Raw genomic sequence first — 56,100 nt, 5'->3', positions numbered from 1 at the left:
CCGACGGACCGCATCGGGGGCCGTTCCTCGGTGTCCACCGTGTACGTCCGCGGTACGAACCCCTCCGCCCCCCGCTCGAACTGCGTGAGCGACGGCCGCACCAGCTGCCCCCGCGACAGCCGCAGCTGCGCGGTGCGGTAGATCGCCGCCGCCATCCGCCCCAGCGCGAGCCCGTCCTGGTGGCGGTGTTTGCGCGATCCGACATCGACCTGGGCCAGCGCGTCGAGGCCCACCGTGTGGAGCGCGTCGACCAGCAGGCCCAGCTCCACTCCGTAACCGACCGGGAAGGGCAGCTGTTCGAGCAGGGAGCGCCGCACCGCGTACTCGCCGCCCAGGGGCTGGACGAACCCGGCCAGCTGCGGCCAGTGCAGATTGAGCAGCGGCCGGGCCACCAGCTCGGTCACCCGCCCGCCCTGGCCCGCCGCCTCACCGAGCGGCCGGTCGTACATGGCCTTCACGAACTGCACATCGGGCTCGGTCAGCAGCGGCCCGACGATCCCCGAGACGAAGTCCGCCGAGAACTCCCGCAGGTCCGCGTCCACGAAGCAGACGATGTCGCCGCCGGTCACCAGCAGCGAGCGCCACAGCACCTCGCCCTTGCCCGGCACGGCCGGGATCCGCGGCAGGATGTCGTCCCGGTGCACCACCCGCGCCCCGGCCGCCGCTGCGGCCTCGGCGGTACGGTCGGTGGAGCCGGAGTCGATGACCACCAGCTCGTCGACGAGCGGCACCGGCAGGGTGTCCATCAGCTCCCGGCGGATGGTCGCGACGATCGCCCCGACCGTCGCCTCCTCATTGAGCGCGGGCAGGACGACACTCACCTTGGCGCCGCGTTTGGCGGCGGTCAGCCGGTCCAGCGGACGATCGGCTGCCGACCAGGAACGCCTGGTCAGCCAGCGGTCCACCTCTTCCAGCACGGCGCGTCTCCTTGACTGTGAGCCATCTCGCGGTTCGGACGACTATCTCAACCGTCCCAGCCTTCGGTTACAGTCTTGAACAACGCAAATGACCACTGCATGCCGGGGGTCGGACGCGCGGACAAAAACGCCGGGCCCGGAGGCCCGCGTCATAAGCGCTCATCCAGAGGGACTGAGGGAACGGCCCGTAGAAGTCCCGGCAACCCTCCCGCCGACCGCGAGGTCATGGTGGGGAAGGTGCCAATTCCGTCTTGCGGCGAAGTACGCCGCGAGGAAGATGAGGAGAGGACCTCGCCACCATGGCTGTGCAGACCGCCACCACCACCGAGACCGTCGATCTCGGCCCCGCCGCCGCCCTCTCGTGCCGCGAGTGCGGAGAGCGTTTCCCGCTCGGTCCGCTCTTTGCCTGCGCGTCCTGTTTCGGGCCGCTCGAAGTGGCATACGACCTGCCGAGCGGCTCCCCCGACGAGCTCAAGAAGCGCATCGAGGCCGGCCCGGACAACATCTGGCGCTACGCCCCGCTGCTGCCCGTCCCCGCCGACGTGGCCGACCACCCCAATCTGAACCCGGGCTTCACCAAGCTCGTCAAGGCCGACAACCTCGCCCGTGAGCTGGGCATCACCGGCGGCCTGCACGTCAAGGACGACTCCGGCAATCCGACGCACTCCTTCAAGGACCGTGTCGTCGCCATCGCCGTCGAGGCGGCCCGTGCCTTCGGCTTCACCACGCTCTCCTGCTCCTCCACGGGCAACCTGGCCGGTGCCGTCGGCGCCGCCGCCGCCCGCGCCGGCTTCCGCTCCTGCGTCTTCATCCCGCACGACCTGGAACAGGGCAAGGTCGTGATGGCCGCGGTCTACGGCGGCGAGCTGGTCGGCATCGAAGGCAACTACGACGACGTCAACCGCTTCTGCTCCGAGCTCATCGGCGACCCGATCGGGGAGGGCTGGGGCTTCGTCAACGTCAACCTCCGCCCGTACTACGGCGAGGGTTCCAAGACCCTGGCGTACGAGATCTGCGAGCAGCTCGGCTGGCAGCTGCCCGACCAGATCGTCATCCCGATCGCCTCGGGCTCCCAGCTCACGAAGATCGACAAGGGGCTCCAGGAGCTGATCAGGCTCGGCCTGGTCGAGGACAAGCCGTACAAGATCTTCGGTGCGCAGGCCGAGGGCTGCTCGCCGGTGTCCACCGCGTTCAAGGCCGGGCACGACGTCGTACGGCCGCAGAAGCCGGACACGATCGCCAAGTCGCTGGCCATCGGCAACCCGGCGGACGGCCCGTACGTGCTGGACATCGCCCGGCGTACCGGCGGCGCGGTCGAGGACGTCAACGACGCGCAGATCGTCGACGCGATCAAGCTGCTGGCCCGCACCGAGGGCATCTTCGCGGAGACCGCGGGCGGCGTGACCGTCGGCGTGACGAAGAAGCTCATCGAGGCCGGTCTGCTCGACCCCTCCCTCACCACCGTCGTGCTGAACACGGGCGACGGCCTCAAGACCCTGGACGCGGTCGCCCCGACGTCCGGCCCGACCGCGACGATCCGTCCGACCCTGGACGCGTTCCGCGAGGCCGGACTGGCCGCGGGCGCCTGACGGAGCCCCGTCCCGCTGTACGGCCCGCCCGGCCCGTCCGCCGGGCGGGCCGGGCACCCGTCATCCCCGTAACCGTCCGCCCCCGTCCCGCCCCGGACTCCTGGAAGGCAATCCGCATGAGCGTCAAGGTCCGCATCCCCACCATCCTCCGCACCTACACCGGCGGCCAGGCCGAGGTCGCCGCCGACGGCGGCACCCTCTCCGAGGTCATCGCCGATCTGGAGAAGAACCACACGGGCATCGCCGCCCGCGTCCTGGACGACCAGGGCAAGCTGCGCCGCTTCGTGAACGTGTACGTGAACGACGACGACGTGCGCTTCGAGCAGGGCCTGGAGACCGCCACGCCCGACGGCGCCGGTGTCTCCATCATCCCGGCCGTCGCCGGCGGCTGAGCGAGCCCGGCGGGGCCGCTGCGCCCGCGCCCGGCATCCGAGCCACCTGCTGTACCCCTTGCCCCCTCCGCGCACGAAGCGGAGGGGGCAATTCAACATGATTGAACACGGTAGAGTTGGGGCAGCCCCCTTGATCGCCTGTGCCCCGAGCATATGAGGCCGCGACAATGTGTGGGCAATGTGTCCGGCCCCTTTGCGGCGTAAGTGCCCTTTGCCCGGCCCGACTTGCCCAAGGATCCCTGGAAAACCGCCCAATCGTGTCTTCGATGACGCTCAGATTTCTCGTCCGATTGACCTGTTGCAGAGGGCAGTTGGGCAGATACATTCAGCCGCGGTCGACGCGTTCCGGCGCAAGGTCTGACCCGGATCCCGCGAAGTGCGGGCTCTGTGCAAGGGCCAGTAATAGGGGAGTTAGGCATGGCTCAGGGCACCGTCAAGTGGTTCAACGCGGAGAAGGGGTACGGCTTCATCGCGGTCGACGGTGGTGCGGATGTTTTCGTCCACTACAGCGCGATCCAGATGGACGGTTACCGCACCCTTGAAGAAGGTCAGCGAGTCGAGTTCGAGATCTCGCAGGGCCAGAAGGGTCCACAGGCGGACATGGTCAAACTCGCCGTCTGATACAGGGCGCGTTTCGGCCGCCGACGCACTCACGCCGAGAGGCCCGTACCCCGCAGTGGGGTACGGGCCCCTCGTGCGTTCCGGCGCCTGTCGTGCCCGCACCGCCGCCGGTACGGCCCTTCTCCGGAGGGGCTTGTACCCACCCGCGGCCCGGCCGCCGCCCCCTGGCGCCTTCTCCGAAGGCGCTTGCACTCAAGGGGGTCGAGTGCTAATCATTGGCGTTAGCACTCTCCCAGTGAGAGTGACAGAAAGACCGGGTTGGCGAGGCCCGCGGGCCGGGTGGGGAAAGGAACCACCGGGCAAGCAGGCCGTCCGTCGCGGGCGCTGCCAGGTCTGACGCTTTCCACCCACCCCCAGACTTCGTCCGGGGGGACCCCCAGTCCTGGGAGGACCACTTCACATGGCCAAGATCATCGCGTTCGACGAGGAGGCACGGCGCGGTCTCGAGCGCGGGATGAACCAGCTCGCCGACGCCGTCAAGGTCACCCTCGGCCCCAAGGGCCGCAACGTCGTCCTTGAGAAGAAGTGGGGCGCCCCCACGATCACCAACGATGGTGTCTCCATCGCCAAGGAGATCGAGCTCGAGGACCCGTACGAGAAGATCGGCGCCGAGCTCGTCAAGGAGGTCGCGAAGAAGACGGACGACGTCGCCGGTGACGGTACGACCACCGCGACCGTCCTCGCGCAGGCGCTGGTTCGTGAGGGCCTCCGTAACGTCGCCGCGGGTGCCAACCCGATGGCGCTGAAGCGTGGCATCGAGAAGGCCGTCGAGGCCGTCTCCGCCGCTCTCCTCGAGCAGGCCAAGGACGTGGAGACCAAGGAGCAGATCGCTTCGACCGCCTCCATCTCCGCCGCTGACACCCAGATCGGCGAGCTCATCGCCGAGGCGATGGACAAGGTCGGCAAGGAAGGCGTCATCACCGTCGAGGAGTCGCAGACCTTCGGTCTTGAGCTTGAGCTCACCGAGGGCATGCGCTTCGACAAGGGCTACATCTCGGCGTACTTCGCCACCGACATGGAGCGCATGGAGTCGTCGCTCGACGACCCGTACATCCTCATCGTCAACTCCAAGATCGGCAACGTGAAGGACCTCCTTCCGCTGCTGGAGAAGGTCATGCAGTCCGGCAAGGCGCTGCTGATCATCGCGGAGGACGTCGAGGGCGAGGCGCTGTCGACGCTGGTCGTCAACAAGATCCGCGGCACCTTCAAGTCCGTCGCCGTCAAGGCCCCGGGCTTCGGCGACCGCCGCAAGGCCATGCTCGGCGACATCGCCATCCTCACCGGTGGCACGGTCATCTCCGAGGAGGTCGGCCTCAAGCTGGAGAGCGCCGGTCTCGACCTGCTCGGCCGCGCCCGCAAGGTCGTCATCACCAAGGACGAGACCACGATCGTCGACGGTGCCGGTGACAGCGACCAGGTCCAGGGTCGCGTCAACCAGATCCGTGCCGAGATCGAGAACTCCGACTCGGACTACGACCGCGAGAAGCTCCAGGAGCGCCTCGCGAAGCTGGCCGGCGGCGTGGCCGTCATCAAGGCCGGTGCCGCGACCGAGGTCGAGCTCAAGGAGCGCAAGCACCGCATCGAGGACGCCGTTCGCAACGCGAAGGCGGCCGTCGAGGAGGGCATCGTCGCCGGTGGTGGCGTGGCCCTGCTCCAGGCTTCCGCGGTGTTCGAGAAGCTTGAGCTCGAAGGTGACGAGGCGACCGGTGCCAACGCCGTGAAGCTCGCGCTTGAGGCCCCGCTGAAGCAGATCGCCGTCAACGGTGGTCTCGAAGGCGGAGTCATCGTCGAGAAGGTCCGCAACCTGCCCATCGGTCACGGCCTGAACGCCGCGACCGGCGAGTACGTGGACATGATCGCCGAGGGCATCATCGACCCGGCGAAGGTCACGCGCTCCGCGCTGCAGAACGCCGCGTCGATCGCCGCGCTGTTCCTCACCACCGAGGCCGTCATCGCCGACAAGCCGGAGAAGGCCGCTGCCGGCGGCGCTCCGGGCGGCATGCCTGGCGGTGACATGGACTTCTGATCCTCAGCGAGGATCGGCTGCTCCAGCAGTAGTACGGCACGCAGTACGGACCGAGGGCGGTACCCCTTCTCGCAAGGGGTACCGCCCTCGGGCGTTCCCCGGTTGCCTCCTTCGCCGTCCGGTCGACGAGGAGATGGCCCGGCACGGGCTCGGCCTCAGGCTTTCCGCTGACCCATGCCAACGCCACCGTCCCGGGTGCATGGCGGGCGAGCTCCTCGAAGTCCTCGCCGGACACCCGGGCGTGGTCAGCGGTACCGGGGGTCATGGATGGCGGCGCCTCCTCCCCGCCGTCGTGGCCTCTTCCGGGCGGGGACGAGCTGAACGGTCATGCGCGGGTCCTCTCCGGGGGCCGGGCCGCCGCAGCGCGTGCTTCGGCGGCGCGGGCCCGGACGTGGGCAGGGGGCAGCGCGGCCGGACGGGGCGCGGCAACTCCCCGGCACTCCGCGCATGCGCCACCGGGCAGCGCCTCCGGCCGCCCCGGCGCCCCGCACTTGCCGCACTCCAGGACACGCAGTGCCGGGCGCGGGGCGGGCGGCACCTGGGGTGCGCGCTCGGGTGGGAGCTTGTCGGTGAGGCGCCTGCGCACGAGCGAGGACGCGCGGTGTACGGGGGTGGGCAGGCCGGCGGTCAGGGCGTACAGCATCTCGGGCTCGGTGGCGCCACGGTCGAACCAGACGGCGGCCAGCGGCTCCAGCGCGGCACAGTCCGCCGCCGACAGGCTCAGCGAGGGTGCGGTGCGGCCGAGGGCTGCGAGCAGGATGAAGGCCCGCGACCGGGACGGCCGTCGTGCCGGTGGTGCGTCCTCCGGTACACCTCCGGTGGTGAACGCCGCCCACCAGCTGTCCTCGCGGGCGGTACGGGAGAACCACGTACGCGTCACCCACCGGGCGCTGTCCGCCCCGATCAGGTGCTCGCTGCCCCGGCGCAGATGCCCGGCGCGCTGGAGGGCGTTGAGCGCGGTCCGCAGGGCGCACTGCCCGTAGGGGAGGACCTTGGCCAGCGTCTTCACCGAGATGTCGGAGCCGTCCGGCAGCCGGTCGATGTACGCGGCGATGGCCGCTTCGCGGAGCGGCAGGTGTGCGAAATCCGTTGCCGTGTGCGGGCGTTGGCCGCTCGCGGAGCGCTTCCCGTACCCAGGACCGGCCATCGGGTGAGGGGGCACGTGCAGCGGGCGGTAGGCAGCATTAAGGTGGCTGTCAGCCATGGATCGCTCGTTTCGATCTCGTTGGTCAGGCCCCGGAGTTGGTGTTGGCGCACCTGCCGGGGCCGTTCACGTTCTGTGGATGTTTTCTGTCGTGCCGCGCACGGAGCGCGTCTGCGAGCACGCTAGAGCGTGGCAACTGCCCGTGGCAAGTCGGTCACGAAAGGTCAACGGGCCGCGCGGGGTGGGTGGCTGGGTGGGCTGTCAGGCCCTCCACCCCCTCACTGCAAAGAGCGCTCGGAGCGCGGGGCTTGAGCCCCGGGCCGTGTGGGCCGGACCCGGATTCGGATGGCTGGAAATCGGTGGGTCCGGGTGGTGTGAACGCGACCCGGAAACGGGTGGGCCCGGGTGTGCGGACCGGCCCGGGACCGGGCGGGCCTGTGGCCGGTGCGGGGCGGACGGCCGCCGGTCGGCCCGGTGCCCCAGGGGAGTCGTACGGGCACCATGGGCGAGCAGCCCCACGGGTCCCACCAGCCACCTGCACAACACCTGCACAGGGGTGAACGCCGTTACGCGGCTATGACATTGCGCGCTTGACAGTGGCTGTCAGCACAGAAGTAGGTTCGGTATAAACCTAGTTTTCACGACACACCGGCGTCCCCCGCGCGCCGGAAGAAGGGACGCCCATGGGTTCGCACGCACGCCCCAACCGGATTCACCGCACCGGAGTCCGGATCGCGATGGTCGCACTGGTCGGAGCCGCGCTGCCGATCACCGCCGGAGGTCTCGCCGAGGCGGCCACCCCCGGTGCCACGCACTCTGCCGACGACAACGGTCAGCAGGGCGCCGGGGCCGCTGCTCCTGCTGGGCAGAACCGGAGTGCGCAGGACGCGAAGGACCAGGCCGGGCCCCAGATCACCGCTGACCACGCCTTCCTGCTGGATGCCCGTGACGGCAGCCAGGAGAGAGAGATGTGGGCCGGGGCGAAGGCCGACGAGAGTGTTCCGATGGCCAGCACCACCAAGATCATGAGCGCTCTGGTGGTGCTCAAGCACCCGGAGTGGCTGGAGCGCCAGATCACGGTGAAGCAGGAGTACCGGGACTACGTCCAGCAGGCCGGCGGCTCCACCGCAGACCTGCAGACCGGCGACAAGCTGACGGTCAGGCAGATGCTGAACGCCATGCTGATCCCGTCCGGCGACGACGCCGCCATGGCCCTGGCCGACAGCTTCGGCACCGGGGACACCCAGGAGGCGCGGATCGCCGACTTCGTGGACCAGATGAACGCCGAGGCGCAGCAACTGGGACTGACCGGGACGCACTTCGACACCTTCGACGGCATCTCGCACGGCAACAACCACAGCACCGCCCGCGACCTGGCCAAGCTCGGCCAGCGCGCGATGCTGCAGCCGGTCTTCGCCGACGTCGTGAACAAGACGCAGTACAAGACCGAGGCCCCGGCGGCCAACGGCCACACCCGGTACTACACCTGGAACACCACCAATGAGCTGCTGGGCAGCTATGACGGTGCCCTGGGCGTCAAGACCGGCAGCGGCCCGGAGGACGGTTACTGCGTCGTCTTCGCCGCCAAGCGGGACAACCGCACCCTGGTCGGTGTGGTCCTCGGGGACACCACCGACAAGGCGCGCTTCGACGACGCCGCCAAGGTGCTCGACTGGGGCTTCGCCCACTGAGCGATCCGTCAGTACCCCCGGCGCTGAGCCGGCACAGGGTGCGCCGCGTGCGGCGCCCGCAGGCCCCTGGCCCGTCCCCACCCCCACGGCGGACGAGCAGGGGCCTTCTGTGTTCCCGTGACGGAGGATCCCCGCGCTGAGCTGCGCCGATGGGTGGTTGGCCGTTACAGGTTCAGGACAAAGATCCGTGAACTCCGCCCCGCTGGGGGTGCATCTCACTTTCTGTAGGACGCACTCGACACGGAGGGCGCCGGGCCCCACGGCCGGCGCTGGAATAGGGGAAACCATGAACGCCAAGGTGAACCGGGCCGCCCGTTGCGCCGCCGCCGTACTGGCCGTCGTCGCTGTCGGAGCCGGTGCCGCCGCGTGCGACTCGACCTCCGGATCGTCTGCCTCCAAGACCAGCGCCCAGTCCGGGAGCAACAGCCAGGACTCCTCCTCCACCACGCAGGACGGCTCGGAGGACCAGAGCCAGAACACCGGCGGCTCGGGCGGGACGGCCGAGGGTTCCGCCCAGCACAAGGTGAAGGCCATGGCCCAGAAGGACTCGCGCACCGACGCAGTGAACGGCTCCGCCGCCACCGGCAACCGCTGCCACACCGGTGACCTGAACTTCACCTGGAGCAAGGGCGCCCCCGACATGAAGGACGACACCGACCAGCAGACCGCGTCCCTCACGCTGGAGAACGCCGGCACCCGCACCTGCACGCTCCACGGCTTCCCGGGCGTCCGCCTGATCAGCAAGTCCGGCACCGCCTGGGACCTGCGCCGCTCGTCGGACACCCCGAGCACCATGACCCTGCACCCCGGCGACGACACCGCGTCGATCAGCATCAGCCTCCTGGCCATCCCCGCCGACGCCCGGGACACGAAGCCCTTCATTCCCGCCAGGATCCAGATCACCCCGCCCGACGAGACCACCAGCATCACCCTGGAGTGGCCCTACGGCGGAGCCATCCTGGACCAGTCCGGCGCCACCGACGCCGGCACCTTCGTCAACCCCGTCGGCATCTGAGCCCCGCACGCACCCCCGCACGCACCCCCGCACGCACCCCCACGCGGACCCCCGGCCGAGGCTCTGCCGCACCGCACGCGGCAGAGCCTCCGGCGCGCAGGGCGCAGCCCCCCAACGGCCCGTGCCCGCACCCGCGTTCGCCGAGGCTGTGCTCGCCCCCGGGCCGAACCGGACATCTCCCGGAACTATGGTGTGCGACGCTCCGGGCGTCGCTAATGTGGAAGAGAGATCTCAACAGGTCGAGTCGGGGGGGGCTCATGGATCTGCGGGTGACGGCCGACGGGGGAAGCCCCGGAGGCGACTTACGGGCCATCCTGGAGTGGCTGCTCGACGTCGACGAGCTACGGGGACGGGTCTTCGCCCAGGAAGGGCCGCCCGTCCCGGGGACGCTCGGGCCGGTTCTCGACGCGCTGGCCGTGGCGGTCGGCCAGGGCGGTGCTGCCACCGGGCTGGTCACCGCGCTCGTCTCCTGGATGCGCGGCCACCGCAGTGACGTCACCCTCAAGGTCACCCGCTCCGACGGTGCGTCCTTCGAGCTGTCCGCCCAGCGGGTACGGCTGCTCGGCGACGAGGAGCTCCGGGCCCTGGTGGAGGACGCATCCAGGGCGCTGAACGCCCCTGCGGCGCCGCCCGGCGAGAGCCCCGGAGATCCTGACGGCGTCGGCGCCCTGCCGTGAGCGCACTGTCAGGGGCGGGTGTCCGGGCGCTGCTCATCGGCACGGGCACCCACGACGGGCCGACGCTCACCTCGGTCCCCGCGGTGCCGCGCGGCATCGAGGCGCTGCGCACCCGGCTCCTCGACGTGTGCGGGGTGCCGCCCGACCGGCTCAGCACGGCCATCGACCTCCCGGACGCGCAGAGCATGGCCCAGGCCATCACCCGCGAGGCGCAGCTGGCCGAGACGACCCTGCTGATCTATTACGCCGGTCACGGCCTGATAGGCCCGGGCGGCGAGTTGTACCTCGCGGCGCGTGACACCGACGCGCTCACCCCGGGCCTCGCCGCCCATCAGGCCCTTCCGGTGTCCGCGGTCCGGGAAGCGCTCACCTCGTGCCGCGCCGCGTCCGTCATCGTCGTGCTCGACTGCTGCTTCTCCGGCCGTGCCGATCTCGGAACGCGCGCCCCCGAGTCCGTCGCGCTCCCGCCCGCGCACGGCATGTACGTACTCAGCTCGGCCGAACAGCTCGCGCTGGCCCCGCAGGACGCCGCGTACCCGGCCTTCACCGGTGAACTGATCCGGCTCCTCGACGAGGGCGACCCGCTGGGGCCGCCGCAGCTGACGCTCGACGCCGTGTACGAGTACCTGTTCCGTGCCCTCAACGCCCGTGGCGGTCCCCGCCCGCGCCGGCAGGCGGGCGACCGGTCCGGCGCACTGGTCATCGCGCCCAACCGGGCCGCCGTGGCCGTCGGTTCACCTCGCGCGGAGGACGAAGGCCCGGCAGCCGCACAGTCCGCGGGGCGCAGCCCCTACCTCGGTCTCGAATCCTTCACCGAGTCCGATGCCTCCTACTTCCACGGACGGGAGCGCCTCGTCGGGGAGTTGCTGCGGTCATCGGCGCGCGCCCTGGCGGATGCCCGGCCACTGGTCCTCGTCGGCCCCTCAGGAGCGGGCAAGTCCTCCCTGCTCCACGCGGGTCTGCTGCCCCGCCTCCGGGAGGGCGGGAGCGCCGGCCCGCCCGGCTCCGCGGGGTGGCGGTACGAGCTGCTCTCGCCGGGTGAGGATCCGGTGCGGGCGCTCGCCGGCGTCCTGCGCACCGAGGCCGCTTCGCTGCGCGCCGACCCGTCGGCCGCGGCCGTCGCCGTACGGGAGAGGGCGGCCGGGCACGGCACGGCCCTGGTGGTGGACCAGCTGGAGGAGCTGTTCACCCTCTGCCGTTCGCCAGGGGACCGTGAGGTGTTCCTGAGGGCTCTGCGTGCGGTGGCCGGGTCGGGCGCGCTCGTCGTGCTGGCCCTGCGCGCGGATTTCTACGGTCAGGCGCAGGCCCTGCCCGAGCTGGCCGACGCCCTGCAGAACCATCAGGTGCTCGCCGGGCCCCTGCGGTCCGAGGAGCTGCGGGCCGCGGTGGAGGATCCGGCGGCCGTCGCGGGCCTCTCCTTCGACGAGGGCCTCGTCGACCTCCTGCTGCACGAACTCGGCGGTGCCAATCTGCCCGAAGGGCCCGCGGGCATCCTGCCGTTGCTGTCGCACACGATGTGGGCCACGTGGCGGCAGCGCCGGGGCGCGCGGCTGACGTTCGCCGGGTACCAGCGCAGTGGTGGCGTCACGGAGGCGATCGCCACCAGCGCGGACCGGGTGTACGAGCGGTTGGACGAAGCCGGGCAGCACGCGGTGCGCCGGATGCTGCCGCGGCTGGTCCGCATCGACGACGACTCCGTGGACACCGTACGTCCGGCCGACCGCAGAGCCGTCCTGGACGGCCTGCCCGACACCGGGGCCGCCGAACGCGCGCTGGGCGAACTCGCCGACGCCCGGCTCCTCGTACTGGACGAGAACACCGTCAGGATCAGCCACGACGCCCTGCTGCGCGGCTGGCCGATGCTCCGCCAGTGGGTCGGCGACGACCGCGAGTGGTTACGGGTCCGCCAGCAGATCGCGACCGACGCGGCGGCATGGCGGCAGGCAGGGGACGACCCCTCCCTCCTCTACCGCGGCGCCCGCCTTGCTGAGGCACGGGAAGCCGCTGCCGCGCGCGGGCCCGCCGCCGCGACGGGCGTCGACTCGGGACTGGCCGTGTTCCTCGACGCCTCCGCGCGACGCGAGCGACGCGGTACCCGGATACGGCGGGCCGTGATCGGCGCCCTGACTGCGCTGGCCGTCCTCGCCGCGGCCGGGGGAGTCGCCGCGGGCGTCTTCCAGCGGGAGGCGGTCGCCCAGCGCAACCACGCCGTCGCACGGCTCGTCGCCGCCGAGGCGGACGCGTTGCGCGGCACCCGGCCGGGACTGGCGAAGCAGCTCAGCATGACCGCGTACCGACTGGACCCGGGCGCCGGTATCGCGACGCTCCTCGCGGGACAGGAGTCCGCGGGGGCCATCGGCGCCGACCAGCCCGTGACCGACCTCGCGGTCGGCCATGACGGACGCACGCTGGCCAGGTCGACCGGCAACTCCGTCGTGCTGTCCGACATGGAGGGCCACCGGCTGGGCGGGGCCGGTCTGCCGGGCGCGGGCGCCCTCGCCCTGTCGCCCGACACCCGGATGCTGGCAGCGACCACGTCGAAAGGGACGGTACGGCTCTGGGCGGTCCAGGACCGTTCCCGGCTGCGCCGCATCGAGTTGCCCGGTGCGCGCCCGGCCGGAAGCGTCGACCCCGTCGCGTTCAGCGCCGACGGCCGGCTCCTCGCGGTCGGTTCCTCCTCGGGCACCGTCCGGATCTGGGACGTGGCGGACCCTCGTGCGGTCCGCCTGTCACGGACCCTGTCCGGCCAGAAGGGCCCAGTCGACTCCGTCGTCTTCGCGCCGTCCGGGCACGGACATCTGCTGGCCACATCGGGAGCGGACGGGAAGATCCGGCTGTGGCAGCCGGACGACCGGGCGCGACCGGCCGCACTCGCCACGCTGACGGGTGCGAAAGCGGATCCCGATCTCACCAGGATGCCGCTCCACCGCCTGGCGTTCACTCCGGACGGGCACCGGCTGGTCGGCCCGGGCGACGGGCGGAAGACCGATCTGCGGCTGTGGGACGTGACCGATCCGGCGCACCCCGCTCCCCTGGCATCGGCCAGCAGGTACGACGCACTCCATTCGGCCGAGTGCCAGGGAAACACCCAGGGGTCCCTGGCGTTCAGTCCGGACGGCGGGATCCTGGCACTCACCTGCCAGCAGCATCTGCTGCTGTGGGTGATGGCCAAGGACCAGTCCCATCTGACCTACGGCAGTGAGCAGGCGGGCGCGTCGGACGCGCACGGAGTGGAGGCCCCGGCGGTCTTCAGCGCACGGGGCTACCAGCTCTTCCAGGCGGGCACGCAGGGCGTCCAGGTCTGGTACGCGGAGGACGCGCCGAGGCTGGGGGCCGCGGCCACCTTCGGCACGAAGCCGAGCGGCTTCCAGTACAGCACCCTCTTCAGCGGCGGCAAGCGACGTCTGTTCGCCGTGCAGGGAGCCAACTACGGCGTCCTCTGGGAGCTCACCGGAGGGGTCGCCCACCATCGCCTGCTGGCCAACCTGCCCGGCAGCGGCGATATCGGTTCCGAGGGAGCGGCGTTCAGCCCCGACGGCCGCATCCTCGCCCTCAGCGAGAAGTCCGGGAGCGAGCAGGTGATCGGACTCATCGACACCCGGCATCCCACGGCGCGGCCGGTGGGCACGATCAGGAAGGACCTCGGCAACGGCCTGGAGGACGCGCAGTTCAGCCCGGACGGCAAGACCCTCGCCATCGCCGACAACAACGACTACCGGCCCGCGGTGACCCACCCGCCGGGCGTCACACTCTTCGACGTCAGCGACCCCGCGCACCCACGCAAGGTCGTGCACCTCCCGGGCGACGTCTTCTACGTCAGGTATTCACCCGACGGCAGATTGCTGACCGCGAACACGGCCGACACCCTGCTGGAATGGGACGTCTCGGACCGCAGCCACCCCGTCGCGCTTCCGGCCCGGCGGCTCACCGCGGGGGCGCGTATGTCCCAGTCGGCGTTCAGCCCCGACGGGCGCGTGCTCGCCGTCGCCGACCAGACCGGTGTCACCCGCTTCTGGCGGGTCGACCACGACCGGCTGTCCGGAGCGGCGACCGTGGTCAGGACCGGCAGCACCGCGTCCGGTATCGCCTTCGACCCGGACGGCAGGACCCTCGCCCTGTCCATCGGCAACGAACTGGACACCGGCTCCGGTTCGACCAAGGGCCACATCGCGCTCTGGAACGTCGACCAGCCGTCCTCCCCGCGTCTCCTGGGCGCCTTCGCTCACGGCGATGACATGGATTCGTCGCCGCTCTCGTACAGCAGCACGGCTCAAGGGCCCCCGCTGCTGGCTTCGATGGATGACCACGCGACCGTGTGGAACACCGATCCCGACTACGTGATCAGGGTGCTGTGCCTCAGCACGGGTGATGTGATCACCCGCGAGGAGTGGGCACGCTACGTGCCGGACACGCCCTACCAGCCGCCGTGTTCACAGGCCTGATCCATCCGGCGCCGTGGGGACGGAGGCCGAGGCAGGAGGGGCCATGGGCGGGGGTCCGGCCGCCGGCCGGGCGCCCGGACCGCCACCCGCCCGCTCACGCATCCTGGTCAACTCCCGTGCCGCACGCCGGTCCCCGGCTTCGAAGGCCAGCCTGTAGAGGCGTCCGGCCTCCTCCAGGTCCCCGGCGCGCTCCCGCCCCTTGGCGAGGGCTGCGTAACAGCGCGGGTTCCCCGCGGCGGCTGCCAGGCGCGCCGTCGCCTCTGCGCTCCGATGGTCCCCTGCGCGTTCCTGCGTTCTGGCGAGGCCGGTGTAGGCCCGGCGGCTTCCCGCGCCGACGGCCAGTGCGTAGAGGCGCTCGGCGTCCTCCCGGTCCCCGGCGCGCTCTCTCCCCTTGGCGAGCCTGTGGAGGGCGTCGGGATCTCCGGAGCCGGCGGCGAGCCGGGCGATGCGCTCGGCGCCTCGCCGGTCCCCGACACGCTCCCGCATCTCGGTCAGATCGCGGAGGGCGTTGCGGCTGCCCGCGCCGAAGGCCAGCCGGGCCATGCGCTCCGCGCTCCGCTGGTCCCCTGCGCGCTCCCGCATCCAGGCCAGCGCGGCGTAACACCGCGGGTCTCCGGAGTCCGCGGCCAGCCGGGCCATGCGCTCGGCACCCTGCCGGTCGCCGCTGCGCTCCCGCACCTCGGCCAGCGCCGCGTAGGCGCTGGGGTCTCCCGCCGCTGTGGCCGCACCGGCCAGCCGCTCGGCGTCGTCGCGGAAGCCGCGCCGTTCGGCCTCGCGGCTCAGACGGGCAAGAACCGCCGGGTCCTTGGCGTGGCCGGCCGCTGCGGCCCAGAACGACGGGGGCGGGTCGGTGTGTTCGCGGGTGGCGCGGCCGTGGGCGTCGAGGTAGTCGGCCAGGTACGAGACGCCAGGCTCCGCGCCCATGCCACCGGGCCTGGGGGCGGGTTCCAGGGCCGCGGCGACACGCTGGACCTGGGTCCGGGCATCGGCGAGGGCGGCGCGGAACCAGTGGGGGCCGGCCGCGGTGCGCTGCTCGGCGGTGAGGTAGCCGGGGGCCGCGTCGCGCAGGAAGCCGTCGGGCAGAAGTGCGTCCCAGCCCAGGCGGGACGCGTCCATGGCTGCGGTGACCAGGGCGCGTGGGTAGCAGGCGGGCGGCTCATGGGCGGATTCGTAACGGTCCACGAGCTGGAGGCCCGCGGCGAGTGTCTGGGTGATCTTCCCGTCCCGGGACGAGCTCCTGGCGGCCGTCAGCGCCGGATCGCCGCCCAGCGTGTCCAGTACCTGTAAGTCGTCCGGCCCGAAGGCGGGCGGGACATGGACGACGGCGGTGGCGCCGGCCAGCAGGTCCCTGGCGTGACGGCGCGGGTCCGCAGCGCCGAAGTCGCGCGGGGGCGCGGTCAGTTCGGTGTACGCGGCATCCCACAGCGTGGCCATGATGATCGCCGGGCCGGGCCGGGCCAGCCGGGAGAGCAGGCCGGCCGAGAGGGCTTCGCCCTCGCTGCCGGAGAGCAGGTGGTGCGCGTCATCGAGCCACAGGACCGTGCGCGCGACGAGGGCGCGGGCGGACAGCAACTCGCGCGCGCTCGCGGCGGTGTGCGGAAGGACGAGGTCCCAGCCGGCCGGGCTGCAGACCTGCCGGACGGCTTCGTATGCGGCGCGGGTCTTGCCCGTGCACGATCCTCCGCGCACCACCAGCAGGACCACTTCGTGCCCCGTGACCGCGGTCCGCAGCACGTCGCGGAGCTGCCGGTCGTGGAGGCGCTCGACGTATGTGGGCAGAACGAACCCGGGTGCGTGCGTTCCGGTACCGGAAACAGCCGGGTGGACACGTAACCGGGCCGCCGTCCACTGGTCCAGGCGCCGGGGCGGATCGGCCAGCGCGCTGTGGCGGGCCCGGGTCTCGGCCTCGGCCAGGGCGGCCGCCGCCAGCCGGCCCCGGCGTGCCCGCTCGGCCTCCCGTACCCGGGCACGGTTGACCGCGCCGTGCTGCTCGCGCCACCGCCGGGGGTCGAGCAGCGCCGCGTCACCGCCGGCGGCGCCGGTGCCGGCGGCTGCCTGCGCGATGTCGTCGACCACCGTGAGCAGGACATCGACGTCCGCAGGGAACGTCCGGCCGCTCAGCCAGTTGTCGACGGTGTTGTGCGAGCGCCGGGCGCGCCCGGCGAGGACCCGCAGGGAGGGACGCAGCCCGTCCGGCAGCCGCCTGCGCAGCTCTTCAAGGCGCCTGAGATCGCCGGAGAAGGATTCCTCCGACGCAGCCGCGCTGTTGTCATCCGCCATGGCGCTACGGCCCATCCCCTCGGCAGCCGTCCCACGCGTCCGGCCCGGACGCACAGGGCAGCCGCCAGCATAGGGCCGCCACCCCTGCCCGGTACGCGGTCCGTCCAGCTTGTGGCGGGGGAGTCGATGGACGCGCCACTGGACAGGTGCGATGGGGGTTGTCCCTTCCCCACGGAACAGCCATCGGAGCCAGCGATGAACACGTCCCGCCTCCTGCTCTGTCTGCTTGCCACGCAGGCGTCCACCGCACTGCTGACCGGAGTGGTCACCGCGACGGTGATCGTGGTGACCGCCCGGCAGGCGCTACGGGGGGCGCCACCTCAGCACCGCGCCGCCATCCTGCGCTCCCTCGCCGAGATCGCCCGGGCCCTGGGCGGCCGGAAGCAGCGGGGGGAGTGAGTGGAGCGCACGGCTTCCTGCGTCTGCCGACGGTGCGGGGGCGGTCGGTCACGCCCGGGGGCACGCCCGTGGCACGGTCGACCCTTCCGAGAACCTGAATCGAAGGTCCTGTCGTCTCTCTGAGCGTGAAAGGCATTGCAGACCTGGACGAGGCGGAGCTCGTGCGTCGCGTCGCCCGCGGTGACCGGGCGGCGTTCGACGAGCTGTACCGGCGTACTTCTCCCTGGCTGGCGGTGCGGCTCCGCCGTCGCTGCGGTGACGACGACGTCGTCGCCGACGTGCTCCAGGACACCTACCTGGCGGTCTGGCGCGCAGCCGGCAGTTACGCGGGCTCCGTGACCAGCGGCAGTGCGGTCGGCTGGCTCTGGACGATCGCCGCGAACCGTCTCGTCGACGCGTTCCGCCGTCGCGCCCGGCAGGAGCGGGTGCCGAGCATCACCCTGGTCGAGACGACCGCACCGGCAGCCGAGGACGAGGTGCTGGCCCACCGCGTCGACCAGGACCTCGAACAGGCGCTGCTGCGGCTGCCGCAGGAGCTTCGGCAGGTGATGCAGGCGATGGTGCTCGACGACCTGTCGGTCCGGCAGACGGCGGTGCTGCTCAGCATGCCGGAGGGCACGGTGAAGACCCGTGCGCGGCGGGCCCGGATCGCGCTGCGGGAGGCGCTCTCATGACTCACCCCACCACGCTGGTCCTGGCCCGCTACGCGGACGGCGGACGCGGGCTCGACGACGCCGCGCTCTGGTCGGTCGAGGTCCACCTCGACGCGTGCGCGCAGTGCCGTGCGCACCTGGCAGGCAACGTCACCCCGGCCACGACGGATTTGCTCGACCGTGTCGCCGTCTCGCTGGACCAGGCGGTGCGTACGAGCCCGCTCCCGGCCCGGCGGCGCACCCGGACAGTGGCGACCGTGCACCGGCGCCGGCTCGCCCGGACGCTGTTCCCGTGGCTCGCGGTGACCCTCGCGGTGCTGGGCTGCGGCGTACTCCTCGACTCCGCGGAACCGAGCCTGCCTTCGCTCGTACTGCTGCTGGCCCCGGTGGCTCCGCTGCCCGGCGTAGCGGTGGCCTGGAGCCGGCGGACCGACCCGGTCTGGGAACTGATCGCCACCACACCCGCAGCCGGCCTGGCCATGGTGTTGTGGCGCACGCTCGCGGTGCTCGTCGTCGTGCTTCCGGCGTTGCTGGTGGCGGGTGCGACCACCGGAACCTCACTGGCTCTCGTCCTGTTGCCGTGCCTGGCGTTCACTGCGGCCACCCTCGCGCTCGGCGCCTTCATCGGCGTGCGGCGCGCGGCGATCGGACTCGGAGCGGCCTGGTCCGGGGCCGTCCTGCTGCCGAGTGTGGCGGCCACATCCCTGTCCCCGGTACTGCAGCCGGGCAGCAATGCCGTCTGGGCGGTGACCACCGTCGCCCTGGCCGCGGTCACCCTGTTCGCCGCCACTCACTTCCGCCGCCTGCCCAGCGGCCACTGACCCCGAGCCCCGAGCCCCGGCCCCTGGCCCCCGGAGCCCGAACCCCGAGAACAGGAGAGACCCCTTGCGACCGGTGAGTGCTGCCGAATTGGCTCCCGCCCTTCATCCCTGGCTCGTCCACGCGGAGGAACTGCGTGTCCGGGCCGGCCGGCACCTGGCCGTCGACGGCCTCGACCTGACTCTGACGTCCGGCGTGCACGGTCTGCTCGGCCCGAACGGTGCCGGCAAGACCACGCTGATGCGCGCGCTCTCCACCGTCGTCAAACCTGCCGGCGGCTCGTTGACGCTGCTCGGCGTGGAGGTCGACAGCCGAGCCGACCTGCGCGTGGTTCGTCGCGATCTGGGTTACCTGCCGCAGCAGTTCGGCTTCTACCCGCGGTTCACCGTCCGCGAGTTCGTCGAGTACATGGCCTGGCTGAAGGAGGTGCCCAGAAGCGCTGTACCCGACGCCGTGCAGCGCGCGATCGACCGGGTGGGCCTCACCAGCAAGGCCGACATCAGGATGAAGTCGCTGTCCGGCGGCATGCTGCGCCGGGCCGGCATCGCCCAGGCCATCGTGAACGATCCCGAGTTGCTGCTGCTCGACGAGCCCACCGTCGGCCTCGACCCCGAACAGCGGCTCGACTTCCGCGACCTCCTGCGTGACCTCGGCGCCGACAGCTGTGTGCTGGTCTCCACCCACCTCGTCGAGGACGTCGTCGCCGCCTGCACCGACGTCATCCTCATGAACGAAGGCCGGCTCCTCTTCCAGAGCACCCCTGAGGACCTGATCGCACGCGGCGGGCAGGACGACGCGGGCGACAGCCCGGCGGAGCGCGGCTACTCCGCGCTCCTGCGCCGGCACCGGAGCAACGTATGACCCGCATCCTCGGCATCGAGCTCCGGCGGTCGGCTGCTCCCGGCGCCGCACTGCTGATCGCTGTCGTCGGCGCGATCGTGCTCCACACCACCGCGGGGCGGTGGTCCACCGGGTGGATGGCGCTGGTCATGACCCAGCGCGAATACCTCGCGGCTCTCTCGCCCGTCGCGATGGCCGCCGGCGCCTGGCAGTCCTACCGCGAGCACCGGGCGAACGTCGCCGAGCTGTTCGCCAGCGTGCCGCGTCCGCGGACGCGGCAGATCGTGCCGATCCTGGTCGCGACCGGGCTGGCGGCTCTCGTCGCCTACCTGGTCACGCTCCTCGCGGCGGCACCACGGATCGCCGGTACGGCGCGCTACCTGCCGCCGGCCGCGTGGGCCGTCGTGGCCGTCGGGCTGGTCGCGATGATCGCCTCCGCCTGGCTCGGGCTGGCCGTCGGACGTCTGGTGCCGGCGCTCGCCACCGCGCCCGCGCTGGCCGTGACCGGCTTCGCGCTGCAGGTCCTCGCGCCCCACGCCCTGTCGGACGCCGGAGACATGGCGGCGTTCTCCCCCAGCATGGGGATGAGCAGATTCAGTGACTACGACACCGTCAGCGGCGGAGTCAGCGTCGCCCAGGCTCTCTGGATGGGCGCGGTCGCGGTCGCCGCGGTAGTGCTCTTCGCCGTCCGGAACCGCAGGTACGCGTGTGCCGCGCTGGTACCCCTGGCACTCGGGGCCGCAGCCACGGCCCTGGTCGTGCCGACCGGCGACGCCTATGCCCGGGGGACGCTCGACCCGGCCGCCCAGGAACTGGTGTGCACCGCGGACGCCCCGCGGGTGTGCGTCAGCCGGGCGCACGAAGGCCTGCTGCCCGATGTGGCCCCCAGGGCCCGGCACGCGTTGGGACTCCTGACGGAGACACCGGTCGTCGCGGCACACGAGGACACCACCACGATCTCTCCTTCCACGTCACCGAGGCCGCGGGCCGACACCGCGCTGATGGACATCGTGATCGACAAGCACGGTCATCTCGCCGATCCGGGCGAGCTCGAACCGAGGATGCTCACCGAGGTGTTCACCACTCCTCTCAGCTGTGGAAACACCCGGGACATCGAGGTCGCCACCGCTGCCGCCTCCTGGCTGCTCGACCGGGAGCCGACCGCCGGTCTCAACGGCTTCGATTTCGACGCCCCGCAGGCCGTCACACTCTGGAAGGGGCTGAAGGCACTGCCACCGGCCGAGGCCGGTGCCCGGGTGGCCGCCGTCCACCGGGCCGCCCGGCAGTGCCGGAACACCGCAGGCCTCCTGACCCGAAGCGCCCGATGAGAGGGCTGACGCTCTACGCCCGCTCACGCCGGGCACCGGCCGCGCTCGGCGCGGCCGTCGCCGCTACCGCTGTCGCGTGGCTGCCGGCGAGGGCCCTCGGGGGCACGGGCGGGACGCGCGGCACCGTACTGGCCCTGACGGTGCTGGTCCTCGTGGCCGTCGTCACCGCCACGCTCGGCGGCCCCGACGACACCCTGGACCGCACGGCGTCGAGGCCGTGGGGGTGGCTGCGGATGTCCCACCTGGCCACGGCCCTGGGGTGCACGCTCATGCTCCTGTCGGCCGCGCTGCTCACCGGCACGCGGTTCGGGCCGTTCGGATACGTCGTACGCGACTCGGCCGGTCTCCTGGGCCTGACCGCTCTGGGGGCGGCCACGATCGGTACCGCCCGGGCCTGGTTCCTGCCGCTCGGGTGGACGCTCTGCGCGGTCGTGTTCCCGGCCACGGGCACGGCGGGTGAGGCGCTGACCTGGCAGACGCAGGCGCCCGACAGCCGATCCGCGGCCATGGTCGCAGCGGTGCTCGCCGTCGCCGGGACAGCCGCTTATGTGAGCCGGGGCCCATGCCCCCGGACGTCGTCGGAGAACGTCTGAGCGGGCGGACGTCGATGGCCTGCGCCGTCCCGGGCTCCATGTCTCGATCGGTGTGACGGATCGGTGTGACGGAGCCCCCAGCGTGACAGGCCCTTCGGAGGGGCAGAAAGCCGGTGCCGACCGGACGGCAGCGGAGCGAGTCGACTCGGCACGCACGACGAACGGAAGACCGGGCAGCCGAGCCGGGCGGTGGCAGGACCGGGCAACGACAGGGGCCACCATGGGCGACATACCGGGCGCACGCGAGGAACTGGACCGGCTCGGCCGCGCCCTGCGTGCGCAACTGGTCGTACTGATCGCCGACTTGACCCCCGGAAGCGACCCCGGTCTGCTGTTTCTCGGCGAGCCGGCGATCGTCGACTGGCACGAGCCGCTGCGCCTCCGGTACTCGGCCCTGTTCCGTGGGGAGCGCCCTGTGAACGTCAGCGCCGCCGGCCTCGCGTCCCGTGCGGCCGCGCTGCTCCGCTCGGCGGGGTGGGAGGTCGCGGTGCCGGAGGAGAACGACGGCGTGCGACGCCACGGAGTGGTCACGGGCCGGCTCGACGGCAGCTGCATCGATATCCGGGCGGGCGACCACACGTCCGCCGTGATGTTCGAGGGGCGGACACCGGCGATGGTCCTGCACACGCCGCAGCAGTTCCCGCGGCCGGATCCGGTACGCACGCCCGGGACCGTCACGCCCGGATACGTGCTCTGCTACGAGTGCGATGGCCTCGGTGCCTGCCCCGGGTGCGGGGGACGCGGCTGGGTGCCCGACCGCACGCGCGGACGGACCGACTGCCCCGAGTGCCACAGGGGCCGCGTCTGCGTGATCTGCCGGGGGCCGGGTCAGCTCGCCCTCTCGCGGCTGAGCCCGTACCAGCGGGGCCACTACCCGGAATCGGGGCAGGGCCTGCCGCAGTGATCGTCGCGGCGCCGGAACGGGGGCGACAGCGTGCCCGTCGCCCCCGGTTCCACCGCCCCCGCCACGGTGTGACGCCCGGTCAGGCCGTGCTCGGTTCCTTCTCCGGGGCCGGTGGTTGCGGGGTCGTCCCTGTCGGCTCCGGGGCGGGGGGCGGCGCCGTACGGCCCGGAGCGGCTTCCTCCGCGTTGACGTTGAACTCCGCGAGCAGCGTCCTGCTGAAGCCGAAGAAGTACGTCGCCACGAAGCCCGCGACGTACCCGGCCAGCAGGCCGCCCGCGTAGATCGCGATCGACGCGGGCAGTGTGTGGTCGCCCTTGAGCAGCGGGAACAGGGCCCAGCCCGAGGGGCCGATCGCCGTGGAGCCGACCGTTGTGCCCAGCTGGTTGAAGAGGCCGACGAAGCCACCGCCGAAGGCCCCGCCGACGCACGCCGTGATGAAGGGGCGGCCCAGCGGGAGCGAGACGCCGTAGATCAGGGGTTCGCCCACGCCCAGGAAGCCCGCCGGGAGCGCCGACTTGATGGTCCTGCGGATCGACTTGTTCTGCGGGAGGCGCAGGTAGACGGCGATCGCCGAACCGACCTGGCCCGCACCCGCCATGGCGAGGATGGGGAGCAGCACGGTATAGCCCTGCTGCTGGATCAGTGTGGTGTGGATGGGGATCAGCGCCTGGTGCAGGCCCAGCATCACCAGCGGCAGGAAGAGACCGCCCAGGACGAACCCCGCCCCCGCGCCGCCGTGCGCCAGCAGCCAGGTGGCGAAGGTGCCGATGCCGGTGGACACCTCACCGGCCACGTACATCAGGCCGAAGAGCGTGACCAGGCCGGAGACCAGCACCGTGATGGCCGGTGTGAGGAGTACGTCCAGGGACTGGGGCATCCAGCGCCTGCACCACTTCTCGACGTACACCGCCAGCACCGCCGCGCCCAGCGCACCGAGGACACCGCCCTGGCCGGGCGAGAGCTTCTCGCCGAAGGCGGTCACGTTCGTCACGCCCGCGTAGACGATGATCGCCGCGACCGCGCCGCCCAGGATGGGTGTCCCGCCGAACTCCTTCGCGGTGTTGTAGCCGACGAACACCGCGATCAGTGCCATGAACCCGGACGCGATGGCGGCGAGGGCCGGGGTGATGCCCGGCAGCCAGCCCGCGTTGACCAGCAGGCCGTTGATGCCGGCGATGATGCCGCAGCCGATGAGGGCGGGGATCAGCGGTACGAAGATGTTCGCGATCTTCCGCAGGAAGAGCTTGAACGGCGTCGCGTTCTTCGCCTTCCGCGCCGCTCGCATGGCCGCGCCCTGCGCTGCCAGCTCCTCGCCGCTGACCGCCACCCCCGCGGGACCGGCCGGTACGGGGCCCGCAGGGACGGGACCGGCCGGTACGGGGCCGGCCGCAGCGGCTGCCTCCGCCTGCGGCGTCGCGGCCCGGCCCTCGGCCACCAGCGTTTCGAACTCCGGTGTGACACGGGCGACCGTGCCGGGGCCCAGCACGATCTGGTAGGTGTCGTCGTCGACCACTCCCATGACGGCGGGCAGCGCCTTCAGCGCCTCCTCCTGTACGAGCGAGCGGTCGGCCAGGCCGAGCCGCAGGCGGGTCATGCAGTGGGCGGCGGAGGTGACGTTCCGCGCCCCGCCCACGAGCGGCAGGATCGCGGCGGCGGTGGCGCGGCTCTTGCCGCCGCGGTTCTTCTCTTCGGAGGGGGACGGGGCGCTGGGCGTGCCCGGGGTGCCGGGTGTGTCTGAAGCGCCGGGCACGCCGGGAGTGGGGGGAGTGGTCATGGTGCGTGGTGCCTTTGGTTCGGACGGCGCTCAGGGGGAGCGGGGTTCCAGAGTCAACTGGAACGGGCCGCGGACTGGAGCGCGGCGCGCAGATGTCCCCCGGTCTCTTCGAGAAGGCGGGTGGCGGTGGGGGCGTCCACGCTGCCCAGGACGATGAGGATGGCCGTCTTCACTTCGCCCTCGGCCGCGGTCAGCGCCGTCTCGATCTCGGAGTCGTCGGCGCCCGTGGCGAGCGCGACGATGCGGCGCGAGCGGGCGCGGAGCTTCTCGTTGGACGCCCGGACGTCGACCATGAGGTTCCCGTACGTCTTGCCGAGCCGGATCATGGTGATCGTCGAGAGCATGTTGAGGACGAGCTTCTGTGCTGTGCCCGCCTTGAGCCTGGTCGACCCGGTGAGCAGCTCGGGACCGACGACGACCTCGATGCCGTGCTCGGCTGCATCGCCCAGTGCGCTCCGCGCATTGCAGGAGATGCCGATGGTGAGGGCCCCGAGCGCGCGGGCGTGCTCGACGGCGCCGATCGCGTACGGGGTGCGTCCCGAGGCGGAGATGCCGACCACGGTGTCGTCTGCGGTGAGGCGCAGTGCGTCCAGGTCCGCCGCCGCGAGCTCCCGGGAGTCCTCGGCGCCCTCGACCGCCTTGATCATCGCGGACGGGCCGCCGGCGATCAGGCCCAGCACCTCGGACGGGTCGGTGTTGAAGGTCGGCGGGCACTCGCTCGCGTCCAGTACGCCCATCCGGCCCGCGGTCCCGGCGCCCGCGTAGACGAGCCGGCCGCCGCGCGCCATCCGCTCGGCGGTGGCGTCGATGGCGGCGGCGATCTGCGGGAGCCGGGCGGCGACGGCGGCCGGGACGGTGGCGTCCTCCCCGTTCATCAGCCGGGCGATTTCCTCGGTGGGCAGCTGGTCGATCTCGGCGAGCTCCGGCCGGAACGCCTCGGTGGTGAGGGTGGCCAGCTCGGCGCGCAGCGCTCCGTAGTTGTTGGAGGCGGTGGAGGTCATGGTGTGCGGCTCTTTCCGGTTCAGCGCTTCTGCGGTCATGCGGTGCGGTGGTGGGTGGGAGCGGTGATGAGGGGGGAGCGGGGTGCGGTGGTGCGGCTGCGGAGGGCGGGGCTCAGCGGCTGTTGGTGCGCGGGGTGTGGCGGTGGGCGAGGGCCTCGTACGAAGCGGAGAGCGCCGGCGCCGCCCGGTCGTACGTCCGCTGCATGACCCCGATGAAGAGGCAGTCCACGACGAGCAGCTGGCTGGTGCGGGAGGACATCGCGGCGGGCCGCAGTTCGCTCTCGCGGGCGGTGGAGGTGGTGAGGATGTGGTCGGCGTACTGCGAGACGCGGCCGTCCGGGCGGCCGGTGATCGCGATGGTCGTCGCGCCGTGCTCGAAGGCGGTGTGCAGCGGCTCTATGACGTCGCCGGTGGCGCCGGAGTGCGTGATCGCTATGGCCACGTCACCGGAGCGGAGCTGCACGGCGTTGGTGACGGCGAGGTGCGGGTCGCTGTGCGCGTGGGCGATCAGGCCGATGCGCAGCAGCTTCTGTGCGAGGTCCTGGCCGACGAGAGAGGAGGCTCCGACGCCGTAGATGTCGACGCGGCGCGCGGTCGAGAGCGCGGTGACCGCGGCGCCGAGCTGGACGGTGTCGAGGGCCGCCGCGGTGTCGGCGAGGGTCTGCTGCTCGTCGTAGGCCAGCTTGGTGACGACGTCGGCGATCGGGTCGTCGACGGCGATGTCCGCGGTGACGGACGGCGCCCGGCCGGACTGCTGCTGGGCGGCGAGCCCGGCGAGGGCGAGGCGCAGATCCCGGTAGCCGGGATAGCCGAGTATGCGGGCCGTGCGGACCACGGTTGCCTCGCTGGTGCCGGTGAGTTCGGCGAGACCGGTGACCGTGAGGGCCGCGCAGCCCGCCGGATCACCCGCGACGGCCTCGGCGACCAGCTGCATGGAGCGGGTCATGGACGGGGCCAGGGTGCGGACCTTGGCCGCCAGCGCGGCGGGGGCGGGAGGGGCGGAGGTGCCGGTGAAAATTTCCTTCACATTGTTGGTCACCTTTGAAAGATATTTTCGGTCCCGGGGGACGTCAACCCCCTCTGCCCCGCACCGGGGCACCGGCTGCGTCCGGCCGCCGGCTTCCACCGGCGAGCGGGGACAATGGGTCCATGGACCCCGTGACCCCCCTGGAACAGTCCCTGCACGAAGCGCGGGCGCTGGTGCTCGCCGATCTCGCGGCCCGCGATGTGGCCGAGGCCGATGTGGTCTCGCTGGTGGAGGACGCCGTGACCCATCGCCGCTGGTGGGTGGAGCAGTGGCCGCAGGGTGCCGAGTTCGTCGCCGGGCTGGTGGCCCAGGACGTCCAGGACGCGCTCCTCGAACGGTACGGCCGCTGGCCGCTCTGTCCGGTATGCGCGGATCCGCACGCCCTGGAGGTCGAGCCGGAACTCGGTCCCGACCCGCACTGGGTCTGCGCCAAGGAAGCCGTGATCGTGGCCCCGGTGGGCTCGCTCTCGTGACGCTGTACATCGACCCGCCGACCTGGCCCGGCCACGGCAGGATGTGGTCGCACCTGGTCAGCGACGTCTCGTTCGAGGAGCTGCACACGTTCGCCGCGGCGCTCGGCTGCCCGGCGCGTGCCTTCGAACGGGACCACTACGACCTGCCGTCGCACCGGTACGCGGACGCGGTGGCGGCGGGGGCGGTCCAGATCGGTTCGAAGGAGCTGGTGCGCAGGCTCACGGCGGCGGGGCTGCGCCGGCCGAAGGGACGGCCGGCTTGAGGACGTGGCCGGGGCGCCGGGCCGTCAGAGCGGGAAGATGCCCGTGTCGGGGATCCCGCCGGAGGGGTCCGGCGGCTTCAGCTGCTCGCCGAACGGGACGCGCTCGCTCTGACCTGGCACGTCAGACGGTCTCCGACGCGGCCACTGCCTCCGGAGCACGGTCGGAGGACCGGGCCACCACCCGCGACTGCGACTTCTGGAGCCGCAGCGAGACCGACACCGCGACGATCGCCACCACGGTCATGGCGGCCCCGGCCCACGCGGTCGCCGCGAAGCCGAGACCGCCGCTGATGACCGCGCCGCCCAGCCAGGGGCCGCCCGCGTTGCCCAGGTTGAAGGAGGCCGTGGTGGTGGCGCCCGCCAGGGTGGGAGCGGCGCCCGCCACGTTGAACATCCGGGCGTTCAGCGCCGGGGCCGTATAGAACGCGGAGGTCCCCAGCAGGAACGAGAGGATCACGACGGCCGCGGAGTGGTGGGCCAGCAGGGCCAGCGAGACCAGGAAGACCGTCGAGGCCGTGATGCCGGTCAGCAGGACACCGAAGAGGTGCGCGTCCGCGACCCGGCCGCCCACTGTCGTGCCGACCAGCGCGCCCACCCCGAAGAGGGCCAGCACCGTCGGGACCCAGCTGTCGGCAAGACCCGCCACATCCGTGAGCAGCGGTGCGAGATAGCTGAACGCGCAGAAGACGCCGCCCGCGGCGAGCGCCGTGATGACGATGGAGAGCCAGACCTGGCGGTCGCGGTAGATGTTCAGTTCGGTACGGAGCCGGGGCCGCTCGGCGGGCAGCGGGATCCGGGGGATCAGTGTGGCGACCCCGACGAGGGCGATCGCGGAGGCCGCGCCGACCGCCCAGAACGCCGAGCGCCAGCCCAGGTGCTCGCCGAGGAACGCGCCCGCGGGGACGCCGAGGACGTTGGCGATGGACAGGCCGCCGATCATCACCGCCATGGCGCGGGCCCGGGCGTTCACCGGAACCATCGCGATGGCCACCGCGGCGCCCACCGCCCAGAAGCCCGCGCAGGCGAAGGCGCTGACCACCCGCGAGGTGAAGAGCAGCGCGTAGTTCGGGGCGAGCGCGCCCGCCACCTGGCCCAGGCCGAAGACGGTGATGAGGGCGATCAGGGTGGTGCGCCGGGGCAGCCGCAAGGTCGTGACGGCGAGCAGCGGGGCACCGACCACCATGCCGATCGCGAAGGCCGAGATCAGCAGACCTGCCTGCGGGATGGACACGTTCATGTCGTCGGCTATGTCGGGCAGGAGTCCGGAGAGCATGAACTCGCTGGTGCCCAGCGCGAAGACCGCGAGCCCCAGGATGTGGACGGCAAGGGGCATACGGGCACGTTCGGTGGTAGCGGGCATGCCAGGTGCCAACCACGGGGTGACAGCCGGCATTCCCGCGGGCGGGCGGTCCCGGGTGTGGTTCATCGTGCGTTCATCGTGAGCCCGCCGGGGCCCGCCGCGAGCTCGTCGCGGCGGTGTGGGCGGGCCCCGGCGGCAGCGTGGACCGTGCCCCGGTGTGGCCGGATGATGTGGCCGGGTGGTGCAGGTCCGGTGTGCACTGGTGGTGCGGGCGGGTGGTCCGTGGTCACGCTGTGCATGTCGCGGGGCAGTTGGGGGAGGAGAGCAGACATGACGGTGAGCACAGATGCCCAGGAGGCGGACGGCGGGCCGGTGAACGGCGCGTACGTCACGGACACCCGGTGTGGCCTGGTCGGAGAGGTCATCGGGCGCGACGCCGGGTTCGTACGATTGCGACCGCCTGCGGGCGGCGCCGAGTGGGAGTGTCCCGAGAGTGCCCTCCGGGCAGCTACGGCGCGTGAGCAGTTGATCGCCCGCAATGCCTTGGCCAACGCCCGCAGCCGGGGGGATGTCTGCCGGTGACCGGGGCGGCGGGTGGCCGGATAAATACGCTGTCGGCCGTGACCGTCGGTCGTGGACCGTCGGCCGTCGGTCGCTCATCGTCGGTAGCCCCGGTAGCCCCGGTAGCCCCGGTAGCCCCGGTAGCCCCGGTAGCCCCGGTAGCCCCGGTAGCCCCGGTAGCCCCGGTAGCCCCGATGGCACCGCTGGCAGCGGCCGGGTCAGAGCGTCAGCAGCTCCAGCTCCGTCGCCAGGTTCTGGCGCGCCCGCGTCTCCCACTGCGCCTGCCCGTGCTCCGTACGGAACAGCTTCGGCAGCCCGAGCAGTTCACGCAGCACCGCTGAACGGCCCTCGCGGAACGCCTCGTCCGGCACGAACGCGTACTCCTCCCGTACGGCAGCCGCGTACCGCGCGTACGCGGCGGGCTCGGCGGCCAGGATCGCCAGGTCCGCATCGCACAGCACCTCCCCGTTGGTGTCCCCGGGCAGCGGGTCGTGGCCGACGGTCAGCCTGACCAGCCGGGCCACCTCCTCCGTACGGGCCTCCGGCACCCCCGCCTCGGCGAGTGCCCGCTCGGCCAGCTGGGCGCTGCGTTCCTCGTTCTCCGACCGGTCCGGCCGGTACACCGCGTCGTGGAACCAGGCGGCCAGCCGCACGGCCGCCGGGTCGGCGGCATGTCCCGCGAGGGTGTCGATGTGCTCCAGCACCGCCGTGAGGTGGGCGGTCGTGTGATACCGCCGGTGGGGCTCGGCCCAGCGGGCGAGCAGGTTCTCCGCGTACGGATCCGGGCCGGGCGCGCCGGTCGTGGCGGAGTCGTCGCAGGCGGCGGAGAGGGCCTGGTGCCAGCGGGTGGCGAGGTCGGGCGGTGCGTCCTGAGGCATGAGGAACATTGTGCCGGTGAGGCCGGATGCGGGCTGTGGGGGCGCGGGGCCTGGCCGTAGGGTGTCCACTGGACTAGACCTGTAGACCTGTAGACATAGGCCGTCGAAGATGGGGAATTGATGAGCAACCGTGCAGTTCTGGAGGTGATCGCGCTCTCTGCCGAGGACGCGGTCGCCGCCCAGGCCGGTGGTGCCGACCGCCTGGAACTCGTCACCGACATGGCGGCCGACGGGCTCACACCGTCCCGTGAGACCTTCGCGGCGATCCGCGCCGCCGTCGATATCCCGCTGCGCGTGATGCTGCGGCTCGCCGACGGGTTCGCCGCCGGGGACGTCGACGCGCTCGTCGCGGCGGCACGGAAGCTGCGGGCCGAGGGCGCGGACCAGTTCGTGCTCGGTTTCCTGGACGCCGAGGGCAATCCCGACCTGGTCGCCGTCGAGCGGATCGTCGCGGAGATCGAGGGCTGCCCCTGGACGTTCCACCGGGCGATCGACCGCGCACCGGACCGCGACGCACTGCGCAAGGAGCTCGCAGATCTGCCCGGGCTCGACACCTACCTCACGGCAGGGTCCCCCGCCGGGGTCTCCGATGGCATGCCCACTCTGCTCGCCGAGGCGGCGCGCAGCGGTGAGCCGGGATACGAGGCGCAGATCCTCGTAGGCGGCGGACTGCGCCTCGAACACCTGCCCCGGCTGCTCGCCGGAGGCGTCGACGCCGTGCACATCGGCGGCGCCGCCCGGCCCGGCGGCTGGTCGCTGCCGGTCGACGCGGCCGCGGTGCGGGAGTGGCGGGGCGCGCTGGACGGGGGCTGAGGCGCCAGGGGCCCGGTGCGGGCCCGCGTCACGGGGGCCCGCACCGGGCCACGCTCCTCGCGCTCCCCGGCTACCGCTGGGAGGCGTCCCCCGAGGGACCGGAGAGCTGCTCGGGCAGCGGCAGCTCATGCGTCACGATCAGGCCGGACACCGCCCTGGTGAGGGCAACGTACAGGCGGCGCAGGCCGGTTCGCAGGTCGGGCTCACCGGCCACCACGGCTGCCGGTTCGTCCAGGACCACGTAGTCGTACTCCAGGCCCTTGGCGAGCGACGCGGGCACCAGCGTCAGCCGGGATTCGGCGCTGGTCTCCTGCCCGGGATCCAGATGTGCCAGGCCGGCAGCCGTCAGCGCGGCCGACAGCGCGGGAACGCGGGCGTCGGCCGCGATCAGGCCCGTCGACCCCTCGTGGCGCAGGGAGTCCCGGCAGGCGGCGACGGCCGCCGCGTCCAGATCCAGCACCGGCCGCACTTCGAGCGAGCCCGGGTTCTCCCGGACGGACGAGACGGGGGCCAGCCCCGGTGACATGTGCGGGAGCAGCCTGGACGCGTACGCGATGACCTCGCGCGGCACACGGAAGCCGGCTGTCAGCTCCTCCACGTGTGCACCGCCCTTGCCCAGGTGCCGCAGGGCCTCGTCCCAGTCCGACGTCGCCCAGGGCGTGGTGCCCTGCGCCAGGTCGCCGAGGATCGTCGCCGACCCGGTCGAGCAGCGCCGGCCCACCGCGCGGTACTGCATCGGCGAGAGGTCCTGCGCCTCGTCGAGCACGACATGGCCGAGCGAATGCGTCCGGGCGACGAGATCGCCCGCCTCGTCGATCAGCACCGCGTCCGCGAGGGACCACTTGGCGGACTTCACCGACCGGGCCGGCTTCTCCCACAGGATGGTCCGCTGCTCGTCGCCGGTCAGCAGGCCATCGGCGTGCGCGGCGAGGAACTCCGCGTCGCAGAGCAGCCGCAGCACCAGCTTGGCCGGGTCGACCTGCGGCCAGGCCGCCTTGACCACGGCCTTCACCGCCGGATTGCGGGCCACCGCGTCCTGCACCCGGTCGTCGGGCGCCTCGCCGGCCTGCTCCATCCGTACGAGCACGGCGTGCGCGATGCGCTGCGGGAGCGCGTCGTGCGCGGCGCCGTAGCGGATGTCTCGGGCCAGCAACTCGTCGACGATCTCAGCCAGTTCGTACGCCGGGATCCGCCAGCGGCGTGATCCCCGTACGACCATCGCCGGCTCGGACGGCACGGTCACATGCGAGCGCAGGGCCCGGCGCAGCACCTCGGCCATGCGGGCGTCGCCCTTGATGACGGCGGCCTCCGCCAAGTCGGTGCCCTTGATCTCGACACCTGCGACCAGGTCGTCGACCGTGGCCTGTTTGACCTCCAACTCGCCCAGTGCGGGGAGTACTTGTTCGATGTAGTGCAGGAAGGACCGGTTCGGCCCGACGACCAGGGTGCCGGTGCGCGCCAGCCGCTCGCGGTGCGCGTACAGGAGGTAGGCGACCCGGTGCAGGCCGACGGCGGTCTTCCCGGTGCCGGGGCCGCCCTGGACGCACACCGTGCCGCCGAGGTCCGACCGTACGATCTCGTCCTGCTCGGGCTGGATGGTCGCCACGATGTCCCGCATCGGCCCCACGCGCGGGCGCTCGATCTCGGCCTGGAGCAGCTTGCTGGTGGTGTGCTGGTCGGACGACTCGGGGGAGGTCAGGTGCTCGTCCTCGTACGCGGTCAGCTCGCCGCCCGTGTAGCCGAAACGGCGCCGCAGCCCGATGTCCATCGGGTCCTTGGTGGACGCCCGGTAGAAGGGCTGCGAGACGGGGGCGCGCCAGTCGATGACCATCGGGTCGCCTTCGGCGTCGTGCACATGGCGGCGCCCGATGTAGAACTGCTCGCCGCCCCCGCCCTCGGCGAGCTCCGCGCCGGGAGCGTGCTGGTAGTCGAGCCTGCCGAAGAAGAGCGGGGTGTGCGCGAGGTCGGCGAGCGCCTTGATGCGGTCATCGATCTGCGCCTGCAGGACGGCGGCGTTGACCCAGTTCGCGGTGACGTCGCGGATGTCCAGCCCCTGGACGTCCTCGCGCATGGCGCGCAGGGCCGCGCGGGACCCGGTGAGGTGGGCCCGCTCGCGCGCCAGCGGGTCGTCCGGACCCGTGGTCGCAGGCTCCGCGGCGGCGGCACCGGCCGGGCCGGGTTCCGGCGCTGCACCGGGCACGGGAGACGGCGTGTCCGGGATGTCAGGAATGTCCTGCGGGACGTGCGTGGGCACGGTGGGGCCTCCGGGCGGGTACGGCGGATCACGACGTGGCAGCCGCCGGTTTCCGTCCGGGCGGCGGCGCTCCCTGGGGGAGGCGGGGGAAGGGGCAATTGTAGTCGGGGTGGTGGGGGTGGGGCCAACGGGTTTTCCGTACCGGCTCCCCCTTCTGGAGGGGCCGGTCACTTGCCCCGTGCTGCCGGGCCCGGCGAGGATCGACTGCGAATCCGCCGGCTACGGAAACGGAACGTACAGATGCCGAGGCGTGGGCGCCCCGGAACGTCGCCCTCGCGCTCGTCGCCGTGCTCATGGCCGCGGGGTGTTCCCGCACGCCGGACCCGGGCCGCCAGGCCGGGCCGAGGGCGTCGGGCCCGAGCTATCGCCAGGCGATGGATCTGAGGTATCCGGACGCCCTGAAGGCTGTGAAGTCCACCCTGTCGAAGGAAGAAGTCCAGGAGATTCCGGGCGGGACCACTGAGTGCGGTGGACCACCTCGAAGCGGCCGGAGATGCCGACCAGAGCCTTGTGCTCATCGGACACCGGGTGGTGCGGGCTGCTGCGGCGCCGGGCAGAGGGACCGCAGCCGATTTGCGACGGCATAAAGGTGTCCTTAAGGGCTGTCCCGTAATCCCCGGCGGGCGCACGACGACAGCTACGGCGCCTCGCCGCGTTGTCGGAACGCCCGAATACATCCAGTATGCGAGCGCCCCTCCGCCTTGCGATGCACCGCATCTGACGCCCCGCGCTGATCCACCAGGGATTACGGGACAGCCCTTAGCGAGTTCCCCAACCACGAATATCTGCCCCGGTGCACGATCTTGCCCAGCTCGGTGACACCCGGGCGGGCATAGGGCCAATCCGTCCACCCTGATCCGCCGGACCAGGACTCGTTTCACCGATTGATGGTCTGGATCTCCTGCACGGTCATATCTTGAGTAGTCTGGAAATTGCCATTCGGAAGGACTCCCTTTGCCCCGCTGGTCCCTTGCCAGGAGATCTCCCATGTGACAGACGCGCTGAGCTGGTACGGCTGTCCCGTGGTGGCTCCCAGATAGCTGATGCCGCATGGCGGGGTTCTGTCGGAATGGCCTTCGCATACGGGGTGCCGATAGAACCGTCGTGGCCGATCTGGCAATCACCGGAGGCCGGAAACGTCTCTTCGTTCTGTGTGCCGGGATCCGGATGCAGAGCTACGGGCTTGGCCGTAGTCATCGCCCACAGCGGGGTGTTGGGCAACTCTGCCCGGACCTTGACCTCCTTGAAGGTAGCCCTGTCCAGCCAGATCCAGGTCGGCAGATTTACCGTGGACCTGAGCGTGGGTTCTACCTCGATCTTGGTATCCGGGACTCGGATTTTGTCGTAGGCGTAGTCGGCAAGAATCTCGGGGGTGGGTGCATTCGGGTCGTCGGGGAGGGTGCCGGCGTCCTGCCAGAACATCGTCTCCGAGCAGTCCATCGCACCTATATCGCCCTCATGCCCCTTGCGGACCACGTCGCGCCAGAACATGCACGAAACCCCACCGTGCACCGCAAGCTCGGGCAACGCTGATTTTGGTGTGCGGGACAGACGGCCAGGCCGTGCCGACCCCTCCGTCTTCGACGCCCGCCACAGCCGTTCCGGGTAAGTTCTAGGCAGATCCCGGAAGTTCTGATGACGCAGCCGTTCCGGCAACAAGCTTCCACGCCGACCCGTCGCACCCCACCAGGCAAAGGAACGTTCAGATGCATAGCCGTGATCCCCGGAATGTCTCGCTTGCGCTCCTTGTCGTGATCACGGCCGCCGGGTGTTCCGGTAGCCCGGACTCGGGCCGTCAGGTCGAGCCGAAGGTTTCGGGCCCGAGCTATCACCAGGCTATGGACCTGATGTATCCCGATGCCTTGAAGGCGGTGAAGTCCACTCTTCCGAGAGAGGAAATCCAGGAAGTCCCTGGTGGGAACACGGAGTGTGGTGGATCCGACGTCGTCGACGGCAAGGACGCGAGCAAGCTCATCGCCACCAGTACGGTGCGGGTTGGTACACGGCCGGCGGAACACCGGAAGTCTGTCGCACTGGTGGATCAGGTGGCCGCGCGGTTGAAGTCCATGGGGTGGAGGGCCGAGAGCGGGCGACCCACCACATCACCGGGCGAACCCGGCGGTGTGGAGAGGCAGATGAAGAAGCCCGACGTGGACGGCACGGCGATCATCTCGGCCGCGCCGTTCCGGCTCACGTCCGGGAAGATCTCCCAGACCGTTGCTGTGCAGGTGGTGACGGGGTGCCTGCGCAACCCGGCCTGGCACAAGAGCTGATGCGTCTCCGTGCGAGGCGGACAAGGTGACGGTTGCGTCGTTACGACTCGCGGCACGGGGGCCCTCCTGGATGGCTCCCGCCACGGATGTGGAACAGGCGCCGACCGCTTCGATGCCCCCGGCTACTGCCTTTTCCCGGGGCTGTCCCCGGCCTTCTTCTCCTTCTCGGCCTTCCTGTCGATCTCCGCTGCCGAGGTACTCAGACGCTTCGCGCGCACGGCCAGCCCACCCCGTACATCGCTTGCGTTCGGCCCGGTCCATCGTTCGCCGGACTTGGCATGTTTGTCGGAGGCGATGGCGACGGGGTCGTCGAGGAGCGATCTCACGTCCTCCGCGAGCTTGCGTAACTTCCCGGCTTCGGTCGTTCCCATCAAGACCCCTAGTTCACCGCACTGTTTGCAGAATCGATCACCATCGAGGAGCGCGAGGCACTACGGTACTAGCACATGGGGATGGTTTTCGCGGATCCGGATATGCTCGACCGACTGGCCAAGTCGCTGGACAGTAAAGCGGATTCAGTTCCTCAACTTATAAGTCGGGCAGCGACTCTCGGGGTGTCCGACGATGTTTCAGGTCTGACTGCCGTAGGCAGCTGGCTGCGTGACACCGCACGCGATCTGCGCCGACGTGCGACCATCCTCAGAAGCCCGTCGGAATCCCCGTTCGACTCTCTCTCGACCTTCGGCCTGCCCACCGCTCTCGCTGAGTCATCCGGTGCAGGCCACAATCTTGACACCGCTCTGCAGAAGATCCTTGCTCAGCATGTGCACGATACGCCGAAGCAGCGCGCGCAAGCTGTCAAGGACTACTTCGCCACACTGTCCCCGCAGCAGCAGGCGGCGCTTGCTGCAACCGACCCCAAAGCTGTTGGGAACCTCGACGGTGCGCCGGCCAATGTGCGGTTCGCGGCCAATCGTATATCGATCCAGAAGGAATTCAAAGAGGAGTCCAAGCTCCTGCAGGGGCTCGCACCGAACGATTCCGCGTATAAACGTACCAAAGACCGCGTCGACGCACTCAGGTCCTTCCTTGATTTGCGTATCAAATCCTTTGTCGACCCGAAGACCAACAAGGTCACCCAGGCTGAGGTTCCACGGCAGTTCCTCGTCTTCGACGCTCACTTTGGATCGACGTCCGACCCTAAATCGGCACCTTTTCCTGACGGTCGAGTAGCGGAAGTGGTGGGGGATCTCGAAAATTCCAAGAATATCGCATTCCGTATCCCTGGGATCACTAACCGTCTGGACAACTTTAACGGTTTCAGTAACGGTGGGTATGAACTCGCTCAGGACAGCAAGGGAATCGAGCAGCGGGACACCGCAGTCGTGAGCTGGCTCGGCTACGACACCCCGGAAATCGGTGATTCCGTGGATCCGGCAAAGGCGGTCGTCGGAGGAAATGAACTCAGCTCATTCGAGCAGGGTATCTCGGTCAATCTGGAACCCGGTGCTACCAAGAGTATCTTCGCGCACAGCTACGGCACTCTTGTGACGAGTAAGGCGCTCCAGGGTGGATTGAATGACGCAGCCAATGTGACTTTTATGGGGAGCCCGGGTTTAGGGTCGAATATACATTCGGTGGCGGACTTTCATCTGTCAGGCACCAAGTTCTACGCGATGCGGGCGTCGGAGGACCCCGTTTCGTACACGCAGGGGCTAGGGGACGACCCTGCTGATTTCAAGGACATCACCCGGCTCGGCACCACAGGATCCACTGGTCACTCTCAGTACTACAACCGAGGCACCGAATCTCTGTCCAACATGCAGCGCCTTCTGTTCGGGGACACGCACCAGCTGACCTTCACCCACACCTCGCTCGACGAGGAGATGACCGGGGCAGCCGAGATCCGGGAGCTGGTCGCGTTCTTGCACGAGCGGGTGCCCGCCGATGTGGTCAGCAGGATGGGCGGCGACCTTGACCCCATCGTTCAGAACTATCTCAATGGCAGATGCGGGCTCACCGACATCATCAGGCCCTTGAACGGCGTGCTCAACAAGCACAACATGCTGGACAAGGTGGAGCCGGAGGCGCTCGTCGGAGAGATCAATAATCTGGCCGGTGATCTGGCATACAAGCAAGCTTTCAAAGCGGCCAAGGAGCATGGTGCACCTGATTTCGCCGCTGAAGCCGCGGGCAAGACGGCGAAATTGGCCGCCAAGCCGTTGCTGGATCTCGCTACCTTTCCGGTACTTAAAGTTCTGGAATTTGATCGTCTCCAGAACAATGCACGGCAATTGTTCGGGGATGTCGCAACGGGAGGGAAGGATGTATTCCGGTCCGGTTCGGAAATGGTTACCGGAGTCGAGAAGGACGGCGGCAGGATCCTCGACGACAGCCTGGACCTGGGTGTCGGCCTGCTGAATGGTGGTGGAAAGGTTTACTCCGACCTTGGCGACACCCTTATTCACCCGTCCCACGGGGTGGGTAACGTGACCGACATCATCAAGTCGCTGGACGATTTGAGGGCGAGTGAGGTCGAGAAGGGGAGGAGCGTCCTCGGCTCACTCGACGACGCGCAGGACACTGTGCTGGATAAGGGCGGTGACATGATCGGCAGCGGCCTGGATGCCGGGAATAAATCTCTCAGTAAAGGAAAGGACCTCTTGGACTCGGCCATCAAATTTGCTTTCTGAGTGCACATTTATCCGATTGCGTATTTCGCTGAATGTATGCGGGAAGGAGGCGGAGTGACGCATGACCGCGGCAGCGACCAGCTCGCCGACGCCGTCAGGTCCGTACTGACCGCTGTGCTGGCCGACCCGACGACGATGGACCTCCCCTCTGTAGTGTCGGCGGAGGGCGTGGCAGTGACTGCGTTCGACGCGGCCGATAGCAGGACGGTGCAGGAGCTCACCAATGCGCTCGTCGATCAGTTGAACAGCGCCGGCTGGACTGTCGACGACCGACGGCGGAACGACGAGGATCCGTTGCTCTACGCAGCAACGTCCGATGCGGGCGGTGGCGCCTTCAGTGTCCAAGCCACTGCGATCTCCTTCAACGGCCTGGTGGACCAGGGCTGACGGCGCGGACGCCGCCACACCGAAAAATAAAAGAAAGATGGACGAAGGTTCTGCGCATGACCCTTGAGGAAGCCCGCCGTACGGTGGCGTCCGAACTACGTGCCGCTATCAGGGCCGCCTCCTCCGGGGCGGTTCATCCCCCCGACGAATTCGAGTCGGCTTACGTACGGATTGCGGGTTGGGACCCCGGAGAGGCGCGATCCAATGACGCGTTACTCCGTCGAAGTACGGGATACCTGGCCGAGTGTGGGTGGCAGGTCCTCCCTGAGGCAACCGACAGCGAGGACCGCTCGGCGTTCGTCTCCAGGGCCGGGCTGGTGGAAGGCCGCCTTTACGCGTCCAACAGGGCGCTGACGTTCACCGGTACTTTGACGGAGGTCGGACGTTAGGAACGACGCCGGGTCGGAAAGCGCAGGATTGCGGAGCTGCTGGATCCGTACCGGGGGTGGCCCGGAGGCCGGGAGGACTTGCCGGTCTGAGTTGCCCCGCCGTGCAGTGCACAGCGGGGCAGCCCTGAACCGAACCGCTGCCTGTCGGCCGGGGGTGGTCAGACGGCGCCGATCTCTCCGGCCTTGACGCCTGCCACGAAGGAGGCGAAGGAGCTGGTGCGGAAGTCCAGGACCGGGCCGCTCGGGTTCTTGGAGTCGCGGACGGGGACCGTGCCGCGCGCGGCGATCAGGTTGGCAGCGACCTCGATGCACTGGCCGCCGTTCTCGCTGTGCGAGGACTTGAACCAGCGAGGGGAGAGTTCGGTCGTCACGGGGTGCCCTTTCGTGGCGTGCGGTCAGACGGTGTTGAACTCTCCGCTTTTGATGCCCGCTATGAACGAACTGAACGAGCTGGTGCGGAAGTCCAGGACCGGGCCGCTGGGGCTCTTGGAGTCGCGGACGGGGACGATGCCGTGCGGGGCGATGAGGTTGGCGGCGATCTCGACGCAGGCGCCGCCGTTGTTGCTGTACGAGGATGTGAACCAGCGGGGGGTGAGGTCGGTCGTCACGGGGTGCCCTTTCGTAACTGGCTGATCATGGCCACAGACGACGTCTGAGAGCGTGCTTCGGCCTGCAACTGATGGTAGGCCGTGAGCATCGGCAGCACGAGCGAGCTTTCGCGTTCGAGATGGCCCCGGTGTGCCGACTCGGCGTACGACATGAGCTGGCGGTCCGGAAGCGTCAGGATGTACAGCGGTAGGTCGAACGGGCGGTGTTCGCCCATGTTGTACGGGGCGACCTGGAGTACCGTATTCGGCAGCTCGGCGAACTCGACCAGGCTCGCCAACTGCGCGTCCATGACGCCGGAGCCGCCGACAGGCCGACAGATGCCGTGTGCTGCGCGGGCGGCACTGGCGGACCGAGCACGAGGGGGAGCTGTGACGCACTCGCTGGTCCGGCTGGTCCGCGCCGCGGGATCCGTGCAGGTCCTGCTGAGGCGGCGCTTTCCCCGCATCATGCGCGTGCTCGCCCCGCAACGGGCCGAGCTGCCCGCCCTGTTCGCCGAACTGCAACGGATCGAGTCGGACCTGGCGTACCGCGTGCGGTTCTTCGCGGGGCTGAACGCTGCCATCGCCGAGCGGAACGCGGCACGTGTGGCCGAGCTCGAAGCACTCCGCACGGCAGTCGATCAGCTGCGCGGCCCGGCCTGCTCCGCCGGCGGCGCACGTTCCGTGCACCCCGCTGCCGACCGGGCCGGCCGTACCCGCCGGTCAGGCCTTGAGCCGGTGGGTTCGCCGCCGGTGGCGGAGTGGTCCCGCCCGATCGAACCGCCGGTCGCCGGCCAGGGACCTCAAGTCTGCCTCTTCGGACCTGGATTCTGCCCTTGGGCACCTGGATTTCCCCCGTCGGACTGGCGTAGAAAAGCAAGCTGACCACCGGTGTGAGCAGAGCTGAGGAGAGCTATGGAATCCGCACAGCGCGAGGCGCCCGAAGGGAAAAGGGGAACGGCCCGCCACCAGCGCCCTGCGGAACCAGCGCGGACAGCCCCCCGGGGGATCCTCGGACTGCAGAGCACCGCGGGCAACGCGGCCGTCGTCCAGATGTTGCGGCAGGCCGGACACGAGGTGGACCGGGAGCTGCACGAGCACGGCGCCGGCTGCGGTCACCAGGCAGCCACGCCCGCGGTGCAGCGCTCCACCGCCCAGGACGTCCTCCGGCAGCCGGGAAGCCCGCTGGAGAGCGGGGTCCGCGCCGAGATGGAAGCCCGCTTCGACACCGGCTTCTCCGACGTCCGTATTCACGCGGGAAGCGCCGCGCAGGCTTCGGCGGCCGACTTGGGGGCGCGGGCGTACACGTCCGGCAGCCACGTCGTCATAGGCCAGGGCGGCGGGGACAAGCACACCCTCGCCCACGAACTCACCCACGTCATCCAGCAGCGCCAAGGCCCGGTCGCCGGTACGGACAACGGCAGCGGGCTGCGGGTGAGTGACCCCTCCGACCGGTTCGAGCGCGAGGCCGAGGAGAACGCCCATCGGGTGATGAGCGGGTCGGTCTCGGCCAGGACCTCCGATTCCGCCGGGAGTTCCGCGGGGGGCGGCGATACGTCGGAGGAGGCCCAGCCGACGATTTCCCGGGCCATCCAGCGGGCCTACGGAGGCCGCCACAAAGTCTCCTACGCTTCTTCGTCGAAGAGCGGAGTGGGCAGCTACATGAAGGCCGAACTGCACCCCGCGTCCGTGAAATACGGCGGGAAGCCGAAGGTCAAGCCCAGTTGGTGGCCGAAGAAGGGGACGCCGACCGGGGACTGGTTCGCCAAGTACATGGTGCAGGGCCACCTCCTCAACGACAACCTCGGCGGCCCGGGCGACACGTTGGACAACCTGACGCCCCTCACCAAGGGCGGCAACCGCAAGCACCACGAAATGACCGAGTACAACGTCAAGGACGAGATCAAAGCCGGCCGCGTCGTCGTGTACACGGTGGAGGCCGTGTTCGACGGACAGGTGACCGGCGCGAGTCTGGGGGCATCGGGCGCGGTGGCGGCGGAGATCGACAAGTACTACGCGCAGTCGATCCCCACGTACCTCAACTGCCAGACGACCGTCTACGACCCGAAGACCGGGAAGGAAATGTACGGCGAGGGATGGATCGTGCACAACACGATGGCCTGAGGGCCGCCCGCCCCCGGCGCAGGCTCATCACAGCACGCAGAACTCGTTGCCCTCCGGGTCGGCAAGGACCAGATGGTCCGGCCTGCCCCGGAGGGCCTCCTCGCTCAGCACCTTCGCCCCGGCGGCGGTCAGCCGCTCGGCGGCGGCCAGCACACGCGGCCACCGCACCTCCCAGGGGGTGTCACGGCCGCCGCCCGCCTGAACGTCCAGGTGCAGCCGGTTCTTCGCCGCCTTGCGCTCCGGCACCTTGAGGAAGGAAAGGCCGGGGGCGGCCCCGTCCGGGTCGCTGAGGTAGGCGCCGTCGTCCCACTCGGCCTCGGGGACGCCGTGGTGCGTCAGCCACTCCGGCCAGGAGGCGAACCCCTCCGGCGCCGGCCGCTCGACGTATCCCAGTGCCGCCGCCCAGAACCGGGCCAGCGCCGCCGGGTCCGTGCAATCGACGGTCAGACTCCACCGGATCGCCACGTGTGCCTCGCTCTCCTCGCGTGCGGAACGCGGCCCGGCCCGTCGCGGCCGGTCCCTCCTGGCACCTGTCCCGTAGGGGACCCCATGGGACTTGAGTCGTACGCGGCAGTCCGGGGCGCTCCGACCAGAGCCTGACGCGTCACGACCGCCGGAAAACCATCATGGCTGCATGACCACAGCAACCGCCACCGCGCCCCGCTCCTCCGCCGTCCGTGCCCCCGGGGCCCGGTCCGTGCACAGCGCCCTCCGCGCGGTCGGGGCGTTCGCCTCCGCCGCCTTCAGCGTCGTGATCCTCGGCGAGCACGGCCGCCGTTGAGGGCCGCCCTCACCCAGGTGACCCGGTCAGGCATGTGACCCGGTCAGGCAGCCGGCCCGTCGTCCGACTCGGTCGGGTCCGTCAGGTCCGTCACGTCCTTGGAACCCGCCGAGCCCGACAGCAGCTCGTCCGCGTCCACGATGCGGTACGCGTATCCCTGCTCGGCCAGGAATCGCTGCCGGTGCGCCGCGAAGTCCTGGTCGATCGTGTCCCGGGCCACCACCGAGTAGAACCGCGCCTCGTGCCCGTCCGCCTTCGGACGCAGCACCCGGCCCAGCCGCTGCGCCTCCTCCTGACGTGAGCCGAAGGTCCCGGAGACCTGGATCGCGACCGTCGCCTCCGGAAGGTCGATCGAGAAGTTCGCGACCTTCGAGACGACCAGCACGCTGATCTCCCCCTCACGGAACGCCCCGAAGAGCTTCTCGCGCTGCGCGTTCGTCGTCTCGCCCTTGATGACCGGGGCGTTCAGATGCTCGCCCAGCTCGTCGAGCTGGTCGATGTACTGGCCGATGACGAGGGTCTGCTCACCCTGGTGCTTGCGGACCAGCGCCTCGGTGACCTTCCGCTTGGTCGCGGTCGTCGCGCAGAAGCGGTACTTCTCCTCCGCCTCGGCCGTGGCGTACGCGAGCCGTTCCCGGTCCGTCAGATTGACCCGGACCTCCACACAGTCGGCGGGCGCGATGTAGCCCTGCGCCTCGATCTCCTTCCACGGCGCGTCGAACCGCTTCGGCCCGATCAGCGAGAAGACGTCCGACTCGCGGCCGTCCTCCCGTACGAGCGTCGCGGTGAGCCCGAGCCGCCGCCTGGCCTGCAGATCGGCGGTGAACTTGAAGACCGGTGCGGGCAGCAGGTGCACCTCGTCGTAGATGACGAGGCCCCAGTCGCGCGAGTCGAACAGCTCCAGGTGCGGGTAGACGCCCTTCCTGCGGGTCGTGAGCACCTGGTACGTGGCGATGGTGACCGGGCGGATCTCCTTCTTCGTACCGCTGTACTCGCCGATCTCCTCCTCCGTGAGGGAGGTCCGCTTCACCAGCTCGTGCTTCCACTGCCGGGCCGAGACGGTGTTGGTGACCAGGATCAGCGTGGTCGCCTTTGCCTCGGCCATCGCGCCGGCCCCGACCAGGGTCTTTCCCGCGCCACAGGGCAGCACGACGACGCCGGAGCCGCCGTGCCAGAAGTTCTCCACGGCCTGCCGCTGGTAGGGCCGGAGCGACCAGCTCTCCTGGTCCAGATCGATCTGGTGCGCCTCGCCGTCGACGTACCCCGCGAGGTCCTCCGCGGGCCAGCCCAGCTTCAGCAGCGTCTGCTTGATCTGCCCCCGCTCGGAGGGGTGCACCGCCACCGAGTCGGGGTCGAGACGGGCGCCGACCAGCGGGGCGACCTTCTTCGAGCGGAGGATCTCCTCCAGCACCGGCCGGTCGGTCGAGGTGAGCACGAGGCCGTGGACGGGGTGCTTGGAGAGCGTGAGCCTGCCGTACCGCGCCATGGTCTCGGCGACGTCCACCAGGAGCGCGTGCGGCACCGGGTAACGCGAGAACTCGACCAGCGCGTCGACGACCTGTTCGGCGTCGTGGCCCGCGGCGCGCGCGTTCCACAGGCCGAGCGGCGTCAGCCGGTAGGTGTGGATGTGCTCGGGCGCGCGCTCCAGCTCCGCGAACGGCGCGATGGCACGACGGCAGGCGTCCGCCTGGTCGTGGTCCACCTCCAGGAGCAGTGTCTTGTCGCTCTGGACGATGAGTGGTCCATTCACGCCTTGAGTCCCTTCGCGCCGTGAGGCCTTTCGGTACGGCCAAACCACCAGTGTCGCGCATCCCGGCCGGGGTACACGCTGCGTCATGGACTCCGAACCGCGACTGCAGCGCCGTACGTGGGCATCGGCCCTGATGCGCACCCTCGTGTTACTGATCGGTTTCGTCTGCATGGTCGGCTTCGCTGTCGCCCTGGCGAAGGTGACCCTGGTGCCGTCCGCGGCCTCGGTGGACCTCACGCACACGAACCTCACACCCGGCGATTCGATCCGCACCTACATCGACCAGCCGGCCTTCCGCGACACGGTGAAGCAGATCGGCGGCAACCTGCTGCTCGGGGTGCCCTTCGGGGTGCTGCTGCCCGTACTGATCCCCAAGGCGCGCGGACTGCTGCGAGTGGTGCTGGTGACCGCCGTGGTGATGCTCCTCGTCGAGACGGCGCAGGGGCTGCTGATCACCGGACGCGCCTTCGACATCGACGACGTGATCCTCAACACGGCGGGCGCGCTGATCGGCTATCTGATCCTCGGCCGGCGGCTCGGACGGGCGCTGCACCCGCGGCGCACGCACTGGTGGCAGCGGAAGCCCCGGGAGGCGCCCGCGGAGCGGGAAGCACGCGGTCCGGACGCCGGCCGGGTGCCGGGGACCCGGCGCAGGCCCGCGCTGCCCGCCGCGCTGCGCTCCAGGACGGCCGCGTCGAGGACCGGCGCGAAGAAGCCCGCGGGGAAGAAGCTCGCGGGGAAGAAGCCCGCGAAGACGGCGGGGAAGTCCGCCGGTACGGCGAAGCGTGCCGCGGCGGGCGATCCGCCCGCGAAGGGGCCCCGCTGGTGGTCCACGCTCAGGACGGGCCGTCGGTCAGCTCCGCAACGCCCGTGATGCGGTGCAGCGGATACGTCCGGACGTCGTCGGCGGTGTGGTCGTACGCCGTGACGAAGCCGCCCTCGACCCGGACCGGCGCGATCACCCGCTTGCTGGCCGCTCCGTCCGCGTTGACGTAGCCGATCCAGAGCGCCGCGCCCGTCATCGCCGCCGCCTGGACCGTCGCGAGTGTCTCGGCGGCCGGGGTGCGCGGCAGGTCGCCGTACTCGGGCACCGGCGCGTGGACCACCGTGGCCGCCGTGTCGCCCGCCCTGATCGCTCGCAGCGCCGCGCCGAGCAGGACGTCGTCGGGGACCGGCGGGCCCTCGGGCACCGGCGCGGGCGCGGTGCGCGGCGGGGTGCGGTAGGCGTCGGCACGGGTGATCATGACATCGCCGTCGGCGGACTCGGCGGCCGGGGCGAACCCCATGGCGCGCAGCCCTTCGAGCAGCCCGGCCGGGTCGGCCATGGAGGCCAGCACCGTGGGCGCCAGGCGGCGCAGCCGCAGCGACTGGGAGCGGGTGTCGGCCAGGATCTCGCTGAGGACGGCGTCGTCGTCGCAGCGCACGTACGAGGAGGCGGCGCCGACCCGCAGGTGGCCGTGTTTCCTCGCGACGTCGTCGATCAGATACGTGAGGGGCTGCGGCACCGGGGTACGGCTGTGGGCGGCCAGGAAGGCGTGCAGGTCGGTCGCTGTCTGTCCGGCGTCGAGCGCCCTGCGCACCGAGCCCGCGGTGAAGCGGTAGACGGTGGCGCCGCCCTTGGACTCGATGTCGGCCGCCACCCCGAGCAGCGCGGCGAGCGGACGCTCCAGCGGTCCCGGGGCGACGGCGGTGAGGTCGGCCTGGAGGAGGACGTGGTCGAGCGGCTCCGGGATGAGCGGGGTGATCGCTTCGGCGGCGCGTACGCGGGCGGCGGCGATCTCGGCGGTGGACGGCGCGGGGTGCGGCCCGGTGCCGGGAGTGGAGTCGCCCAGCAGCGCCCTGCCGTGGGTGGAGAGGGCGCCGCGGCCGGTGATGCCCAGCAGCTCCGTCTCGTTCAGCGTCCACTGGGCGATACGGGACCGCAGATCGCCGACCGCGGTCGCGCCGTGGGTGTGACGGGCCGTAGGGATGTCCGCGGTCGCTCCCGGGCCGGTACTCCGGCCGGAGGCGGTGCCGCGGACGGGGCGCTCCCAGCGCAGCCGGACGAGCAGGGACTCCGGGTCGGGTGCGGTCCCCTCGGGGAGGGTGGCCATCAGGGCCAGGATCCTGCGCCGCACCTCGGGCGCGGCGGCGCGGTCCAGCTCGGGGCCGAGCGTGGACAGGGCGCGGCCCTTGGGGTCGAGACCGCCGATCAGGCCCGGGGTGCGGGTGGCGGTGAGCCAGGCGGTGACCAGGGCGGCCCAGCGGTCCTGGGCGGGTGATTCGAGCCAGGCGTCGTACGCGGGGGTGGCCGCGAACCGCTCGTCGGCCGCGCCGTCGGCCGCCAGCAGCCCGGCCGCGTAGGCGAGTTCGACCCAGAAGGCGGCCAGCGGCTCGCTGACGTCCAGGGCTGCCGCGGTCCGTTTCAGGTCGCGGACGCTGAGCCCGCCGGAGCGCATGACGGCGGGGCCGCCCTCGTCCCAGTCCTTGAACAGGTCCTCGATGGTGGAGAGCGCGGTGAAGGCCTGTCCTGCCGCCGCCGCGTCCACAGCCTGTGGACCGTACTCGCGGGCGGGCACCACGGCGGGCGGCCGTGGCTCGGTGCTCCGGTGCGCGCGCCCGGCGCGCAGGTGCAGCGCTGCCTCCCGGGGGAGCACCACGGTGCGCGCGCTGGCGGGCAGCAGCAGCCCGTGATCGCGCAGCCACTGCACGGGCCGGGTCGGCGCCGCGGCCACTTCGCCGTACGGCGGGCCCCAGACGAGCCTGCTCAGAACGTTCAGCGACTCGGTCGGCGCCTCGTCGAGCAGCGCGGACATCCGGGCCGGGTGGGTGAACAGCGCGGTCAGCGCGGTGACCGCGGAGACCGAGTCGTGGGTGCCGGCGAGGCCGACGGCGGTGACGATCTCCTGGACGCGGCCGGGGGACATCCCGACCGTGGCCTCCGCCACGGTCGGTCCGAGGCCCGTCGGGGAGGGGTGCGTCGGGGAGGGGGCGAGGAGTTCGCGGGCGGTGCGGACGAGCCGGAGCCGGTCGTCCGTGCCCCAGATCAGAGCTTGTTCGCGGAGCCGTTCGACCGCTGCGGGCAGTGCGGCAGCGACCTCGGGGTCCGATTCGTCCCCGGCCATGAGGGCGAGGAGCGTCTCGTACGGGGCGGGGTCGGGCGCGACCGCCAGCGCCTCCGCCGTCTGGAGCGTGAACCGGTCGAGGTGTTCCAGCGCCCGCACGACCGATGCGCGGGTGCCCGCCCGGGTCGCGAGCTGGCTGAGATCACTGGGCACCGGCGTCAGCAGATCGGGCCGTGCCCGCAGCAGCCCGCTCAGGGATGCGTCGTCGCGGTTGCGCAGGGCCTCCGCGAGGGTGCGCGGTGGCGTGCTGCGTGTTCGTTCCGGCACGTGCGCCTCCCATAGTGCGGACGGGTCCCCATCCGGCCCACGTTACTGAGATTTGCGGGCAGATGGCGCACCGCCCCACGTTGGAGGCGATGACTTCGCCCGGTGCGGGCAGGCAGGACACGGGACGGGCCGGCGGAAAGCGCGCGGGAAACGGCCCGCGGCTGCTGCCCTTGCCAGGGCCGCAAAAGGGGCGCAAAAGGGGTGGAAAGCGAGAGGGGCGAGGAGCGGAAGGAGCGGGGCGGAACACGTGACCGCCGGGAAAGCGCGGGAAAGGGGCCGGGGAGCCCGGACGGTGCGCAGTGCGGGCGCTACGGTCGGTGCAGAGCGGCGTGAAGGGGTGCGACTCCGTGGGGATCGAGAGCGATCAGCTCGTCTACGACTATCTGAGCCGGGTCGGCGACCTGGCTCAGCGGCAACTGACCTCGGCCGACCGGATGCGGCTGGTCTCCTCGCTGCGCGGCGAGATCGACCGGCAGCGCGCCGGGGCCGACGCGGACGGCGAGGCCGCCGTACGCCGCATCCTCGGCCGGCTCGGTACGCCTGCCGAGCAGGTGGCGGCGGCGACGGGCGGCGGGCCACCGCCGGGCGCGGCGGCGGATCCCGTACGGGACCGGGCGCGGCGCATGCCGGGCCCGCGGAGGAGCCGGCGGGACGACAGCGACCCCAGCGGTGGCGGGGGCGCGGCGGAGCCGGCGGTGGGCGACGGCGCCGGGACGGGCCTCGGCAGGACGGGCCTCGGCAAGGTGGGGCTCGGCAAGGTGGGGCTCGGCAAGGCGGGAACCGGCAGGCCGGGCCCGGGCAGGACCGGTCCGGGCGGCGGCGGATGGGGGCTGGGCAGGGGCGAGAAGGCCGAACCGCCGGCCCCGCGTTCGACGGCCGCCTCACCCCCGCACCTGGCGGGCGAGGACGAACTGGGCCCGTCCGGCGCCGAACCTGACTGGTGGCGCATCGACTCGGGTCCCTTCGGCGCGGGTGACGCGGTGCCCGGCTTCACGGGCGGGGTGGAGATCCCCGAGATACTGAAACCGCCGCCGGACACCGAGCCCGGTGACGAGGAGGACGGCGACGGCGAGCCCGGAGGGGGCGTCGCCGGAGGCGAATCCGTGGAGGCGCAGCCGCGCCGGAGGTCGCTGCTCGGCCGGCGCCCGGCCGGGGAGGGCGGCGGCGCGGTCCGGGCGGTCGCGGGGGGCTTCTCCAGTCCCTTCCTGCTGCTCGCGGCGGCGCTGCTGGTGATCGGCGCCGTACTCGGCTCGCTGATCGCGCTCGGGGCCGGCTGGCTCCTCGCGTACCTCTCGCGCAGGCTCAGCCGCGCCGAGGCGAAGTGGGCGGTGCTCGGCCTGCCGGGGCTGGCCCTGACGGGCGGGGTCGTCTGGCTGTGGGGGCGGACCGACGGCCGCTGGGGCGCGCCGATCCCGCCGCACGGGATGGGCGACGCGATCTCCGGGGCCTGGCCGGTCGTGCTGCGGGTGGCGGCGGTTGCCTCCGCGCTGTACCTGGTGTGGCGGGCGCGCCGGCGGCTGACGTAGGACGTTGAGCCGGACGGGTGGCCCCCGCACCGGGGGCCGTTGAGCGGCGAAGGGCCCTCCGGGCGGCTGTAACAGGCGCGTTGCTTTCCCGTGACGATCTCAGGTCGGTGCACCGGGCAAGCTGTTCGCAGACAGGGGTTCAGCGGGTTCCACCGGCCGGACCGTGAGCTGATACGAAAGTGAGCTGGCCATGGGTATGTCTCGCAAGTTCGTCGTGACGGTTGCCGCCACCGCTCTGGCAGGAGCCGCCGGCATGGGGGTCGCGCAGGCCTCCACCACGACTCACACGGCTGCCGCGACCGTCTCGGCCTGCCGCCCGGCGAACCACACTGCGAAGATCACTCCCGATGCGGCCAGCGCCGGGCACAGCCACTACCGGGTCACGCTGACCGCCGCGCCGAACACCCTCTCCTGCAAGCTGGCAGGTTCGCCCAGCGGGGTGCGCTTCCTCAACCACGGTGCCAAGGCCGGGGTCACCCCCAAGGCGTACGGCAGCCAGAGCACCGCGGTGACCTTCGGCCCCGGTCACCCGGTGCACTTCGACATCCAGGTCCCCAGCGCCGCCGCCGGCAAGAAGGCCAACGAGGTCGCGTTCACGCTCCGCACCCCCGACGGGGTGATCCCCGGTGAGTCCTTCGCGGACGGCTCGCTCTCCGTCGCCGCCGGCACCCAGATCGGCGCCGTGCAGGCCGGATCCTGAGGCACCCGCGCAACCCCGGGCACGTCCACCGTGCCGCCTGTGCCGCCGCCCCGAGGGCCGGCGGCACAGTGCTGCGGCGGCGATCACCGGCCGGGCCGGTCACCCCCGGGTGAGGTCGGCCCGCAGTTCGTCGAGGATCCTGTCGGCCGCCGTGTAGCCGATGCCCTGGATCCACAGCTGGTCGTCGACGCCGAACGCCTTCCCGTCCCGCACCGCGGTCAGGCCCTTCCACAGGCCGCTCCGCGTGGTGCTGGTCTCCTTGGCCTTCGCCGGGTCGCCGTAGGTGGAGTGGAAGAGGACGTCCGCGTCGGCCAGGTCGATCCGCTCGGGGCTCACGTCGTACGAGAAGCCGTCCTCGGCCTTGTCGGTGATGGCCGGCCGGCCGACGCCGAGGTCGGTGAGGACCGTGCCGATGTAGTTCTTCCTGCCGTAGATCCGGATGTCGGCACCCTCCACGAACCGCACCACGCCGACCTTCGTGGCGGCTGCCTTCGCGGGCCCGCCGAGTGCGGTCACGACCTTCCGGATGTGTGCGGCGTACGCGGTGACGGTCCTCTCCGCCTCGGCCTGCCTGCCGAGCGCCTCGGCGTGCACCCGGAAGTTCGCCTTCCACGGGTAGCCGGTGTTCTCCGTCATGACGGTCGGCGCGATGGCGCTGAGCTCGCCGTACTTGTCGCCGTGGCGGATCTTGCTGGTGAGGATCAGATCCGGCTTGAGCGCGGCGATGGCCTCCAGGTTCGGCTGTGCCAGCGCGCCGACGTCCTTCGTCCCGGCCACCGCGGACCTGGGGAGATAGTCGGGGAAGCCGGACTTCGCATCGGCGTGGGTGGCGCCGACCGGCTTCACGCCGAGCGTGATGGCCGAGTCCAGCTCGGCGGTGTCCAGGACGACGACCCGGTGCGGATGGTCGGGGACCCGTACGTCTCCCATGGCGGTCTTCATGGTGTGGGTGGCGACCGCCCCCGCGGGCGGCTTGCCGCTGCTGTCGCCGGAGCCGCAGGCGGTGAGTGCCAGCGCCCCGGTCAGGAGGAGCGCGCTCGCGGCGGTACGGCGACGGCGGAGTAAGTGCTTCATGAGGAGCCCTTTCGACGGCGTTCCAGCTGGGTCCCGGGCGAGCGGAGTCCCGGTGCCGGCGGAGCCCCGGGCGGGCAGGCCCCGGGCCGGCAGGTCTCAGACGCCGACTGCACTGTCCCCGGTGTCGGCGCCGGTGGCTACCGCCGCGCCGGTCTCCTTACCCGCGTTCCACGGCGCCCCCGCCACGACCAGCGGCGATCCGGTCACCGGGTCGGGGATGACGAGCGATTCCAGGCCGAACACCTCCCGTACGAGCTCCGCGGTGACGATCTCGGCGGGGCGGCCCTCGGCGACGATCCGGCCGTTCTTCATGGCCACCAGGTGGTCGGCGTACCGGGCGGCCTGGTTGAGGTCGTGCAGCACCGCGACGACGGTCCTGCCGCGCTCCTTGTTGAGGCGGCGGACCAGGTCCAGCACCTCGACCTGGTGGGCGATGTCGAGGTAGGTGGTGGGCTCGTCGAGCAGGAGCAGATCCGTCTCCTGGGCGAGTGCCATCGCGATCCAGACGCGCTGGCGCTGTCCGCCGGAGAGCTCGTCCACGGCCCGCTCGGCGAGGGCCGTGATGTCGGTGCGCTCCATCGCCCCGGTGACGGCGCGTTCGTCCTCGTCCGACCACTGCTGCCACCAGTGCTGGTGCGGCTGGCGGCCCCGGGCGACGAGGTCGGCGACGGTGATCGCCTCGGGCGCCGAAGGGGACTGCGGGAGCAGCCCGATCGACTGGGCGATCTTCCGGGTGGGGGTACGCGCGAGCTCGGCGCCGTCGAGCAGCACCGCCCCGCTGCGCGGCTTGAGCAGCCGGCCGAGGGCCCGCAGCGTGGTGGACTTCCCGCAGGCGTTGGGCCCGACGATGACCGTCACCTGCCCGTCCGGCACGGCCAGGTCGAGCCCGTCGACGACGGTGCGGTCGTCGTAGGCGAGGGTCAGCTCGCGGGCCGTCAGCCTGGACGGCGTGGTCGTCGGCGGACTGCTGGTCATGCGTTGCCTCCACTACGGCCGCGGGCGCCGTGATTCTTCGCGATCAGCCAGATCAGATACGGGGCGCCGACCGCCGCCGTGAGGACGCCCACCGGCAGTTCGGTGGGCGCGAGGAGCTTGCGGCCCAGCAGGTCGGCGAGCACGACGATGAACGCCCCCATCAGCGCCGAGCAGAGCAGCGGGATCTGTGCGGTCCTGGTCATCCGCCGGGCGATCTGCGGCGCGAGCAGCGCCACGAAGTCGACGGGCCCGGCGGCGCCGGTCGCCACCGAGGCAAGGACGACGCCGAGCAGTACGAGTCCGAGCCGCACCCGCCCGAGCCGGATACCCAGGGCGGTCGCCGTGTCGTCGTCCATGGACACGGTGCGCTGGGCGTACGCGGCCCACAGCACCGCAGGCACGAGCACGATCAGCACCCAGCCGAGCAGCCCGGCCTGGCTCCAGCCGCGGCCGTTGAGCGAGCCGGTGAGCCAGATCTGGGCCTGCTGGGCCACCAGGTAGTCGCCCTTGGTCAGGAAGAGCTGGGTGACGGAGCCCAGCGCGATGGCGAAGCCGATGCCGATCAGGACGAACCGGGTGGCGTGCAGCCCGCCGCGCCAGGCGAAGACGTAGACGAGCGCGGCCGCGGTGATCCCGCCGATGACCGAGAGGTAGGGCAGGACGGCGGTGGAGGTCACCCCGAGGGACATCGCGCCGACGGTGAGCGCGCCGGCGCCCTTGCTGATACCGATGATGTCGGGGCTGGCCAGCGGATTGCGGGCGACGGTCTGGATGAGTGCCCCGGCCACGCCGAAGGCGGCGCCGACGAGCAGCCCGACGACCATGCGGGGCAGCCGCAGGGTGCCGACGACGAGTTCGTCGGGCGATGGCCTGCCGAGGATGACCTTGACGACTTCACCGGGGGCGATGAACTCCTCGCCGACGCACAGGTACGCGACGCAGGTGGCGGCCAGCAGCACCGCCAGTGCGACGGCGACGGCCGCCGCCCGCCGGTGCAGCAGGAAGGTCCCGCCCCCGGCCCGTACGAGCGAGTACCCCGCGGGGCGCATACCCGCCCCGGTGCCGGGCGCGGTCGTGGTGGGAGCAGCCGGTGTCACGCCGGGACCGCCTTCCGGCGTACGAGGGTCACCAGGAACGGCACCCCGATGAGCGCGGTCATCACTCCGGCCGGTACCTCGCTCGGCGGGAAGACGACCCGGCCGACGGTGTCCGAGACCAGCAGCATCACCGGGCCGATGAGGGCCGCCATCGGCAGCACCCAGCGGTGGTCGCTGCCGACGATCGCGCGGGCGATGTGCGGCACCGCGAGGCCGATGAACGCGATGGGTCCGGCGGCGGCGACGCCGACCCCGGTCAGTACGGTGGCGCCGATGCCGCCGACGATGCGTACGGTCGCGACCTTCTGGCCGAGCCCCTTCGCCATGTCGTCGCCCAGCGCCAGAGCGTCGAGGCCGCGTGCGACCGAGGCCACGAGCACCACGCCCACCAGAAGGAACGGCCAGATCTGAGCCACGATGCCGGTGTCACGGCCGCTGACCGAGCCGACCTGCCAGAAGCGGAACTCGTCCAGCGCCGACGCCTTGGTGGTCAGGACCGCCTGCACCACCGAGACCAGCAGCGCGTTGATCGCGGCGCCGCCGAGCGCGAGCTTCACCGGGGTGGCGCCGCCGCGTCCCCGGGAGGCGATGGCGTACACCGCGACCGATGCGAGCGCCGCCCCGGCGAAGGCGAACCAGACGTACCCGGTGAGCGAGTGGATCCCGGCGAAGGCGATGGCCAGCACCACGCCGACGGATGCGCCCTGGCTGATGCCGAGGATGCCGGGGTCGGCGATGGGGTTGCGGGTGATGCCCTGGAGCACGGTCCCGGCCAGGGCGAGCGCGACGCCCACCATCAGACCGATGAGGGTGCGCGGCACCCGCAGTTCGCGGACGACCTCGGCGGTGTTGCTGTGCCCGCCGTGCAGCAGCGCGTCGATCACCGCTGACGGCGCGATGGCCCGTGCCCCGACCGCGAGACTGAGCAGGACCGCCAGCAGCAGGGCCACCACGGCGGCAGCCGTCCAGGCGATGCGGCGGCGGGCCACGGGAGTTGACATCTGACCCATTCCGAAGGTTGGTAAGGCTTGGCTAAGTCTATGCTCGGCCGCTTGCGCCCCCACGGTCAGGTGCCGGACGGAGGGAGGATGGAAGGCATGTCTTCTCACCCCCTGACGGTCGGCTTCGACCTGGATATGACCCTGATCGACTCCCGGCGCGGGATCCACGCCGCCTACCAGGTACTTTCCGCCGAGACCGGGACGTACATCGACGCGGACCTCGCGGTCACGCGGCTCGGTCCGCCGCTGGAGACGGAGCTGGCCGAGTGGTTTCCGGAGGGCCAGATTCCGGCGATGCGGGACCGCTACCGTGAGATCTACCCCACACACGCGATCGAGCCGTCCACGGCGATGGCGGGCGCCGCCGACGCGGTGGCCGCGGTACGGCGGCTCGGCGGCCGGGCGATCGTCGTCACCGCCAAGAACCAGCCGGACGCCGTGCGCCACCTGGTCCACCTCGGTATCGAGCCGGACGCCGTCGTCGGCTGGCTCTGGGCGGAGGCCAAGGCCGGGGCGCTGCGCGAGCACGGCGCGTCGGTGTACGTCGGCGACCATGTCGGCGACGTGCGCGGGGCGCTCGCGGCGGGCGCGCTCTCGGTCGCCGTACCGACCGGACCGGTCGGCGCGGACGAACTGCGTGCGGCCGGGGCCGATGTGGTCCTGACGGACCTCACCGAGTTCCCCGCGTGGCTGGAGGGCTACGCGGCCGGGGTCGCCGCGGGTGCCTGACCCGCCATCGCGGCGCGTGCCTGCCGGCGCTGGTCCGCGACGGAGCGCAGCAGACCGGCCGCCGCGACGACGAAGCCCACGCCCATCAGCATGCACACGGCATACGCGATCGACGGGAACGGGTGCGTGCCGAGGAACAGCGGGGCCACCGTGACCAGCGTGGCCACGGCCCCGACGAAGAAGATGATCGCGCCGGCCTGGACCAGCCGGTCGCCGGAACGGGCGTCGGACGATTGGGTTTCATTGCTCACCCGGCCAGGGTAGTTCCCTGCGCGGAGGAACTACGCAGTGACGTCTTGTTACCGGTCCCCCGACCATTAGCCTGAGTCCCGGCGGGTCGAGCGACCCGCTGCAGTGCTATCCAGAGCCGTTTTCTACGACTACGAGGACGAGGACAGACGGTGCCCACCGGCAAGGTCAAATGGTTCAATTCGGAAAAAGGCTTCGGCTTTCTTTCCCGCGACGACGGGGGCGATGTCTTCGTCCACTCGTCGGTGCTCCCGTCCGGAGTCGAAGCCCTGAAGCCGGGGCAGCGCGTGGAGTTCGGTGTCGTCGCGGGGCAGCGCGGCGACCAGGCGCTGACGGTGACCATCATCGATCCCACTCCGTCGGTGGCAGCCGCCCAGCGCCGCAAGCCCGACGAACTGGCCTCCATCGTGCAGGACTTGACGACGCTCCTGGAGAACATCACGCCGAGTCTGGAACGTGGCCGCTACCCCGACAAGGCGGCCGGGGCGAAGATCGCGGGGCTGCTGCGCGCCGTGGCGGACCAGCTGGACGTCTGACCGTACGCACGCGGTCTCCCGGTGGGCCGGGGCGGGGAGCCTCCCGCCCCGGCCCACCGCTCGTCCGCCCACCGCTCGTCCGCCCACCGCTCGTCCGCCCACCGGTCAAGGCCGGGGCCAGGGCTGACCGATGATCGTCTCGATGCTGGTGTTGAAGCGCTCCAGTGCGGCCGCGAACACGTCGGCCTCCTCCGGTGTCCAGTCGGCGAGTACCCGGCGCAGGCCGACGACGGCGTCCTCGCGGTCCGCGCGCAGCTTCTTCGCGCCCTCTTCGGTCATGCGGAACTTCCGGGCGAGGCCGCCCTCCGGGTCGGGGATGCGCTCCACCAGCCCGGCACGGGTCATGGCGGCCGTCTGCCGGTTCAGCGTCGAGGTGTCCAGATCCAGCGCGTCGACGAGCTGCCCGATGGAGAGCGGGCCGTCGATCTCGATCCGGCAGAGCAGGATGTAGGCGCTGCGTTCCAGGCGGGTCGGCTCCGCCATGCCCATGTACCGGTACCGGGCCAGCAGGGTCATCTCCCGCTCGATGTTCTCGCTCGCCTGACGCACGAGGCGTCTCCTCTCCCGCGCTCTCCGCTTGTCCCGCTGTGCTGTCCCGGCCCGCCGTCCGGTGCCGGTTTGCATGTATAGCACGCGATATATGCATCATGCATAAGCTATGTATGATGCACACCCGCCGCCGAGTGTGCGGCCGAGAAGGAGGCCCCCGTGACCCCGACCGCCCCCGCGCAGCCACCCGCCAGAACCGGCCCCGTGGTCGCCGTCCTGGCGGGTGCGGGCATCGTCGCCGCGCTGATGCAGACCCTGGTCGTCCCGCTCATCGCGCAGCTCCCGCGGCTGCTGCACACCACGCAGGGCGACGCCTCCTGGGTCGTCACCGCCACCCTGCTCGCCGGCGCGGTCGCCACACCGGTCACCGGCCGGCTCGGCGATCTGTACGGCAAGCGGCGGCTGATGCTGGTCTGTGTCGGGCTGCTGGTGGCCGGCTCCCTGGTCTGCGCGCTGGCGGGCTCGCTCGCCCCCATGGTCATCGGCCGCGCGCTCCAGGGCACCAGCATGGGGATCATCCCGCTCGGCATCAGCGTGATGCGCGACGTCCTGCCGCCTGAGCGCGTCGGCTCGTCCATCGCGCTGATGAGCTCCTCGCTCGGCATCGGCGGCGCGCTCGGGCTCCCCATCGCCGCCGCGGTGGCGCAGAACGCCGACTGGCACACGCTCTTCTGGGGCTCGGCCGGACTGAGCGC

General features: G+C 71.3%; 52 protein-coding genes, 2 pseudogenes and 1 riboswitch (2 of these 55 cut by a window edge). Of the genes and pseudogenes, 31 read left to right on the top strand and 23 right to left on the bottom strand.

What is annotated here, in order from left to right; genetic code table 11:
• A protein-coding gene (locus OG917_RS15515; RefSeq protein ID WP_328318192.1) for a glucosyl-3-phosphoglycerate synthase crosses the window boundary here: on the bottom strand, positions 1-917 show its 5' portion. Its footprint begins 28 nt before the window's first position; the window shows 917 of its 945 coding nt (coding positions 1-917); its start codon is at positions 915-917; the stop codon falls past the left edge of the window.
• A 156-nt stretch (positions 918-1,073) separates the two neighbouring features.
• A riboswitch (SAM riboswitch) is annotated at positions 1,074-1,201 on the top strand.
• A 15-nt stretch (positions 1,202-1,216) separates the two neighbouring features.
• On the opposite strand from OG917_RS15515, the gene thrC reads away from it, so the two are divergent.
• From thrC to groL, 4 genes are all read left to right on the top strand, one after another.
• The gene (gene thrC, locus OG917_RS15510) at positions 1,217-2,506 is read left to right on the top strand and encodes a threonine synthase (protein WP_328318191.1); all 1,290 of its coding nucleotides are present in this window, start codon (positions 1,217-1,219) and stop codon (positions 2,504-2,506) included.
• Positions 2,507-2,622: 116 nt separating this feature from the next.
• Entirely contained in the window at positions 2,623-2,898 is a 276-nt protein-coding gene (locus OG917_RS15505; RefSeq protein WP_266855603.1) for a MoaD/ThiS family protein, read from the top strand.
• A 417-nt stretch (positions 2,899-3,315) separates the two neighbouring features.
• Positions 3,316-3,519, top strand: coding sequence for a cold-shock protein (locus OG917_RS15500; protein WP_005315736.1), 204 nt, complete (start codon positions 3,316-3,318; stop codon positions 3,517-3,519).
• 400 nt (positions 3,520-3,919) lie between these two features.
• Positions 3,920-5,545, top strand: a complete 1,626-nt coding sequence (gene groL, locus OG917_RS15495) for a chaperonin GroEL (RefSeq protein WP_328318190.1) — start codon at positions 3,920-3,922, stop codon at positions 5,543-5,545.
• Between the two features lie 325 nt (positions 5,546-5,870).
• On the opposite strand, the gene OG917_RS15490 is transcribed toward groL, so the two are convergent.
• On the bottom strand, positions 5,871-6,749 hold the full coding sequence (locus OG917_RS15490) for a hypothetical protein (RefSeq protein WP_443058965.1): 879 nt from the start codon (positions 6,747-6,749) through the stop codon (positions 5,871-5,873).
• A gap of 623 nt (positions 6,750-7,372) precedes the next feature.
• Between OG917_RS15490 and OG917_RS15485 the strand changes: the two genes are divergently transcribed.
• The 4 genes from OG917_RS15485 to OG917_RS15470 all read left to right on the top strand — a co-directional run bounded on the left by OG917_RS15485 (position 7,373) and on the right by OG917_RS15470 (position 14,514).
• Positions 7,373-8,380: a D-alanyl-D-alanine carboxypeptidase family protein gene (locus tag OG917_RS15485; RefSeq protein ID WP_328318189.1), complete on the top strand. Its 1,008-nt coding sequence runs from the start codon at positions 7,373-7,375 to the stop codon at positions 8,378-8,380.
• Positions 8,381-8,666: 286 nt separating this feature from the next.
• Positions 8,667-9,395, top strand: coding sequence for a DUF4232 domain-containing protein (locus OG917_RS15480; protein WP_328318188.1), 729 nt, complete (start codon positions 8,667-8,669; stop codon positions 9,393-9,395).
• A gap of 257 nt (positions 9,396-9,652) precedes the next feature.
• Entirely contained in the window at positions 9,653-10,072 is a 420-nt protein-coding gene (locus OG917_RS15475; protein ID WP_328318187.1) for an effector-associated constant component EACC1, read from the top strand.
• Positions 10,069-14,514, top strand: a complete 4,446-nt coding sequence (locus OG917_RS15470) for a caspase, EACC1-associated type (protein ID WP_328318186.1) — start codon at positions 10,069-10,071, stop codon at positions 14,512-14,514. Before OG917_RS15475 ends, OG917_RS15470 begins: the two co-directional genes overlap by 4 nt.
• Here the strand turns inward: OG917_RS15470 and OG917_RS15465 are convergent.
• Positions 14,503-16,794 (bottom strand): hypothetical protein, encoded by a 2,292-nt coding sequence (locus OG917_RS15465; RefSeq protein WP_328318185.1) that lies wholly within the window; start codon positions 16,792-16,794, stop codon positions 14,503-14,505. The two genes, OG917_RS15470 and OG917_RS15465, sit on opposite strands and share 12 nt — an antisense overlap.
• A 195-nt stretch (positions 16,795-16,989) precedes the next feature.
• Between OG917_RS15465 and OG917_RS15460 the strand changes: the two genes are divergently transcribed.
• From OG917_RS15460 to OG917_RS15430, 7 genes are all read left to right on the top strand, one after another.
• Positions 16,990-17,193, top strand: coding sequence for a hypothetical protein (locus tag OG917_RS15460; protein WP_328318184.1), 204 nt, complete (start codon positions 16,990-16,992; stop codon positions 17,191-17,193).
• 134 nt (positions 17,194-17,327) lie between these two features.
• Complete coding sequence (locus OG917_RS15455; RefSeq protein ID WP_443059080.1) at positions 17,328-17,867, top strand: RNA polymerase sigma factor; 540 nt, start codon at positions 17,328-17,330, stop codon at positions 17,865-17,867.
• A complete protein-coding gene (locus OG917_RS15450; RefSeq protein WP_328318182.1) occupies positions 17,864-18,667 on the top strand; it encodes a hypothetical protein in 804 nt (267 codons plus the stop codon). Before OG917_RS15455 ends, OG917_RS15450 begins: the two co-directional genes overlap by 4 nt.
• A 64-nt stretch (positions 18,668-18,731) precedes the next feature.
• Entirely contained in the window at positions 18,732-19,526 is a 795-nt protein-coding gene (locus OG917_RS15445; RefSeq protein WP_328318181.1) for an ABC transporter ATP-binding protein, read from the top strand.
• Positions 19,523-20,833, top strand: a complete 1,311-nt coding sequence (locus tag OG917_RS15440) for a hypothetical protein (protein ID WP_328318180.1) — start codon at positions 19,523-19,525, stop codon at positions 20,831-20,833. The genes OG917_RS15445 and OG917_RS15440 overlap by 4 nt, the downstream gene beginning before the upstream one ends.
• On the top strand, positions 20,830-21,426 hold the full coding sequence (locus tag OG917_RS15435; protein ID WP_328318179.1) for a hypothetical protein: 597 nt from the start codon (positions 20,830-20,832) through the stop codon (positions 21,424-21,426). The genes OG917_RS15440 and OG917_RS15435 overlap by 4 nt, the downstream gene beginning before the upstream one ends.
• A gap of 220 nt (positions 21,427-21,646) precedes the next feature.
• On the top strand, positions 21,647-22,330 hold the full coding sequence (locus OG917_RS15430) for a hypothetical protein (RefSeq protein WP_328318178.1): 684 nt from the start codon (positions 21,647-21,649) through the stop codon (positions 22,328-22,330).
• 79 nt (positions 22,331-22,409) lie between these two features.
• Here the strand turns inward: OG917_RS15430 and OG917_RS15425 are convergent, their stop codons facing one another.
• From OG917_RS15425 to OG917_RS15415, 3 genes are all read right to left on the bottom strand, one after another.
• Entirely contained in the window at positions 22,410-24,104 is a 1,695-nt protein-coding gene (locus OG917_RS15425) for a PTS transporter subunit EIIC (RefSeq protein ID WP_328318177.1), read from the bottom strand.
• Positions 24,105-24,157: 53 nt separating this feature from the next.
• Positions 24,158-25,105 (bottom strand): N-acetylmuramic acid 6-phosphate etherase, encoded by a 948-nt coding sequence (murQ, locus tag OG917_RS15420; RefSeq protein ID WP_328318176.1) that lies wholly within the window; start codon positions 25,103-25,105, stop codon positions 24,158-24,160.
• 112 nt (positions 25,106-25,217) lie between these two features.
• On the bottom strand, positions 25,218-26,144 hold the full coding sequence (locus tag OG917_RS15415) for a MurR/RpiR family transcriptional regulator (protein WP_328318175.1): 927 nt from the start codon (positions 26,142-26,144) through the stop codon (positions 25,218-25,220).
• Between the two features lie 110 nt (positions 26,145-26,254).
• Here OG917_RS15415 and OG917_RS15410 point away from each other — a divergent pair, with 110 nt between their 5' ends.
• The gene (locus tag OG917_RS15410) at positions 26,255-26,605 is read left to right on the top strand and encodes a hypothetical protein (RefSeq protein WP_328318174.1); all 351 of its coding nucleotides are present in this window, start codon (positions 26,255-26,257) and stop codon (positions 26,603-26,605) included.
• Positions 26,602-26,868 (top strand): DUF4031 domain-containing protein, encoded by a 267-nt coding sequence (locus OG917_RS15405; protein WP_328318173.1) that lies wholly within the window; start codon positions 26,602-26,604, stop codon positions 26,866-26,868. The genes OG917_RS15410 and OG917_RS15405 overlap by 4 nt, the downstream gene beginning before the upstream one ends.
• Before the next feature lie 121 nt (positions 26,869-26,989).
• Here the strand turns inward: OG917_RS15405 and OG917_RS15400 are convergent, their stop codons facing one another.
• Complete coding sequence (locus OG917_RS15400) at positions 26,990-28,201, bottom strand: Cmx/CmrA family chloramphenicol efflux MFS transporter (protein WP_328318172.1); 1,212 nt, start codon at positions 28,199-28,201, stop codon at positions 26,990-26,992.
• Positions 28,202-28,498: 297 nt separating this feature from the next.
• Here OG917_RS15400 and OG917_RS15395 point away from each other — a divergent pair, with 297 nt between their 5' ends.
• Complete coding sequence (locus OG917_RS15395; RefSeq protein ID WP_328318171.1) at positions 28,499-28,750, top strand: hypothetical protein; 252 nt, start codon at positions 28,499-28,501, stop codon at positions 28,748-28,750.
• 197 nt (positions 28,751-28,947) lie between these two features.
• Here OG917_RS15395 and OG917_RS15390 read toward each other — a convergent pair whose 3' ends face one another.
• Positions 28,948-29,616 (bottom strand): HD domain-containing protein, encoded by a 669-nt coding sequence (locus OG917_RS15390; RefSeq protein ID WP_443058964.1) that lies wholly within the window; start codon positions 29,614-29,616, stop codon positions 28,948-28,950.
• A 111-nt stretch (positions 29,617-29,727) separates the two neighbouring features.
• Between OG917_RS15390 and OG917_RS15385 the strand changes: the two genes are divergently transcribed.
• Positions 29,728-30,420, top strand: a complete 693-nt coding sequence (locus tag OG917_RS15385) for a copper homeostasis protein CutC (protein ID WP_328318169.1) — start codon at positions 29,728-29,730, stop codon at positions 30,418-30,420.
• Positions 30,421-30,490: 70 nt separating this feature from the next.
• On the opposite strand, the gene OG917_RS15380 is transcribed toward OG917_RS15385, so the two are convergent.
• Both OG917_RS15380 and OG917_RS15375 read right to left on the bottom strand, forming a co-directional pair.
• Complete coding sequence (locus tag OG917_RS15380) at positions 30,491-32,620, bottom strand: HelD family protein (RefSeq protein ID WP_443058963.1); 2,130 nt, start codon at positions 32,618-32,620, stop codon at positions 30,491-30,493.
• A 931-nt stretch (positions 32,621-33,551) separates the two neighbouring features.
• Positions 33,552-34,162 (bottom strand): annotated as a pseudogene (locus OG917_RS15375) (hypothetical protein); the annotation flags it as partial.
• A 218-nt stretch (positions 34,163-34,380) separates the two neighbouring features.
• On the opposite strand from OG917_RS15375, the gene OG917_RS15370 reads away from it, so the two are divergent.
• The gene (locus tag OG917_RS15370; RefSeq protein ID WP_328318168.1) at positions 34,381-34,947 is read left to right on the top strand and encodes a hypothetical protein; all 567 of its coding nucleotides are present in this window, start codon (positions 34,381-34,383) and stop codon (positions 34,945-34,947) included.
• Positions 34,948-35,069: 122 nt separating this feature from the next.
• Here the strand turns inward: OG917_RS15370 and OG917_RS15365 are convergent, their stop codons facing one another.
• The gene (locus tag OG917_RS15365; protein WP_328318167.1) at positions 35,070-35,318 is read right to left on the bottom strand and encodes a hypothetical protein; all 249 of its coding nucleotides are present in this window, start codon (positions 35,316-35,318) and stop codon (positions 35,070-35,072) included.
• 75 nt (positions 35,319-35,393) lie between these two features.
• On the opposite strand from OG917_RS15365, the gene OG917_RS15360 reads away from it, so the two are divergent.
• Together OG917_RS15360 and OG917_RS15355 are read left to right on the top strand one after the other, a co-directional pair.
• The gene (locus tag OG917_RS15360; protein WP_328318166.1) at positions 35,394-37,580 is read left to right on the top strand and encodes an alpha/beta hydrolase; all 2,187 of its coding nucleotides are present in this window, start codon (positions 35,394-35,396) and stop codon (positions 37,578-37,580) included.
• A gap of 54 nt (positions 37,581-37,634) precedes the next feature.
• Complete coding sequence (locus OG917_RS15355; RefSeq protein WP_328318165.1) at positions 37,635-37,967, top strand: hypothetical protein; 333 nt, start codon at positions 37,635-37,637, stop codon at positions 37,965-37,967.
• Positions 37,968-38,514: 547 nt separating this feature from the next.
• On the opposite strand, the gene OG917_RS15350 is transcribed toward OG917_RS15355, so the two are convergent.
• From OG917_RS15350 to OG917_RS15340, 3 genes and pseudogenes are all read right to left on the bottom strand, one after another.
• A complete protein-coding gene (locus OG917_RS15350) occupies positions 38,515-38,727 on the bottom strand; it encodes a DUF397 domain-containing protein (protein ID WP_328318164.1) in 213 nt (70 codons plus the stop codon).
• A gap of 24 nt (positions 38,728-38,751) precedes the next feature.
• Positions 38,752-38,964, bottom strand: coding sequence for a DUF397 domain-containing protein (locus OG917_RS15345; protein ID WP_328318163.1), 213 nt, complete (start codon positions 38,962-38,964; stop codon positions 38,752-38,754).
• Positions 38,961-39,353: pseudogene (locus OG917_RS15340) on the bottom strand (Scr1 family TA system antitoxin-like transcriptional regulator); the annotation flags it as partial. The gene OG917_RS15345 and the pseudogene OG917_RS15340, both read right to left, overlap by 4 nt.
• Between OG917_RS15340 and OG917_RS15335 the strand changes: the two are divergent.
• Both OG917_RS15335 and OG917_RS15330 read left to right on the top strand, forming a co-directional pair.
• Positions 39,334-39,828 (top strand): hypothetical protein, encoded by a 495-nt coding sequence (locus tag OG917_RS15335; protein ID WP_328322309.1) that lies wholly within the window; start codon positions 39,334-39,336, stop codon positions 39,826-39,828. The pseudogene OG917_RS15340 and the gene OG917_RS15335 sit on opposite strands and share 20 nt — an antisense overlap.
• Before the next feature lie 30 nt (positions 39,829-39,858).
• Positions 39,859-41,067, top strand: a complete 1,209-nt coding sequence (locus OG917_RS15330) for an eCIS core domain-containing protein (protein WP_328318162.1) — start codon at positions 39,859-39,861, stop codon at positions 41,065-41,067.
• Between the two features lie 27 nt (positions 41,068-41,094).
• Here OG917_RS15330 and OG917_RS15325 read toward each other — a convergent pair whose 3' ends face one another.
• Positions 41,095-41,532: a VOC family protein gene (locus OG917_RS15325; protein WP_328318161.1), complete on the bottom strand. Its 438-nt coding sequence runs from the start codon at positions 41,530-41,532 to the stop codon at positions 41,095-41,097.
• A 169-nt stretch (positions 41,533-41,701) separates the two neighbouring features.
• Here OG917_RS15325 and OG917_RS15320 point away from each other — a divergent pair, with 169 nt between their 5' ends.
• Positions 41,702-41,848 carry a hypothetical protein gene (locus OG917_RS15320; RefSeq protein WP_328318160.1) on the top strand — a complete coding sequence of 49 codons (147 nt, stop codon included), beginning with the start codon at positions 41,702-41,704 and terminating at the stop codon, positions 41,846-41,848.
• Positions 41,849-41,891: 43 nt separating this feature from the next.
• Here the strand turns inward: OG917_RS15320 and OG917_RS15315 are convergent, their stop codons facing one another.
• Positions 41,892-43,598, bottom strand: coding sequence for a DNA repair helicase XPB (locus OG917_RS15315; RefSeq protein WP_328318159.1), 1,707 nt, complete (start codon positions 43,596-43,598; stop codon positions 41,892-41,894).
• 85 nt (positions 43,599-43,683) lie between these two features.
• Here OG917_RS15315 and OG917_RS30645 point away from each other — a divergent pair, with 85 nt between their 5' ends.
• Entirely contained in the window at positions 43,684-44,472 is a 789-nt protein-coding gene (locus tag OG917_RS30645) for a VanZ family protein (RefSeq protein ID WP_443058962.1), read from the top strand.
• Here OG917_RS30645 and OG917_RS15305 read toward each other — a convergent pair.
• Entirely contained in the window at positions 44,435-46,969 is a 2,535-nt protein-coding gene (locus OG917_RS15305) for a helicase C-terminal domain-containing protein (protein WP_328318158.1), read from the bottom strand. The two genes, OG917_RS30645 and OG917_RS15305, sit on opposite strands and share 38 nt — an antisense overlap.
• Before the next feature lie 347 nt (positions 46,970-47,316).
• Here OG917_RS15305 and OG917_RS15300 point away from each other — a divergent pair, with 347 nt between their 5' ends.
• Together OG917_RS15300 and OG917_RS15295 are read left to right on the top strand one after the other, a co-directional pair.
• Positions 47,317-48,495, top strand: coding sequence for a hypothetical protein (locus OG917_RS15300; protein WP_328318157.1), 1,179 nt, complete (start codon positions 47,317-47,319; stop codon positions 48,493-48,495).
• A 190-nt stretch (positions 48,496-48,685) separates the two neighbouring features.
• Positions 48,686-49,195 carry a DUF4232 domain-containing protein gene (locus OG917_RS15295; RefSeq protein WP_328318156.1) on the top strand — a complete coding sequence of 170 codons (510 nt, stop codon included), beginning with the start codon at positions 48,686-48,688 and terminating at the stop codon, positions 49,193-49,195.
• A gap of 99 nt (positions 49,196-49,294) precedes the next feature.
• Here OG917_RS15295 and OG917_RS15290 read toward each other — a convergent pair whose 3' ends face one another.
• The 4 genes from OG917_RS15290 to OG917_RS15275 form a co-directional block, all read right to left on the bottom strand.
• Positions 49,295-50,269: an ABC transporter substrate-binding protein gene (locus OG917_RS15290; protein ID WP_328318155.1), complete on the bottom strand. Its 975-nt coding sequence runs from the start codon at positions 50,267-50,269 to the stop codon at positions 49,295-49,297.
• Between the two features lie 96 nt (positions 50,270-50,365).
• Positions 50,366-51,244: an ABC transporter ATP-binding protein gene (locus tag OG917_RS15285; RefSeq protein WP_328318154.1), complete on the bottom strand. Its 879-nt coding sequence runs from the start codon at positions 51,242-51,244 to the stop codon at positions 50,366-50,368.
• Positions 51,241-52,293: a FecCD family ABC transporter permease gene (locus tag OG917_RS15280; RefSeq protein ID WP_328321907.1), complete on the bottom strand. Its 1,053-nt coding sequence runs from the start codon at positions 52,291-52,293 to the stop codon at positions 51,241-51,243. The genes OG917_RS15285 and OG917_RS15280 overlap by 4 nt, the downstream gene beginning before the upstream one ends.
• A 44-nt stretch (positions 52,294-52,337) precedes the next feature.
• The gene (locus tag OG917_RS15275) at positions 52,338-53,342 is read right to left on the bottom strand and encodes a FecCD family ABC transporter permease (RefSeq protein ID WP_328318153.1); all 1,005 of its coding nucleotides are present in this window, start codon (positions 53,340-53,342) and stop codon (positions 52,338-52,340) included.
• Between the two features lie 87 nt (positions 53,343-53,429).
• Here OG917_RS15275 and OG917_RS15270 point away from each other — a divergent pair, with 87 nt between their 5' ends.
• On the top strand, positions 53,430-54,071 hold the full coding sequence (locus tag OG917_RS15270; RefSeq protein ID WP_443058961.1) for an HAD family hydrolase: 642 nt from the start codon (positions 53,430-53,432) through the stop codon (positions 54,069-54,071).
• On the opposite strand, the gene OG917_RS15265 is transcribed toward OG917_RS15270, so the two are convergent.
• Positions 54,041-54,322, bottom strand: coding sequence for a hypothetical protein (locus tag OG917_RS15265; RefSeq protein ID WP_328318151.1), 282 nt, complete (start codon positions 54,320-54,322; stop codon positions 54,041-54,043). The genes OG917_RS15270 and OG917_RS15265 overlap by 31 nt on opposite strands.
• 150 nt (positions 54,323-54,472) lie before the next feature.
• Here OG917_RS15265 and OG917_RS15260 point away from each other — a divergent pair, with 150 nt between their 5' ends.
• Positions 54,473-54,856, top strand: a complete 384-nt coding sequence (locus OG917_RS15260) for a cold-shock protein (RefSeq protein WP_328318150.1) — start codon at positions 54,473-54,475, stop codon at positions 54,854-54,856.
• A 105-nt stretch (positions 54,857-54,961) separates the two neighbouring features.
• Here OG917_RS15260 and OG917_RS15255 read toward each other — a convergent pair whose 3' ends face one another.
• On the bottom strand, positions 54,962-55,405 hold the full coding sequence (locus OG917_RS15255) for a MarR family winged helix-turn-helix transcriptional regulator (RefSeq protein ID WP_328318149.1): 444 nt from the start codon (positions 55,403-55,405) through the stop codon (positions 54,962-54,964).
• A gap of 159 nt (positions 55,406-55,564) precedes the next feature.
• Here OG917_RS15255 and OG917_RS15250 point away from each other — a divergent pair, with 159 nt between their 5' ends.
• Positions 55,565-56,100: the beginning of an MFS transporter gene (locus OG917_RS15250; protein ID WP_443058960.1), read on the top strand. Its footprint extends 928 nt past the window's final position; the window shows 536 of its 1,464 coding nt (coding positions 1-536); the start codon lies at positions 55,565-55,567; its stop codon lies off the right edge, out of view.

It is taken from the genome of Streptomyces sp. NBC_00388 (assembly GCF_036061255.1).
Taxonomy (GTDB): Bacteria; Actinomycetota; Actinomycetes; order Streptomycetales; family Streptomycetaceae; genus Streptomyces.
This window is presented reverse-complemented; position numbering and strand designations above follow the sequence as displayed.

What these genes read in the sequence shown, in the direction of transcription:
- thrC (WP_328318191.1), top strand. Translation starts at nt 1,217, where the DNA reads ATGGCTGTGCAGACCGCCACCACCACCGAGACCGTCGATCTCGGCCCC.
- OG917_RS15505 (WP_266855603.1), top strand. Translation starts at nt 2,623, where the DNA reads ATGAGCGTCAAGGTCCGCATCCCCACCATCCTCCGCACCTACACCGGC.
- OG917_RS15500 (WP_005315736.1), top strand. Translation starts at nt 3,316, where the DNA reads ATGGCTCAGGGCACCGTCAAGTGGTTCAACGCGGAGAAGGGGTACGGC.
- groL (WP_328318190.1), top strand. Translation starts at nt 3,920, where the DNA reads ATGGCCAAGATCATCGCGTTCGACGAGGAGGCACGGCGCGGTCTCGAG.
- OG917_RS15490 (WP_443058965.1), bottom strand. Translation starts at nt 6,749, where the DNA reads ATGGCTGACAGCCACCTTAATGCTGCCTACCGCCCGCTGCACGTGCCC.
- OG917_RS15485 (WP_328318189.1), top strand. Translation starts at nt 7,373, where the DNA reads ATGGGTTCGCACGCACGCCCCAACCGGATTCACCGCACCGGAGTCCGG.
- OG917_RS15480 (WP_328318188.1), top strand. Translation starts at nt 8,667, where the DNA reads ATGAACGCCAAGGTGAACCGGGCCGCCCGTTGCGCCGCCGCCGTACTG.
- OG917_RS15475 (WP_328318187.1), top strand. Translation starts at nt 9,653, where the DNA reads ATGGATCTGCGGGTGACGGCCGACGGGGGAAGCCCCGGAGGCGACTTA.
- OG917_RS15465 (WP_328318185.1), bottom strand. Translation starts at nt 16,794, where the DNA reads ATGGCGGATGACAACAGCGCGGCTGCGTCGGAGGAATCCTTCTCCGGC.
- OG917_RS15460 (WP_328318184.1), top strand. Translation starts at nt 16,990, where the DNA reads ATGAACACGTCCCGCCTCCTGCTCTGTCTGCTTGCCACGCAGGCGTCC.
- OG917_RS15450 (WP_328318182.1), top strand. Translation starts at nt 17,864, where the DNA reads ATGACTCACCCCACCACGCTGGTCCTGGCCCGCTACGCGGACGGCGGA.
- OG917_RS15440 (WP_328318180.1), top strand. Translation starts at nt 19,523, where the DNA reads ATGACCCGCATCCTCGGCATCGAGCTCCGGCGGTCGGCTGCTCCCGGC.
- OG917_RS15435 (WP_328318179.1), top strand. Translation starts at nt 20,830, where the DNA reads ATGAGAGGGCTGACGCTCTACGCCCGCTCACGCCGGGCACCGGCCGCG.
- OG917_RS15430 (WP_328318178.1), top strand. Translation starts at nt 21,647, where the DNA reads ATGGGCGACATACCGGGCGCACGCGAGGAACTGGACCGGCTCGGCCGC.
- OG917_RS15425 (WP_328318177.1), bottom strand. Translation starts at nt 24,104, where the DNA reads ATGACCACTCCCCCCACTCCCGGCGTGCCCGGCGCTTCAGACACACCC.
- murQ (WP_328318176.1), bottom strand. Translation starts at nt 25,105, where the DNA reads ATGACCTCCACCGCCTCCAACAACTACGGAGCGCTGCGCGCCGAGCTG.
- OG917_RS15410 (WP_328318174.1), top strand. Translation starts at nt 26,255, where the DNA reads ATGGACCCCGTGACCCCCCTGGAACAGTCCCTGCACGAAGCGCGGGCG.
- OG917_RS15400 (WP_328318172.1), bottom strand. Translation starts at nt 28,201, where the DNA reads ATGCCCCTTGCCGTCCACATCCTGGGGCTCGCGGTCTTCGCGCTGGGC.
- OG917_RS15395 (WP_328318171.1), top strand. Translation starts at nt 28,499, where the DNA reads ATGACGGTGAGCACAGATGCCCAGGAGGCGGACGGCGGGCCGGTGAAC.
- OG917_RS15390 (WP_443058964.1), bottom strand. Translation starts at nt 29,616, where the DNA reads ATGTTCCTCATGCCTCAGGACGCACCGCCCGACCTCGCCACCCGCTGG.
- OG917_RS15385 (WP_328318169.1), top strand. Translation starts at nt 29,728, where the DNA reads ATGAGCAACCGTGCAGTTCTGGAGGTGATCGCGCTCTCTGCCGAGGAC.
- OG917_RS15370 (WP_328318168.1), top strand. Translation starts at nt 34,381, where the DNA reads ATGCATAGCCGTGATCCCCGGAATGTCTCGCTTGCGCTCCTTGTCGTG.
- OG917_RS15365 (WP_328318167.1), bottom strand. Translation starts at nt 35,318, where the DNA reads ATGGGAACGACCGAAGCCGGGAAGTTACGCAAGCTCGCGGAGGACGTG.
- OG917_RS15360 (WP_328318166.1), top strand. Translation starts at nt 35,394, where the DNA reads ATGGGGATGGTTTTCGCGGATCCGGATATGCTCGACCGACTGGCCAAG.
- OG917_RS15330 (WP_328318162.1), top strand. Translation starts at nt 39,859, where the DNA reads ATGGAATCCGCACAGCGCGAGGCGCCCGAAGGGAAAAGGGGAACGGCC.
- OG917_RS15320 (WP_328318160.1), top strand. Translation starts at nt 41,702, where the DNA reads ATGACCACAGCAACCGCCACCGCGCCCCGCTCCTCCGCCGTCCGTGCC.
- OG917_RS30645 (WP_443058962.1), top strand. Translation starts at nt 43,684, where the DNA reads ATGGACTCCGAACCGCGACTGCAGCGCCGTACGTGGGCATCGGCCCTG.
- OG917_RS15295 (WP_328318156.1), top strand. Translation starts at nt 48,686, where the DNA reads ATGGGTATGTCTCGCAAGTTCGTCGTGACGGTTGCCGCCACCGCTCTG.
- OG917_RS15290 (WP_328318155.1), bottom strand. Translation starts at nt 50,269, where the DNA reads ATGAAGCACTTACTCCGCCGTCGCCGTACCGCCGCGAGCGCGCTCCTC.
- OG917_RS15285 (WP_328318154.1), bottom strand. Translation starts at nt 51,244, where the DNA reads ATGACCAGCAGTCCGCCGACGACCACGCCGTCCAGGCTGACGGCCCGC.
- OG917_RS15280 (WP_328321907.1), bottom strand. Translation starts at nt 52,293, where the DNA reads ATGCGCCCCGCGGGGTACTCGCTCGTACGGGCCGGGGGCGGGACCTTC.
- OG917_RS15275 (WP_328318153.1), bottom strand. Translation starts at nt 53,342, where the DNA reads ATGTCAACTCCCGTGGCCCGCCGCCGCATCGCCTGGACGGCTGCCGCC.
- OG917_RS15270 (WP_443058961.1), top strand. Translation starts at nt 53,430, where the DNA reads ATGGAAGGCATGTCTTCTCACCCCCTGACGGTCGGCTTCGACCTGGAT.